This is a genomic window from Streptomyces sp. NPDC101152, assembly GCF_044768275.1.
GTDB lineage: Bacteria > Actinomycetota > Actinomycetes > Streptomycetales > Streptomycetaceae > Streptomyces.
The window spans coordinates 226,919-276,961 of record NZ_JBIWPO010000004.1; the positions used below are offsets into that span (position 1 = coordinate 226,919).

General features: G+C 70.0%; 50 protein-coding genes, 1 tRNA gene and 3 pseudogenes (1 of these 54 running past the window's edge). 23 read left to right on the top strand and 31 right to left on the bottom strand.

From position 1 onward, the window contains the following. Together ACIRVK_RS07350 and ACIRVK_RS07355 are read left to right on the top strand one after the other, a co-directional pair. Positions 1 to 1,206, top strand: the 3' portion of a protein-coding gene (locus tag ACIRVK_RS07350) for an MFS transporter (protein ID WP_404244577.1). Its footprint begins 39 nt before the window's first position; the window shows 1,206 of its 1,245 coding nt (coding positions 40–1,245); its start codon lies beyond the left edge, outside the window; the stop codon is at positions 1,204 to 1,206. A gap of 24 nt (positions 1,207 to 1,230) precedes the next feature. After that, on the top strand, positions 1,231 to 2,241 hold the full coding sequence (locus ACIRVK_RS07355; protein ID WP_404244448.1) for a hypothetical protein: 1,011 nt from the start codon (positions 1,231 to 1,233) through the stop codon (positions 2,239 to 2,241). A gap of 37 nt (positions 2,242 to 2,278) precedes the next feature. On the opposite strand, the gene ACIRVK_RS07360 is transcribed toward ACIRVK_RS07355, so the two are convergent. After that, a complete protein-coding gene (locus ACIRVK_RS07360) occupies positions 2,279 to 3,637 on the bottom strand; it encodes a DUF222 domain-containing protein (RefSeq protein ID WP_404244449.1) in 1,359 nt (452 codons plus the stop codon). A gap of 574 nt (positions 3,638 to 4,211) precedes the next feature. Between ACIRVK_RS07360 and ACIRVK_RS07365 the strand changes: the two genes are divergently transcribed. Continuing rightward, positions 4,212 to 7,343 carry a DUF3427 domain-containing protein gene (locus ACIRVK_RS07365; protein WP_404244450.1) on the top strand — a complete coding sequence of 1,044 codons (3,132 nt, stop codon included), beginning with the start codon at positions 4,212 to 4,214 and terminating at the stop codon, positions 7,341 to 7,343. A gap of 101 nt (positions 7,344 to 7,444) precedes the next feature. On the opposite strand, the gene ACIRVK_RS07370 is transcribed toward ACIRVK_RS07365, so the two are convergent. Further along, positions 7,445 to 8,110, bottom strand: a complete 666-nt coding sequence (locus ACIRVK_RS07370; RefSeq protein WP_404244451.1) for an ATP-binding protein — start codon at positions 8,108 to 8,110, stop codon at positions 7,445 to 7,447. Between the two features lie 203 nt (positions 8,111 to 8,313). Between ACIRVK_RS07370 and ACIRVK_RS07375 the strand changes: the two genes are divergently transcribed. From ACIRVK_RS07375 to ACIRVK_RS07390, 4 genes are all read left to right on the top strand, one after another. Next, positions 8,314 to 9,159: a helix-turn-helix domain-containing protein gene (locus ACIRVK_RS07375; RefSeq protein WP_404244452.1), complete on the top strand. Its 846-nt coding sequence runs from the start codon at positions 8,314 to 8,316 to the stop codon at positions 9,157 to 9,159. Beyond that, positions 9,159 to 9,362 (top strand): DUF397 domain-containing protein, encoded by a 204-nt coding sequence (locus ACIRVK_RS07380; RefSeq protein ID WP_404244453.1) that lies wholly within the window; start codon positions 9,159 to 9,161, stop codon positions 9,360 to 9,362. The genes ACIRVK_RS07375 and ACIRVK_RS07380 overlap by 1 nt, the downstream gene beginning before the upstream one ends. Before the next feature lie 78 nt (positions 9,363 to 9,440). Next, a complete protein-coding gene (locus ACIRVK_RS07385) occupies positions 9,441 to 9,737 on the top strand; it encodes a DUF6247 family protein (protein ID WP_404244454.1) in 297 nt (98 codons plus the stop codon). Continuing rightward, positions 9,734 to 10,021 carry a hypothetical protein gene (locus tag ACIRVK_RS07390; protein ID WP_404244455.1) on the top strand — a complete coding sequence of 96 codons (288 nt, stop codon included), beginning with the start codon at positions 9,734 to 9,736 and terminating at the stop codon, positions 10,019 to 10,021. Before ACIRVK_RS07385 ends, ACIRVK_RS07390 begins: the two co-directional genes overlap by 4 nt. Positions 10,022 to 10,134: 113 nt before the next feature. Here the strand turns inward: ACIRVK_RS07390 and ACIRVK_RS07395 are convergent, their stop codons facing one another. After that, complete coding sequence (locus tag ACIRVK_RS07395; protein WP_404244456.1) at positions 10,135 to 11,307, bottom strand: serine hydrolase domain-containing protein; 1,173 nt, start codon at positions 11,305 to 11,307, stop codon at positions 10,135 to 10,137. Between the two features lie 226 nt (positions 11,308 to 11,533). Here ACIRVK_RS07395 and ACIRVK_RS07400 point away from each other — a divergent pair, with 226 nt between their 5' ends. After that, complete coding sequence (locus tag ACIRVK_RS07400; protein ID WP_404244457.1) at positions 11,534 to 11,881, top strand: DUF1330 domain-containing protein; 348 nt, start codon at positions 11,534 to 11,536, stop codon at positions 11,879 to 11,881. Between the two features lie 110 nt (positions 11,882 to 11,991). On the opposite strand, the gene ACIRVK_RS07405 is transcribed toward ACIRVK_RS07400, so the two are convergent. Then, on the bottom strand, positions 11,992 to 12,477 hold the full coding sequence (locus ACIRVK_RS07405) for a MarR family winged helix-turn-helix transcriptional regulator (protein WP_404244458.1): 486 nt from the start codon (positions 12,475 to 12,477) through the stop codon (positions 11,992 to 11,994). A gap of 47 nt (positions 12,478 to 12,524) precedes the next feature. Between ACIRVK_RS07405 and ACIRVK_RS07410 the strand changes: the two genes are divergently transcribed. Then, positions 12,525 to 13,463, top strand: a complete 939-nt coding sequence (locus ACIRVK_RS07410; RefSeq protein WP_404244459.1) for an alpha/beta hydrolase — start codon at positions 12,525 to 12,527, stop codon at positions 13,461 to 13,463. 226 nt (positions 13,464 to 13,689) lie between these two features. On the opposite strand, the gene ACIRVK_RS07415 is transcribed toward ACIRVK_RS07410, so the two are convergent. Then, positions 13,690 to 14,139, bottom strand: coding sequence for a DUF2267 domain-containing protein (locus ACIRVK_RS07415; RefSeq protein ID WP_404244460.1), 450 nt, complete (start codon positions 14,137 to 14,139; stop codon positions 13,690 to 13,692). Positions 14,140 to 14,276: 137 nt separating this feature from the next. Next, the gene (locus ACIRVK_RS07420; RefSeq protein WP_404244578.1) at positions 14,277 to 14,699 is read right to left on the bottom strand and encodes an Hsp20/alpha crystallin family protein; all 423 of its coding nucleotides are present in this window, start codon (positions 14,697 to 14,699) and stop codon (positions 14,277 to 14,279) included. Positions 14,700 to 14,914: 215 nt separating this feature from the next. On the opposite strand from ACIRVK_RS07420, the gene ACIRVK_RS07425 reads away from it, so the two are divergent. Then, entirely contained in the window at positions 14,915 to 15,217 is a 303-nt protein-coding gene (locus ACIRVK_RS07425; RefSeq protein ID WP_404244461.1) for a hypothetical protein, read from the top strand. A gap of 237 nt (positions 15,218 to 15,454) precedes the next feature. Here ACIRVK_RS07425 and ACIRVK_RS07430 read toward each other — a convergent pair whose 3' ends face one another. Continuing rightward, the gene (locus ACIRVK_RS07430) at positions 15,455 to 16,984 is read right to left on the bottom strand and encodes an MFS transporter (protein ID WP_404244462.1); all 1,530 of its coding nucleotides are present in this window, start codon (positions 16,982 to 16,984) and stop codon (positions 15,455 to 15,457) included. Positions 16,985 to 17,059: 75 nt separating this feature from the next. Then, positions 17,060 to 18,454, bottom strand: a complete 1,395-nt coding sequence (locus ACIRVK_RS07435; protein WP_404244463.1) for a DUF445 domain-containing protein — start codon at positions 18,452 to 18,454, stop codon at positions 17,060 to 17,062. Positions 18,455 to 18,640: 186 nt separating this feature from the next. On the opposite strand from ACIRVK_RS07435, the gene ACIRVK_RS07440 reads away from it, so the two are divergent. Beyond that, positions 18,641 to 19,975 carry an SGNH/GDSL hydrolase family protein gene (locus ACIRVK_RS07440; protein ID WP_404244579.1) on the top strand — a complete coding sequence of 445 codons (1,335 nt, stop codon included), beginning with the start codon at positions 18,641 to 18,643 and terminating at the stop codon, positions 19,973 to 19,975. Between the two features lie 27 nt (positions 19,976 to 20,002). Here the strand turns inward: ACIRVK_RS07440 and ACIRVK_RS07445 are convergent, their stop codons facing one another. The 4 genes from ACIRVK_RS07445 to ACIRVK_RS07460 are packed head-to-tail and all read right to left on the bottom strand — an operon-like array spanning position 20,003 to position 23,476. After that, positions 20,003 to 20,839, bottom strand: a complete 837-nt coding sequence (locus ACIRVK_RS07445; protein WP_404244464.1) for a DUF1707 domain-containing protein — start codon at positions 20,837 to 20,839, stop codon at positions 20,003 to 20,005. Between the two features lie 33 nt (positions 20,840 to 20,872). Then, complete coding sequence (locus tag ACIRVK_RS07450; protein WP_404244465.1) at positions 20,873 to 21,856, bottom strand: ATP-binding cassette domain-containing protein; 984 nt, start codon at positions 21,854 to 21,856, stop codon at positions 20,873 to 20,875. A 5-nt stretch (positions 21,857 to 21,861) separates the two neighbouring features. Then, complete coding sequence (locus tag ACIRVK_RS07455) at positions 21,862 to 22,683, bottom strand: ABC transporter permease (protein WP_404244466.1); 822 nt, start codon at positions 22,681 to 22,683, stop codon at positions 21,862 to 21,864. Then, on the bottom strand, positions 22,676 to 23,476 hold the full coding sequence (locus tag ACIRVK_RS07460) for an ABC transporter permease (protein ID WP_404244467.1): 801 nt from the start codon (positions 23,474 to 23,476) through the stop codon (positions 22,676 to 22,678). Before ACIRVK_RS07460 ends, ACIRVK_RS07455 begins: the two co-directional genes overlap by 8 nt. 204 nt (positions 23,477 to 23,680) lie before the next feature. Between ACIRVK_RS07460 and ACIRVK_RS07465 the strand changes: the two genes are divergently transcribed. After that, the gene (locus tag ACIRVK_RS07465) at positions 23,681 to 26,122 is read left to right on the top strand and encodes a transglycosylase domain-containing protein (protein WP_404244468.1); all 2,442 of its coding nucleotides are present in this window, start codon (positions 23,681 to 23,683) and stop codon (positions 26,120 to 26,122) included. A gap of 61 nt (positions 26,123 to 26,183) precedes the next feature. Here the strand turns inward: ACIRVK_RS07465 and ACIRVK_RS07470 are convergent, their stop codons facing one another. Continuing rightward, positions 26,184 to 26,540, bottom strand: a complete 357-nt coding sequence (locus ACIRVK_RS07470) for a GroES family chaperonin (protein WP_404244469.1) — start codon at positions 26,538 to 26,540, stop codon at positions 26,184 to 26,186. Between the two features lie 22 nt (positions 26,541 to 26,562). Next, positions 26,563 to 26,892 carry a DUF3618 domain-containing protein gene (locus ACIRVK_RS07475; RefSeq protein ID WP_404244470.1) on the bottom strand — a complete coding sequence of 110 codons (330 nt, stop codon included), beginning with the start codon at positions 26,890 to 26,892 and terminating at the stop codon, positions 26,563 to 26,565. Positions 26,893 to 26,996: 104 nt separating this feature from the next. Here ACIRVK_RS07475 and bcp point away from each other — a divergent pair, with 104 nt between their 5' ends. The 3 genes from bcp (at position 26,997) to ACIRVK_RS07490 (ending at position 28,345) form a co-directional block, all read left to right on the top strand. After that, a complete protein-coding gene (gene bcp / locus ACIRVK_RS07480) occupies positions 26,997 to 27,464 on the top strand; it encodes a thioredoxin-dependent thiol peroxidase (protein WP_404244471.1) in 468 nt (155 codons plus the stop codon). A gap of 139 nt (positions 27,465 to 27,603) precedes the next feature. Then, positions 27,604 to 28,260 carry an HNH endonuclease signature motif containing protein gene (locus ACIRVK_RS07485; protein ID WP_404244472.1) on the top strand — a complete coding sequence of 219 codons (657 nt, stop codon included), beginning with the start codon at positions 27,604 to 27,606 and terminating at the stop codon, positions 28,258 to 28,260. A gap of 9 nt (positions 28,261 to 28,269) precedes the next feature. After that, a tRNA-Leu gene (locus ACIRVK_RS07490) sits at positions 28,270 to 28,345 on the top strand. 47 nt (positions 28,346 to 28,392) lie between these two features. Here ACIRVK_RS07490 and rdgB read toward each other — a convergent pair. From rdgB to ACIRVK_RS07510, 4 genes are all read right to left on the bottom strand, one after another. Then, positions 28,393 to 28,995 (bottom strand): RdgB/HAM1 family non-canonical purine NTP pyrophosphatase, encoded by a 603-nt coding sequence (gene rdgB / locus ACIRVK_RS07495; RefSeq protein ID WP_404244473.1) that lies wholly within the window; start codon positions 28,993 to 28,995, stop codon positions 28,393 to 28,395. 32 nt (positions 28,996 to 29,027) lie between these two features. Continuing rightward, entirely contained in the window at positions 29,028 to 29,435 is a 408-nt protein-coding gene (locus tag ACIRVK_RS07500; protein ID WP_404244474.1) for a hypothetical protein, read from the bottom strand. 142 nt (positions 29,436 to 29,577) lie between these two features. Beyond that, positions 29,578 to 30,315: a ribonuclease PH gene (gene rph / locus ACIRVK_RS07505; protein ID WP_404244475.1), complete on the bottom strand. Its 738-nt coding sequence runs from the start codon at positions 30,313 to 30,315 to the stop codon at positions 29,578 to 29,580. Positions 30,316 to 30,396: 81 nt separating this feature from the next. Then, positions 30,397 to 30,630, bottom strand: coding sequence for a glucose PTS transporter subunit EIIB (locus ACIRVK_RS07510; protein WP_404244476.1), 234 nt, complete (start codon positions 30,628 to 30,630; stop codon positions 30,397 to 30,399). 127 nt (positions 30,631 to 30,757) lie between these two features. Here ACIRVK_RS07510 and ACIRVK_RS07515 point away from each other — a divergent pair. After that, positions 30,758 to 32,047: pseudogene (locus ACIRVK_RS07515) on the top strand (PTS transporter subunit EIIC). Positions 32,048 to 32,160: 113 nt separating this feature from the next. Beyond that, a complete protein-coding gene (locus ACIRVK_RS07520) occupies positions 32,161 to 33,411 on the top strand; it encodes a PTS transporter subunit EIIC (protein WP_404244477.1) in 1,251 nt (416 codons plus the stop codon). Between the two features lie 68 nt (positions 33,412 to 33,479). Here ACIRVK_RS07520 and ACIRVK_RS07525 read toward each other — a convergent pair whose 3' ends face one another. After that, the gene (locus ACIRVK_RS07525) at positions 33,480 to 34,232 is read right to left on the bottom strand and encodes an MBL fold metallo-hydrolase (protein ID WP_404244478.1); all 753 of its coding nucleotides are present in this window, start codon (positions 34,230 to 34,232) and stop codon (positions 33,480 to 33,482) included. A 213-nt stretch (positions 34,233 to 34,445) separates the two neighbouring features. On the opposite strand from ACIRVK_RS07525, the gene ACIRVK_RS07530 reads away from it, so the two are divergent. Beyond that, positions 34,446 to 34,898, top strand: a complete 453-nt coding sequence (locus tag ACIRVK_RS07530; protein ID WP_404244479.1) for a type II toxin-antitoxin system PemK/MazF family toxin — start codon at positions 34,446 to 34,448, stop codon at positions 34,896 to 34,898. Between the two features lie 13 nt (positions 34,899 to 34,911). On the opposite strand, the gene ACIRVK_RS07535 is transcribed toward ACIRVK_RS07530, so the two are convergent. The 7 genes and pseudogenes from ACIRVK_RS07535 to clpS all read right to left on the bottom strand — a co-directional run bounded on the left by ACIRVK_RS07535 (position 34,912) and on the right by clpS (position 39,767). Further along, the gene (locus ACIRVK_RS07535) at positions 34,912 to 35,862 is read right to left on the bottom strand and encodes a PLP-dependent cysteine synthase family protein (RefSeq protein WP_404244480.1); all 951 of its coding nucleotides are present in this window, start codon (positions 35,860 to 35,862) and stop codon (positions 34,912 to 34,914) included. Between the two features lie 6 nt (positions 35,863 to 35,868). Beyond that, entirely contained in the window at positions 35,869 to 36,147 is a 279-nt protein-coding gene (locus ACIRVK_RS07540; RefSeq protein WP_242773018.1) for a MoaD/ThiS family protein, read from the bottom strand. Positions 36,148 to 36,256: 109 nt separating this feature from the next. Then, positions 36,257 to 36,352, bottom strand: a complete 96-nt coding sequence (locus ACIRVK_RS07545) for a putative leader peptide (protein WP_404244481.1) — start codon at positions 36,350 to 36,352, stop codon at positions 36,257 to 36,259. Positions 36,353 to 36,506: 154 nt separating this feature from the next. Continuing rightward, positions 36,507 to 36,917 (bottom strand): annotated as a pseudogene (locus tag ACIRVK_RS07550) (Mov34/MPN/PAD-1 family protein); the annotation flags it as partial. Between the two features lie 78 nt (positions 36,918 to 36,995). Continuing rightward, positions 36,996 to 38,426 carry an amino acid permease gene (locus ACIRVK_RS07555; protein WP_404244482.1) on the bottom strand — a complete coding sequence of 477 codons (1,431 nt, stop codon included), beginning with the start codon at positions 38,424 to 38,426 and terminating at the stop codon, positions 36,996 to 36,998. Between the two features lie 379 nt (positions 38,427 to 38,805). Further along, positions 38,806 to 39,408 (bottom strand): DUF2017 domain-containing protein, encoded by a 603-nt coding sequence (locus ACIRVK_RS07560; RefSeq protein WP_404244483.1) that lies wholly within the window; start codon positions 39,406 to 39,408, stop codon positions 38,806 to 38,808. Between the two features lie 41 nt (positions 39,409 to 39,449). After that, on the bottom strand, positions 39,450 to 39,767 hold the full coding sequence (gene clpS, locus ACIRVK_RS07565) for an ATP-dependent Clp protease adapter ClpS (protein ID WP_133046323.1): 318 nt from the start codon (positions 39,765 to 39,767) through the stop codon (positions 39,450 to 39,452). A gap of 139 nt (positions 39,768 to 39,906) precedes the next feature. Between clpS and ACIRVK_RS07570 the strand changes: the two genes are divergently transcribed. Both ACIRVK_RS07570 and ACIRVK_RS07575 read left to right on the top strand, forming a co-directional pair. After that, positions 39,907 to 41,253 (top strand): nicotinate phosphoribosyltransferase, encoded by a 1,347-nt coding sequence (locus tag ACIRVK_RS07570; protein ID WP_404244484.1) that lies wholly within the window; start codon positions 39,907 to 39,909, stop codon positions 41,251 to 41,253. 70 nt (positions 41,254 to 41,323) lie between these two features. Further along, a complete protein-coding gene (locus tag ACIRVK_RS07575) occupies positions 41,324 to 41,914 on the top strand; it encodes an isochorismatase family protein (protein ID WP_404244485.1) in 591 nt (196 codons plus the stop codon). Positions 41,915 to 41,918: 4 nt separating this feature from the next. Here ACIRVK_RS07575 and ACIRVK_RS07580 read toward each other — a convergent pair whose 3' ends face one another. Then, a complete protein-coding gene (locus ACIRVK_RS07580) occupies positions 41,919 to 42,248 on the bottom strand; it encodes a hypothetical protein (protein WP_404244486.1) in 330 nt (109 codons plus the stop codon). Positions 42,249 to 42,373: 125 nt separating this feature from the next. Further along, positions 42,374 to 43,326: pseudogene (locus tag ACIRVK_RS07585) on the bottom strand (immune inhibitor A domain-containing protein); the annotation flags it as partial. A 280-nt stretch (positions 43,327 to 43,606) separates the two neighbouring features. Between ACIRVK_RS07585 and ACIRVK_RS07590 the strand changes: the two are divergent. Next, the gene (locus ACIRVK_RS07590; RefSeq protein ID WP_404244487.1) at positions 43,607 to 43,882 is read left to right on the top strand and encodes a hypothetical protein; all 276 of its coding nucleotides are present in this window, start codon (positions 43,607 to 43,609) and stop codon (positions 43,880 to 43,882) included. 12 nt (positions 43,883 to 43,894) lie between these two features. Here the strand turns inward: ACIRVK_RS07590 and ACIRVK_RS07595 are convergent, their stop codons facing one another. Together ACIRVK_RS07595 and ACIRVK_RS07600 are read right to left on the bottom strand one after the other, a co-directional pair. Beyond that, entirely contained in the window at positions 43,895 to 44,527 is a 633-nt protein-coding gene (locus ACIRVK_RS07595) for an RDD family protein (RefSeq protein WP_404244488.1), read from the bottom strand. 89 nt (positions 44,528 to 44,616) lie between these two features. After that, positions 44,617 to 46,092, bottom strand: coding sequence for an RDD family protein (locus ACIRVK_RS07600; RefSeq protein WP_404244489.1), 1,476 nt, complete (start codon positions 46,090 to 46,092; stop codon positions 44,617 to 44,619). Between the two features lie 241 nt (positions 46,093 to 46,333). On the opposite strand from ACIRVK_RS07600, the gene ACIRVK_RS07605 reads away from it, so the two are divergent. Next, entirely contained in the window at positions 46,334 to 46,747 is a 414-nt protein-coding gene (locus tag ACIRVK_RS07605) for an SsgA family sporulation/cell division regulator (RefSeq protein ID WP_404244490.1), read from the top strand. A gap of 254 nt (positions 46,748 to 47,001) precedes the next feature. Here ACIRVK_RS07605 and ACIRVK_RS07610 read toward each other — a convergent pair whose 3' ends face one another. Then, complete coding sequence (locus tag ACIRVK_RS07610) at positions 47,002 to 48,408, bottom strand: FAD-binding oxidoreductase (protein ID WP_404244491.1); 1,407 nt, start codon at positions 48,406 to 48,408, stop codon at positions 47,002 to 47,004. A gap of 91 nt (positions 48,409 to 48,499) precedes the next feature. Between ACIRVK_RS07610 and ACIRVK_RS07615 the strand changes: the two genes are divergently transcribed. Then, the gene (locus ACIRVK_RS07615) at positions 48,500 to 49,912 is read left to right on the top strand and encodes a tetratricopeptide repeat protein (RefSeq protein WP_404244492.1); all 1,413 of its coding nucleotides are present in this window, start codon (positions 48,500 to 48,502) and stop codon (positions 49,910 to 49,912) included. Positions 49,913 to 50,043: the final 131 nt, after the last annotated feature.

A 50,043-nucleotide genomic window follows, 5' to 3' on the forward strand; every position in this document is an offset into this window, starting at 1 on the left:
CTCGCGGCACTCGCGCTCGGCGGTTTCGGCATCGGTCTGACCGAGTTCGTGATCGCCGGGCTGCTGCCCCAGGTCGGCCGCGACCTCCACGTGTCCGAGGCGGCGGCCGGCCAGCTCATCTCGGGCTACGCCCTGGCGGTGGCGGTCGGCGCGATCGCGCTCACCGCCGCCACAGCCCGCCTGCACCGCAAGACGGTCCTCATAGGCCTGCTGGCCCTCTTCCTCACCGGCAACCTGATCTCCGCCATCGCCCCCACCTACCCGGTCATGCTCCTGGGCCGGGTGGTGGCCGCCCTCTGCCACGGCACGTTCTTCGGCATCGGCTCCCTGGTGGCCCGCCGCATGGTCCCACCCGAGCGGGCCTCCCGCGCGGTCGCAGTCATGTTCGCGGGCCTGACCGTGGCCAACGTCCTGGGCGTCCCCTTCGGCGCCCTGATCGGCGAACGCTGGGGCTGGCGCGCGACGTTCTGGACGATCACGGCCATCGGCCTGCTGGCCCTGACCGCCACAGCCGCCCTGGTCCCGGCCTCAGCGGGCACGGTGCCACCCACCCGCCCCAGCCTCCGCGCCGACCTGCGCGCCTTCCGCTCGCCGCAGGTCTGGCTGACCCTCACCGCCACCGCCCTCGGCTACGGCGGCATGTTCGGCGCGTTCAGCTACCTCACCTACACCCTCACCGAGGTCACCGGTTTCGCCGACTCCGACATCCCCTGGCTGCTCGTCGTCTACGGCACCGGCCTGGTCGTCGGCAACCTGGCCGGCGGCCGCGGCGCCGACCGCAACCGCGACCTCACCCTCGTCGTCAGCCTGACCGGCCTGACCGCCACCCTCACGCTCCTCGGCCTCCTGGCCGACAGCAAGCCCGCCGCCGTACCCCTGGTCCTCCTCCTCGGCGTCTTCGGCTTCGCCCCCGTCCCCGGCCTGATCACCCGCGTCACCGACCAGGCGGGCGGCGTCCCCCTCGCCGCGAGCGCGAACGTCTCCGCCTCCAACGTCGGCAACGCCCTCGGCGCCTGGCTCGGCGGCCTTGCCATCAGCGCGGGCCTCGGTTACCACGCCCCGCTCTACGTCGGCGCCGCGATCGTCCTGACGGCGGTGGCGGTGATGACCTACGCCACCCGCACGACGCGCCCCACCCCGGCCTCTCCCACTCCCTCCCCACCGGCCGACCTGCACACATCTCACCGCCTCCCTCCGCCTGAGTAGGCCATCGGCAGTACGGTGTCGTCCATGCGCCCCGACACGCCTGCCGAGAACGTCGACCACACCGCCGAAGCGGCACGCCTGGAGCGAACCGCCGGCCTGTATCCCGAGGACGCCGAAGCCCTGCTCCTGCAGGCCGCCGCCCATCTGGAACTCGCCGGCGACCGCCCCGCCGCGACCGCGCTCTACGACCGCCTGCTCTCCTCCGCGGACGGCCTGGAGAACCCCTATCTGGTACGCGCCCTGAAGGCCTCCAACCTCTGGGAGTACGACCACGAGGCCGAGGCCCGCGCCATCATCACCGGCGTCCGCGCGGCGGCCCCCCGCGACCCGGCCCCCTGGGTGATCGTCGCGGAGGCCCTGGAGGCCCACGACGAGTTGGAGGCGGCTCAGGAGACGTTCACCGAGGGCGCCCGCCTGCTCCTGACGGACGTGCCGGAACCCCCCTACTCGACCCACCCGCTGCTCTTCGGCCGCCATCGCGTCCGCCGCATGCTGGGCCTGCCCCACGACACCTGGGACCAGCTGGCCGACACCCTCCACTCCTCCCCCGTCTCCCTGGACGAACTCCACGACCCGAAACGCGTCTGGTCCCTCGGCTCGGACAACCCCGTGGAACTCGCCGCCGAGATCTCCCGCCTCCGGGCGGAACTGGGCACCTACCGCGAGGCCCTCTCCCGCCCGTTCCCGGTGGCGGTCCTGCACTGGCCGAAGGCCGAACTGGCGGAACTCCTGGACGCGTACCCGACCCTGTCCGCCGAGTACCCGTCCCACGAGGACCACCTGGCGACCATAGAGTCCTCCCTCCGAGAACTGGCCGCCTCCGGCACCCCGAACCTCGGCATCGTCACCGGCACGGTCCCTTCCTACGAGGCCTTCGCCGCCTCGGAGGCAACGTCCCCGGCAGACGCGGAACTCCTCCCCCAGTACGCGACGACGCTGGCCGCCAGGGGCCGCGCGGTGGAGTGGCCGCCACAGCGGGGAACGGCATGCTGGTGCGACTCGGGGCAGCCGTATGAGGGGTGCCACGGAGCATGAACCACATCCCAACGTCCCCGCTCACTCACCGCTCCCGTCACTCGCGGTAGACGGGCGGGGCGTTGGTATATCTGTGCCCGGTCGGCGCGGTCCACTCGGCGACACCGCTGTGCGCATCCCTCCGGACCCTCCACCCGGGATGATGCGTCTTGAGCCGATGGTGCCGTCGACACAACGGCTGCAGATTCTCCGGCACCGTCTGCCCGCCCTGCTCCGGATGCTCATGATCGAAGGGCCGAACATGGTCCAGATCGCAACGGTGCGCAGGCACCCGGCAGCTGGGAAAGGCGCAGTACTGATCCCGGGCGATGACATGCCGGGCAGTCTCGGCGGTGGGCCGGTAACTGGTCGGATCGGTCTTGACGAGCAACCCGGTCTCAGGCTCGGTGATCAACCGCCGCCACACCGTGCCCGGAGCAAAAGCGAGCTCCCGCACCTGCGACCCGGCGATCGGCCCGTACCCCTTCAACTCCCCGGGCCCGCCGTCGGCCCCCACCAACACATCGAGGGGAACGGTCACCTGAACCACGACGCCGGAACGCCCACCCCCTGAACCACCGAGCGAACCAGGCTGATTCACCACCAGGTCGAACAACGCATCGGCCCGCTTCTGATCGATGGACCGCCCGTCGTCCGCATAGCTCCCGGCACGCCGATCCACGGCCTGCTCCATCAGCGCGGTCTGCTGCGCAGGCAGAACGGCCCCGAACAACGCCATCCCGTCCTCCTGCGGATAGTGCTGCACCCTCCGCTCCCGAGCCCTGCGCCGATGCCGCAGCTCGGCCCCTTCGGGATCGGCCCGCACAACCGCCCGCCGCAGAGCGGCCCGAGTCTGCCCGACAGCCATCCCCGGCATCTTGCCCACTATGACGGCCTCGACCCGCCCGGCCACATCGTCGTCGACGACCTCCAACTGCTCGGCGAGAACGCGCGCCTGCATGTAGGTGATCTCTCCACCACCCAACAGCCCGAGAGTCTGCCCATGCCGCCCGACAAGAAGAGAAGCAACCTTCAACCGCTGTGCAGCGGTCTGATGGGCAAGCCCCAAGGCACAAGCGACCTCTTCGACAGCCCCGTCCCACGAGACGGCGAAGACAACACTCAGACTCCCCCCGGCCTCCAACACCTTCCCCTCCGCAACCTCGGCCTGCGCTGCAATGGCAGCCAACACCTCAACCTGCTTGGCCTGCACCCAGGCCAGATGCCGCTCCAGCGCCACCAACGCATCGATCCGCCCCCGAGCCGACAACTCCCCGACCTCAATCCCATCGAGGAGCGCAGCACTCTCGGCGGACGGCACCACCTCCCTCAGGGAGGCGACCCAGTCATCCGAGGGCCCGCAGAGCAGGAGATCTCCGAGTGCCACAGCACCTGCATCCGCCTCAACCTCAGCCACGACACCCCCCCTCCCTGTACCTCATCAGGCAACTCCGTGCCCCGATCGGCACGGCCCCACATACCCCATTTTCCGTCACACACAGTGATATAGCCAGGTCAAACCCCACACTCGAATGAGTGAACCTCCACGAAGCGGATGGTCGCCCGCCCTCACCGCAAACCACGTACGCACCGCCAGCCGCCGAGCCACCCGGCGTGCCCCCACCCAGCGACCGCGCCCAAACCCCGTCCGGCCACCCGGCGCCCCCACGTCTCCCCACCTGGCCCCCGCTTTCCCGGGCCGCCCGCTCGCTTCTCCCCCGTGATTCCGCGGCCTGGGTCAATGGTCGGCCGCAGGCCGATCGCCGAAGGCGACGCGACCTCAGGGAGCGCCCTTGAGGCAGGCCGCGGAATCACGACACTGGTCAAGAAGTGGGTGGCCACACGGCAAGGGTTCAACGAGCGCTTCCTGCATGCCCCACGTCGTCCCTCCTCCCGTCGGATAACGATCACTTTTCAGCGCTTGGCCTCCGAATGTCAGTGACGGCTGTTAGAACAGATCCACGGCGACACCCGGGAACGAAGGAGCGACCGTGGCGGAATCGGGGGACCTCAAGGCTGGTGTCCACGAGCGACTTGTCACTCGGGAGTTGCACGAGCAGATACAGGGACTCGAGGCCGCGGGTTGGAAAGCCGTCGACGCCGAGGTCAGTCCCGAGTCCACTCCTCATGTGCTGGCTCGGCATATCGGCGAAGCCGTGGGGCGGCGGTTGGCTCAACTGCCCCACGAAAAGCGGGTCGCCCTCGCCAATCAGATCATGGAGTCGATCGCTTCGAGCACACCCGATGCGGACGACGAGACGACCGTCATCGCCGACGGGCCCCGCCAGTTGCTCGCCCTAGCAGAGCGGGAAGCCCCTGGCGTGTACGCGATCCGCCCCCTGACCCCCCTCTCCGAAACCGCGCTGATCACGAACGCCCCGGACGACCCCAACCTGGGATCTGAGCTGCGCGCCGAGCTGGCCACTGCCGACCACATCGACCTACTGTGCGCGTTCGTGAAATGGCACGGCATAAGAGTGCTTGAGGACTCACTCCGTGCAGCCAGGAAGCGGGACGTCCCCATCCGGGTCATCACGACGACATACATCGGAGCCACTGACAGACACGCCTTGGATCGCCTGGTCCGAGAGTTCGGCGCCCAGGTCAAGGTCAACTATGAGATCCGGTCAACGCGTCTGCACGCAAAGGCTTGGCTGTTCCGCCGCAAGACCGGCTTCAACACGGCCTACGTGGGCAGTTCCAACCTGTCCAAGGCCGCCCTCCTCGACGGTTTGGAATGGAACGTACGGCTGTCGTCAATCGCCACGCCTCGGGTGCTCGACAAGTTCGAGGCGACGTTCGACGCGTATTGGGACGACCCAGCCTTCGAGTCGTACGACCCCGATGAGGACGGCGATCGCCTTGCCGAAGCTCTGGCCCGGGCAGGGGGCAAGGGGTCGGACGAGGAACTCAGGATCAACCTCTCTGGTCTCGAAGTGCAGCCCTTCCCCCATCAGCGAGACATGCTGGAACGTCTCCGCGTCGAGCGCGAGATCCGCGGGCACCACGAGAACCTCCTGGTCGCCGCCACCGGCACAGGTAAGACCGTCATGGCCGCCTTGGACTACCGCACCATGCGCAACCGGCGCGGTGGAGAGCTTCCTAGGCTGCTCTTCGTCGCTCACCGCAAGGAGATCCTGAGACAGTCCCTGCGCACCTACCAAGAGGTACTGGCCGACGCGTCGTTCGGCGAGCTGCTCCACAACGGCCAAGAGCCCCGGGACTGGACCCATGTCTTCGCCAGCGTCCAATCCCTCAGCCTCCAGCGGCTGGAGCAACTCGATCCAAGCCACTTCGATGTCATCGTCATCGACGAGTTCCACCACGCCACGGCGAGCACGTACCGCCGCGTGATCCAGCACTTCAAGCCGGCCGAAGTGCTCGGCCTCACCGCGACTCCGGAGAGGATGGACGGGCTCAATGTGCAGGACGAGTTCTTCAACGGTCGGATCGCCGCCGAAATGCGGCTGTGGGAAGCACTGGAAGCCGACCTGCTGTGCCCCTTCCACTACTTCGGAATCCCCGACGGCACTGACCTGACCCGGCTGAAGTGGCAATCAGGCAATTACGACCGCGACGAGCTCAGCAACGTCTACACGGCTGACGACGGACATGCCCTCATCGTCCTCAAGCAAGTAAAGGACAAGATCTCCAACCCCGCTGCCATGCGGGCCCTGGGCTTCTGCGTGACCAAGAAGCACGCCCACTTCATGGCGAGGCAATTCAACAAAATGGGCCTCCGGGCCGCGGCTCTCGACAGCGACTCGTCGTCTGCCGAGCGGGACCGTACGCTGGATGACCTGAAGAACGGCAGAGTCCAAGTCATCTTCTCCGTCGACCTGTTCAATGAGGGCCTGGACATCCCCGATGTCGACACCCTCCTTCTCCTTCGCCCCACCAACAGTGCGACCGTCTTCCTCCAGCAGTTGGGGCGTGGCCTTCGCCGTACCCCGAACAAGCCGGTCCTGACGGTGCTGGACTTCATCGGCCAGCACCGGGCGGAGTTCCGCTTCGAGGAACAGTTCCGGGCACTGACGAACCTGTCCCGCAACCGCCTGGTCGACAGCATCGAACGCGACTTCCCCCAGCTGCCCTCCGGCTGTCAGATCATCCTGGAGGGAAAGTCCAAGGACCTCGTCCTCAACAACATCCGAAGCCAACTGAACGCCACCATCAACACCTTGGCGAAAGAAGTCCGGGACTACAGCACGCCCAGGCTGGACGCGTACCTACGCGAAAGCCGACGGGATATCAAGGAGCTCTACAAAGGCGACAACTCCTGGACCAAGGTCCTCCGCAAGGCCGGGGTCATCAAGGAGGCCCCGATGCCCAGCGAGGAGGACCTCCTCAAACGCGTCCACGCCTTCCTCCACGTGGACGATCGGGACCGGGCCGACACGTACCTCCGCCTCCTCGCGGACGAGGCCCCCGACTACGACTCCCTCTCCCCCACTGAGCAGGCGTACGCCCGCATGCTCTTCTTCAACCTGTGGGACAGGGCGGGCGGCTTTTCCAGCTACCGCGAGGGGCTCGAGTCCCTCCGCGTCCAGCACCGGGTCCGCGATGAACTGCGCCAGGTCCTGACCTATGTTCTCGACCGCACCGACCACTTCCCCCTCTCCCTGGATGGGCCGCTCGGCCACCTCCCCCTGAAGATCCATAGCGCGTACAACCGCTCCGAGCTCCTCTCGGCGCTCGGGGTGGCACGGTTGGGCGGCCAGATGCCGGGTGTGTTCGCACAGGGGGTGACCTGGGTCCAGGAGATCAAGACCGACGCGTTGCTGATTACCCTGGAAAAGAACGAACGCGACTTCTCCCCCAACGTCCGCTACAAGGACTACGCGATCAGCCCCACCCGCTTCCATTGGGAGTCGCAGAGCACCACACCCGAGACCTCCAAAACCGGCCTGCGCTACCAACACCACGCCGAGCAGGGCAGCCACGTCCTCCTGTTCCTCCGCCGCTACAAGTCCAACGCCATCGGTAAGTCCGAGCCCTGGATGTTCCTGGGCCCGGCGAGCTACGCGAAGCACGCGGGTAGCAAGCCGATGGCGATCACGTGGGATCTTCAGCACGAGCTTCCGGCTGACGTGTGGACCTATTCAGCCATTGCCGCAAGCTAATCAACAGCCATCGTCAACGAATGATCCAGGAGGTCGCGTAGTTCCGAAAGGGGGTCCCTAACGGCGATCCACCGAGGCGTTGAGTTTCAGCGGCCGTCGGCTCAGAGGTGATCACCGCGCCAAGTCTGCGACCTCGGCTTCAAAGTGCGCCTGAGCCCGGTCCAAGGCTTCGTCCGCGTCGAGCCGTGCACTCGAAGCCAGTGAAGGAGGTCAGCAATGATGTCGATCACCGCTCCCTCAGTCACAGCCGCACGAAGCATGCTCGCCCCCATTGCCGGGGGCAGACGCCCCTCGCAGTAGAGATCAAGCACCTGCTCTGCTCGTGAGACCTGCGGATCTCCACAATGCCCGGTAGCGGTACTCAGTCCCGTCGCAAGCTCGCACCAGGTCACCTTGGCGTCGGCGAGGAGCCGGACACCCCAGCGTTCGGTCACGGCGCTGATCAGGGTCAGGCCGCGTCCTGATTCAGCCTCCGTGCACGCTTCGACCAAGGTCGGTAGCGCACGGCTATCGGGATCACGAAGTTCCAGGCGGAGGCGAGTGCCGTGCATGGAGACGCTGAGAGTGACAGGAACTCCCGGCCCGACGTGGTTGATCACGTTGGAGACGAGTTCGCTGACACGCAGTTGAGCTGCGTCGATTGCGGCATGAAGTCCCCATCCTCCGAGGCGGCGACGCAGGGCTCGCCGTACGCCTGCCACTTGCTCTGGCTCAGCGAAGAAGGGGAGGTCCCACCGCTTCCTTGGCATGCATGTCGTGCAGTCCATGGCCCAAGTCCTCTTCTCCCAGGGTAGGTTGCGGCACGCGATTGGCCACTCACTGAGAGTTGCATTGGAACTCTCAAAATGGAACTCTCACCTTGACCAAGCTGGGGTGCGTACGAACACTGCGCGCCCCCGGCGTGCGCTGTCTTGCTGTCGCATGCGCACGACCAGGACGATCGAAGCGATCGGCACGGAGGGCTAAACACATGGCAGTCGGACCTACTACCCGAAGGCGCCAGTTGGGTGCTGATCTCCGCCGTCTCCGAGAGCTCAGGGGGCTGACCCTTGAGGAAGCAGGAGCACGCGTGGGCATTTCGAAGGCGACGCTCAGCCGCTACGAGACGAAGGAGGGCACGGTCAAGTGGCCGGCCGTGGATGCCCTCTGCCGTGAGTACGACGCCTCAGACGAGGAGCGCCTCGCTCTCGTGGAACTCGCGAAAGGCGCGAGGATCCAGGGCTGGTGGCGCTCACTCGCCGACCCGGTTCCTGAATCCATGAACCTGATGCTCACCATTGAGGACGAGGTGGTGCGTGAAGATCACTACGCGTGCATGTACATCCCCGGCCTCCTCCAAACGCGCGGGTACGCCGAAGCCGTTCACCGGGCCTCGGAGATCCAGTGCCCTGAGGGGGAGGTCCAGCACATGGTCGACATCCGTATGAAGCGGCAAGAGTTGCTTGATCGAGATGAGCCACCTCATGTCTGGTGCGTCATCGACGAGGCGGCACTCCGACGCAGAGTGGGCGGTCCCGACGTCATGCGGGAACAGCTCCGTCAGGTGCTTGCCTTGTCTCAACGACCCCACGTGACTGTCCAAGTGCTTCCGTTCTCAACGGGAGCTCACGCTGCGGCAGTTGGTAGCTTCGCTGTTCTCCGAGGTCCAACACCGGAGCTGGACGTGGTCTACGTGGATCTGATTGGTGGAGGGCTGTTCATGGAGAAGCAGCAAGAACTGCAGCGCTATAGGTTGGCGTTCGAATACCTCAGCGCGCAGGCCCTCGATCTCGAATCGTCGGCCGAGATCATCGCCCGTATAAGCAAGGAGTTCTAATGGCGGCGCCCTCGACGCACCAGTGGTTCAAGTCCTCGTACAGCGGTGGCAGCGGAACCGAGTGCGTGGAGTGCGCGCTTGTCGATGACGGCATCCTCGTACGCGATTCAAAGGGCGAGGCAGGCCCCTTGATCGCTCTGGGCGACGCCGCATGGCGCGCCTTCTTGCGCGATGTCCTTGACCGAGGACATGAGACTCACTGACCAGAGGTTCATACGGCACCACTCACCCGGCTATAGGACACTCCCCATAGGACACCGGCCAGCAAGGAGCACACGATCGTGAGCGCACAACACGCAGAGACACCCGGGGCTGCGGCGCTGCCGTTGAAGACCATCGGCGACCTTCGAGCCGCCCTTCGGTCGGGGCACGGCTTCCCGGGTGACAGGGAGTCCTTTGAGGCAGATCTTCAGCGTGCGCTGGAGGCCTCCTCTGAGACGGACCTCAACGCTGTCGCCTCGGTGATCGTCGACTACCGGGGCAGGATCCGCCTCTACCAGGACCCCGACTTCGACATCGCTGTCCAGGAGGGCATCGATCTCGCGGCACGCTTGAAGCAGGAGGCACAGGGCCGGTGAGCAGTGTGATCGCGGCCGTGACGGTTCGGGCGGCCGATCGGGCGAAGGCTCTCGGAGCCGAGCAGGCGCTGGAGGCGCTACGGCGGGAACTGGAGCAGGTGCCCAGGCTCGGAGTCCTGCTCCGGCCGCCCGGCCAGGACGGCACCGAAGTCCGCAAAACGAGGATCGAACCTCGGGGCCGAGTGCCCGGGCTGGCAGTGGCGTACGTCTATACGCCCGCGCCCCCGCCCCCGACCGTAGCCATCGTGGCGGTGACCCCGGACGATGGTGTTCCCGCTGAGTGACCCGGCTAGGCCGGTTGTGTCCGCACCACACGATGCCGAACTTCAGGGGCAGGCAGGGCGAGGACGGACGGTGACCCGGCGGGTCGGTCCGGGGCCGCCGACCAGGACCTCTGTCACCCCAACGACACCCCCACAGCCTCCACCAGCAACCGCGCCCGCGGATCATCCGCCCCCTCGACGATGTTGTTCATCACGTAGCCGAAGCCGATGCCGTGCTCCGGGTCCGCGAAGGCGAGGGAGCCGCCTCGGCCGGGGTGGCCGAAGGAGTTCGGGCCGGTCAGGGGCATGAGGGCGGTGGGGAGCATGTAGCCGGAGCCGAATCTGCTGGGCAGCATGATCACTTGGTCCGGGCCGTTGGACTGTTCCTTGGTCGCCGCGGCGACGGTGTCAGGGGTGAGCAGCCGTATGCCGTCGACCTCTCCGATCAGGGCGGCGTACATGCGCGCGAGGCCGTGTGCGGTGCCGATGCCGTTGGAGGCGGGGATCTCGGCGGCCTGGACCTCGGGGGAGTTGAAGTCGATGTCGGCGGGGTCGGTGAGCTGGAAGGCCCGGTTGCTCAGGGAGTTGGGGTCGCTCATGGCGGCGACCAGGTCGCGGAGGTCCTCGGGGATCGACTCCAGGGGGACCTTGCTGAGATCGACGTCCGGCTGTTGGTAGGTCATGCGGCTGACGCGATCGCGTTCGGTCGGCGGGAGGCCGATGAAGAAGTCCAGTCCCAGGGGGGCGGCGATCTCGTCGGCGAAGAAGCGGCCCGGTGTGCGACCGGAGACGCGGCGGATGACCTCTCCGACCAGCCAGCCGAAGGTCCGGCCGTGGTAGCCGTGCGCGGTGCCGGGTGTCCACAGGGGACGTTGGGCGGCCAGTGCGGCCACCATGGGGTGCCAGGCCAACGCGTCGGCCAGCGGCACCGGTTGGTCCAGTGCGACGAGGCCGGCCTGGTGGGACAGCAGCCAGCGCACCGGGATGTCGGCCTTGCCGTTCGCGGCGAACTCCGGCCAGTACTCGGCAACCGGCGCGTCCAGGTCCAGTGCGCCGCGCTGGGCCAGCAGGTGCGCCGCGGTGGCCGTCGCTCCCTTGGTCGCCGAGTAGACCAGTTGCAACGTGTCCCGCGTCCAGGGCCGGCCGGTGTCGGGGTCGGCCTGTCCTCCCCACAGGTCCACCACGGGCCGACCGTCCCGGTAGACACACAGTGCCGCCCCGATGTCCCCGTGCTGCGCGAAGTTCGCCGCGAACGCCTCGCGTACCGGCTCGAACCCGGGCGCAACGTCACCGTTGATCGTCGTCATGCCGTCCATCCTGGCATTGCGGACCCGGCCGCGAACGGCGAACTGCCGTTCGGCTGAGACGGCGGCGGCGCCACGTCCTGCTCCCAACGCAACGGGGATAACGCCCGCCGTGGCACACCCTGTCCCCCACCCCGGCCATTACCCGCCGGGTAATCGCCCCCGCCACCCCCACCTGCCACGATCGTCCGCATACGGAGCCCACCACCTGCCACCCCGGAGGGAAACCATGACCGCCTACGCCATAGCCCACCTGCGCGAGGCCACCCCTCACCTGGAGATCGCCGAGTACATGGAGCGCATCGGCGGCACCTTGGAGCCGTACGGGGGTCGGTTCCTGGTGCACGGGGCGGGGCACGAAGTGAAGGAGGGGAGGTGGCCCGGGCATGTCGTGGTCATCGGGTTCCCCGGGATCGACGAGGCTCGCGGCTGGTGGGACTCGGCGGCGTACCAGGAGATCGCGCCGCTGCGGTCCCGGCACATCGAGGGGGACATCATCCTGGTGCCGGGCGTGCCCGAGGGCTACGACGCCGCTGTGACCGCGAAGGGCTTCCGCGAGGCAATGGCGGCGGGGTAGCGGAACGCCGCAGCCGGCTGCCGTTGAGGATCGGCGCCGCGTACTCCGCTCGCGCGCCGGACGGGCAGGCGGCCCGCCCACGCCCCCCCCTGCCCCCGCCCGCCAGGGCCTCACCCCGTCGGCATGCCGATCTGTTCGCGTTCCAGCGTGGCGCGGAGGTCCGCGAAGACCTGGGCGACTGCGGGGGTGAGGGAGGCTCCGAGGTTCGCCGCGACCAACTGGTCCAGGCCCTCGGTGAAGGTGCGCTCCGCCGCGTCGGCCAGTGTCAGGCCGTCGTCGGTCAATGCGAGCAGCGACGACCGGCGGTCGGAGGGGTTCGGCTGCCGGACGACCCAGCCCTGCTTCTCCAGGCGGTCGACGCCTTTGCTGGTCGCGCCGATTCCTACCGCGAACGCGGCGGCGAGATCCGCCACCCGGGCGCCCGGGTGGTCACGGAGGTGCCGCAGGAACTCGAACTGCGACGTGACGATGCCGTGCCGTTCGCGAAGACGGTCGTTGAGGTCGTTGTAGAGCCGCGTCTCGCACCGGACCAGGTCGTAGAAGAAGCCCGCCAGGTCGACCGTCGTCGGCGACCCGTCGCTTGATTTATATGCCACGGCATATAGTGTAGCGGCAGCTAGTTACGGCGTCGACGGGAGCAGTGATGAGCACGGACCAGCGCGCGATGATCGACGCGATGCTGAGGCAGCGGCCCATACCGGAGGGCCCCCGGCCGGTCGAGGAGATCCGGGCCGGGTTCAGGGCGATGATGGCCGGGATGACGGTCCCGGACGGGATCCGTACCACCGGTACGTCACTCGGCCCGCGTCCGGCGCTGCTGGTCGAGCCGGTGGACGGCGGGCGCAGCGGCACGATCCTGTACTTCCACGGCGGCGGCAACGTGTTCGGCTCGCCCGAGACCGCGCTGTCGCTGACCGGCAGCCTCGTGGCCAGGACCGGGTTCAGGGCGCTGTCCCTTGACTACCGGCTGGCCCCGGAGCACCCGTTCCCGGCCGCGATCGAGGACGCCCTGAGCGCCTACCGCGCACTGCTGGACGGCGGTGAGGATCCGTCCACGGTCGCGTTCGCCGGGGACTCGGCCGGCGGCGGACTCACCGTCACCACCTGCCTCGCCGCGCGCGAGGCGGGCCTGCCGATGCCCGCCGCGATCGTGGCGTTCTCGGCGTCCCTCGACGCGACCCGCACGGGGGAGAGCATGGACACGAAGGCGGGCGTCGATCCCTTCTTCACCCGTGAGTCCCTGGCCCACACCGCGGCCATGTACCTGGCGGGGCAGGACCCGCACCAGCCCCTGCTCAGCCCGGCCGTCCTCGCCGATCCGACCGGGTTCCCGCCGATGCTCCTGCAGGCGGGCGCCAACGAGGTGCTCCTGGACGACTCCACGCGGATGGCCGCGCGAGCGAGAGCGGCCGGGGTGGACGTCGTCCTCGACGTCACCGCCGACGTGCCTCACGTGTTCCAGTGCTTCGCCGGGGTCCTCGACGAGGCCGACGCGGCGCTGGACCGCGCGGCGCTCTTCCTCACCCAGCACCTGCGCACGCCGGACGCGACGAGGACGCCGGCGGCCGCGAACCGTCGCTAGGGGGCGTTTTGAAAGTCCAGTGCGGTGCCCGCGGTGTTCGGTGCGTGGCCTCGGCGTGCCGGTCGAAGGTCCTAGATGGGGGTTCCCCCGCTCGAGCGTAGCCGAGAGTGGGGGAGGAGCTACTCGGGCCTTTGGCCGGTGCGGCGAGGGTGCGTGCCGGGCGCCGTGGGTGCTGTGCGGGGCTTTCAAAACACCCCCTAGGACGGTTGCGCGGCCATCCCAGCGGTCAGGCGGCGGGCGTCAGTTCCGCGCGGCCGAACAACAGGGGGTAGCCGGGCGGGAGTTGGCGTAGGACGCGGTCCACGAGGTCGTCGTCGACGAGCTGGGTCAGGGCCGACAGGACGGAGCTGACGTCCCAGCGGGCCGTGGCCGCCGTGGCGCCCTCGATGCGGGCGGCCACCGAGTCGACGAACTCCTGGGCGGTCAGGGGGCGGGTGGCCGGTATCTGGGCGGCGATCACCCGGGCCGCCTCCTCGGGCAGGGCGCGGGCGAGGTCGACGCGCTCGTCGCCGACGACGTGGCCGCCGAGGGCGGACAGGACGATCCGGGTGACCTGTTCGGCCTCCGCGCGAGTCGGGTACTGGCCCAGGTCCCGTACCTTCTCGATCAGTTCTCTCCATCCGGTGTCGATCCGCGGGGTCTTTGTCGTGCTGGGCGCGGTCGTCACGGTCGTCATCTCCGGGCTTCTCCTCCGGTGGACGCGGGGTGGGCGGCTGGTGGGCACGGGGGCGTGCCGCGTCCCGCAGGCGGCCGGCGCGGGCGAGCCTGCGGGACGCTTCTGGTGCACTGGTGAAGCGGTGTCCGCGTGCGGCGTCAGTTGCCGATTTCCTTGCGGCCGTCGCCGCCCGAGATCTGGATGCGGCGCGGCTTGGCCTGTTCGGCCACGGGGATGCGCAGGGTCAGCACACCGGCCTCGTACGAGGCGTCGATGCGGTCCGTGTCGAGGGTGTCGCCGAGGAAGAGCTGCCGGGTGAAGGAACCCGTGGGTCGCTCGGCGACGAGCAGCTCGGCGCCCTCGGGGGCGGGGTTGCGGCGCTCGGCGCGGACGTTCAGGACGTTGCGTTCGACGTCCAGCTCGATCGTTTCGGGGTCGATGCTGGGAAGGTCGAAGTGGACGATGAAGTCGTCCCCGGCCCGGTAGGCGTCCATCGCCATGGCGGCGGGGCGGCCGGTGGGGCCGAAGACCTGCTGCGCGAGTCGGTCGAATTCGCGGAACGGGTCGGTACGCATGAGCATCACGGGTCACTCCTCTCATCAGGTGCTGAGGTGCGATGCCCTACGGCTTCTTATATAGCTCGAAGGAGGAAACTTGACAAGCCTCGACTCAGGAATCGGGGTCGGTTCGGGGCCCGGTCCGGTTCCGCCCAGGTGGGGGCTAGTCTCGGTGGCGGATGACCATGACCTCGGGGCAGATCATCACAGCATGCGTCACAGCACCAGGAGGCAGAAGGATGGCCGGGATTCCCAGCGCGGCGGTCGCCGCGGGCGGGCTGGTCGGTGGGCACGGCGTGGCCCGCTGGACGAAGAAGCGGCAGCTGGGCGGGGCGGTACTGGCCGTCGCCGGTGCCGCGGCCGCGCAGCAGTGGCGGCAGCGGGCGGGCGGGAAGGCGGCCGGGGCACTGATGGCCGCGTATGTCGCCGCCTTCGCGGGGTCGCATCCGCTGGCGAAGCGGGTGGGGGCGTGGCCGGCCGTGTTCGGCGTGGCGGGCGTGGTCGCGGCGGCGTCGTGGGCGGTGGCCGACCGGCGGGGGTGAGGCGGGGACGTAGGTCGCTCGCAGTTGACCCCGGGTCTCAGTGGACGTGCGGGGTGGCGCAACCCGGCGCGACGGGGTGCCCGCCCGCGCCCACCCGTGCCGCGCCAGCGGCACGACTGCCCGCGGGCTACGCGAGACGGGTCGGCGGACACGACTGCCCGCGGGCTGAGCCGGGGACTGCCTGCGGGCTACGCGGGACGGGCCGGTGGGCACGACTGCCTGCGGACTAAATCCCCCCTACGCCGTCGCCGCCTGCGACCCCGGCTCCGGGCCCTGGGGCGAGGTCCGTGACCGCGAGCGGGCGATCGACCCCGCCGCCGCCGTCAGTGGGCGGGCGATGTCCTCCAGGGAGCGGCGTTCGGCTCGTACCGCCAAGGCTGCTGCCACCAGGCCCGCCAGGCACATCAGGGTCGCGCCGATGGAGAACGCCAGGACCGTGTCGCCGACCTTGCCGGTGCCGGTGAGGTCGGCGAACAGCAGCGGGCCGCTGATGCCGCCCGCTGCCGTGCCGAGGGCGTAGAAGAAGGCGATGGACATGGCCCGCGTCTCCATCGGGAAGATCTCGGACACCGTGAGGTAGGCGCTGGAGGCACCGGCCGACGCGAAGAACAGCACCGCGCACCAGCACGCGGTGAGCGTGCCCGCGCTCAGTGAGCCCCGGTCGAAGAGCCAGGCCGTGCCGAAGAGCAGCAGGCCCGACAGCAGATAGGTCGAGGAGATCATGACCCGGCGGCCGACCGTGTCGAAGAGGCGCCCGAGCAGCAGCGGACCGCAGAAGTTGCCGACCGCGATCACGGCGAAGTAGTAGCCGGTGTGGTCGGCGGGCACCCCGAAGAACTTGGTCAGGATCGCGCCGAAGCCGAAGGTGATCGCGTTGTACAGGAACGCCTGCCCGATGAACAGGGAGAACCCGAGGACGGCCCGCCGACGGTACTGCCCGAACACGGTGCGGGCGATCTCCAGGAAGGACACGCTGCGGCGCTGGTGGATCTCCAGCGGTTCACCCTCGGGGTCGGGCAGCCGTGCGCCCTTGTCCGCCTCCACCCGCCGTTCGATGTCGGAGACGATCTCCTCCGCCTCCCGGTCCCGGCCGTGGATCAGCAGCCAGCGCGGGCTCTCCGGGACGTGCCGTCGGACGAGCAGGATGACCAGGGCGAGCACGGCGCCGAGGGCGAACGTCAGGCGCCAGCCGAGGTCCTTGGCCAGCAGGTGGGTGTCGAGGGCGACGATCGACAGCAGGGAGCCGCCCACCGCGCCGAGCCAGAAGCTGCCGTTGATGATCAGGTCCACGCGCCCGCGGTACTTCGCCGGGATCAGCTCGTCGATCGCGGAGTTGATCGCCGCGTACTCACCGCCGATACCGAAGCCGGTCAGGAAGCGGAACAGGAAGAACCACCAGGCCTGCCAGGACACGGCCGTCAGCGCGGTGGCCGCCAGATAGACGGCCAGCGTGATCATGAACAGGTTCTTGCGTCCGAAGCGGTCGGTCAACCGCCCCCAGAACAGCGCCCCGACGCAGGCGCCCGCCACGTACAGCGCGGCCGCGACACCGGTGATCTGTCCCGAGGTGATCGACAGCCCGCTGCCGGGCTCCGCCAGCCGACTGGCGATGTTGCCGACGACCGTGACCTCCAGGCCGTCGAGGATCCACACGGTCCCGAGACCGATGACGATCGTCCAGTGCCAGCGCGACCAGGGCAACCGGTCGAGGCGGGCGGGGATGGTGGTGGTCACGGTACGGCCGGTGCCGGCTTCCGCGGTGGTCATGGGCCCCCTCCTCATCGAGCGTACCCGCACCGGGTATCCCCGACCGACGGCCCTACGCCCCCCGCTCAGGCCCCCTCAAGCCCCCAGCACCCGCGTCACCACGTAGATCAGCAGCCCGGCCAGCGAACCGACCACCGTGCCGTTGATCCGGATGAACTGCAGGTCCCGCCCGATGTGCGCCTCGATCTTCCGGGTCGTGTGCTCGGCGTCCCAGCCGGCCACCGTGTCCGTGATGAGGGAGGTGATCTCCTTGCGGTAGGTGGTCACGACGTACACGGCGGCGCCTTCCACCCACCCGTCGACCTTCCCCTGCACCTTCGGGTCGACGGCCATCCGCGCGCCCAGGGACAGCAGCGAGGCCCGCACGCGCAGCCGCAGCTCGCTGCGCTCGTCCTCGGCGGCGGAGACGATCATCGACCGTACGGCGGTCCAGGCGGAGGCGATCAGGTCCTGCACCTCACCCCGGCCCAGCACATCGCCCTTCAGCCGCTCGACCCGCGCCCGGGTGTCGGTGTCGGACTGCAGGTCGGAGGCGAAGTCCGTGAGGAACCGGTCGAGCGCCCCGCGCGCCGGATGGGAGGGCATGTCCCGCATCTCGGTGACGAACCGCAGCAGCTCCTTGTAGACCCGCTCGCCGACCTTCTTGTCGACGAACCGCGGTGTCCACCCCGGAGCGCCCCCCTGGACGGCGTCCATGATCTCGGTGTCGTGCCAGACCAGCCAGTCGTGCGCCCGCGTCACGACCAGGTCGACGACCCGCCGGTGGCCGCCGTCCGCGACGATCTTCTCCAGCATCTTCCCGATGCCGGGCGCGATCTCCTGTGTGCCGGCCCGCCGAGTGATCGCCTCCCCCACCACCGCCTGGACGTCGGAGTCCCGCAGCACGGTCAACGCGCCCCGCAGAGCGGCCGACAGCTCCGCCGTCACCCGGTCCGCGTGCTCGGGGTCGGCGAGCCACACCCCCAGCCGGCTGCCGATGCCCACGGCCCGCAACCGCTGCCGTACGACGGCCTCGGAGAGGAAGTTCTCGCCGACGAACTCGCCCAGCGAGACCCCGAGCTGGTCCTTCTTCGTCGGGATGATCGCGGTGTGCGGGATGGGCAGGCCGAGCGGGTGGCGGAACAGCGCGGTGACGGCGAACCAGTCGGCCAGCGCGCCCACCATGCCGGCCTCGGAGGCGGCGGCGACGTACCCCGCCCACGCGCCGGCCCCGGAGTTGTCCGCCCACTTGGCGAGGACGTACACCAGCGCCACGAACAGCAGCAGCCCGGTCGCGGTGAGCTTCATCCGGCGCACCCCGCGCTGCTTCTCCTCGTCGGCGGCGCTGAACGTCGTCATCGCGCGGGCCGCCGCCGCGGGAACGGCGCGGCCGCCGGCGGGAGCCGTCCGGGCATGCTCCGGCGTGCCCTCCACCTCCGCCGCCCCCGTCATCCCCGCCACCCCCGTCTCGTCCGGTGTCGTACGTTCCATCCACTCCACCCGTTCGTGATCCCCTGCACACATTGTCCCTTCCTGACCGACTCCCGGAACGGAACAAGAGTTCCCGGCGTCTGTCGGAGGGGTCCCCATGCCGCATCATTGGGATGATCACACCGGAGCCCCGGGGTCCAGTCCGGCTCCATTCCCCGAGGAGAACCTCGCCGCATGACCACCCGCATGACCAAGCGTCATGGTTATGCCCTGCTGTCCGCGATCATCGCCCTGGTCGTCGGGCTTTGCGCAGCCATATACATCGGTGCCGGCGCCGACCAGCGCATCACCGGCACCAGCGCCTTCGGCAAGAACGGCGCCGCCTACGACTCCGCCGCCCCCGCCTCCGCCGGTGTCTGGGTCGGCGCCTGGGCCGCCGCCCCGGCGGGCGCGGAGCCCGGCACGGAGAGCGGGGGCCTGGCGGGCCGCTCGATCCGCAACGTCGTGCACACGAGCGTCGGCGGTACGAGTGCCCGTATCACGCTGTCCAACCTCTACGGCCGGTCGCCGCTGACGATCACGCACACGTCGATCGCCGTGGCCGCCGCCCCGGACGGCGCGGCGGCGGACGCGCGGAGCATGCGGCGGCTGACGTTCGACGGGAACCCCACGGTGATCGTCCCGGCCGGCGGGCAGGTGCTCAGCGACGCCGTCGCCGTCTTCGTGCCGCCGGACAGCGACGTCCTGGTCACGACCTACTCCCCCACCGCGTCGGGCCCGGTCACCTACCACCCCCGTGCGCGCCAGATCTCGTACCTGGCCGTGGGCGACCGGACCGAGGACACGTCCGGCGCCGGGTACACCGAGCAGACGCCGTACTGGCGTTACCTCACCGCGCTGGACGTGCTGAGCGACGAGGCCGAGGGCACCGTGGTCGCGCTCGGCGACTCCCTCACGGACGGCATCACCTCCACCCCGAACGCCGACCGCCGCTGGACGGACGTCCTGTCCGAGCGGCTGCGTACGGCGGTCGCTTCCGGGCAGGACGTGCCGCGCTACAGCGTCGTCAACGAGGGCATCAGCGGCAACCAGGTCCTCGCGGCCGGGACGGGCCGTCCCGCCGACAACCAGAGCGGCCTCGACCGCTTCTCCCGGGACGTGCTCTCCCGTCCGAACGTGAAGGTCGTCGTCATCGAACTCGGCGTCAACGACATCCTGCGCAACCCCGAACTCGCCGACCCGGACCGGATCCTCGCCGGGCTGCGCACCCTGGTCCGCCGGGCCCACGCGCACGGTGTCCGGGTCGTCGGCGCCACCCTGATGCCCTTCCAGGGCCACCGCGGGTACAGCGGGGCGCGGGAGGCGGTCCGCGATGAGATCAACGGGGAGATCCGCTCGGGCCGCGTGTACGACGCGGTCGTCGACTTCGACCAGGCCCTGCGGGACCCGTACAACCCGCGCGGGCTCCGCCCGGACTACGACTCAGGGGACCACCTCCACCCCAGCGACCGGGGCTACGCGCGGATGGCGCAGGCCGTCGACCTCCAGGCGCTGAAGGGTGCGCCGTCGGCGCGGCTGTGAGGACGTGAGGAGTGAGGTCGTGCGGACTCACCAGTCCCCGTGGCCGCGCCGCTCCCGGCGTTCCCGCTGCCGGTCCCGGCGTTCCTCGCGGCGCTCCTGCCGCTCCTCACGCCGGTCGCTGCGCCACTCCCGGTGCTCCTCCAGCATCCGCAGGTGATCGCCGTACCCCTCGCCCAGTTGCCGCCCGGACCTGCGCTCCAGCTTCTCCTGGCGGCGCTCCTCCTTCAGGCGCCGGCGTTCCTCGCGGGTCGGTTTGCGCTCGACGCCGACGCCGCCCCAGAAGGCGAAGCCGTTGATGATCACGCGGGGCGCGCCGGGCGCGGCCGGTACGCCCTCCTCGCGGTGGTCGAAGCCGCCCATGATCCCGATGCCGCGCACGACGACCTCGACGCCGGGCGGCACGATGATGTTCATCCCGCCCATGATCGCGATGCAGTTGATCTCGACCTCGCGGTCCGCGAAGTTCGCCTCGCGCAGGTCGAGTTCGCCGCCGCCCATGAGGGCGAAGCAGTTGAACTGCTTGGGCACGGTCCAGCGGCCCTTGCGTTCGAACCCGGACATCACGGCGACGGCCCACGACGAGGAACCCTCGCCGCCGACGATCCGGCTCGCCCAACTCCCGTCGGCGACCGGCTCCTTGGTGAGCGACACGGAGGGCGGCGGGGTGACGCCGGCGGCCGGCAGGTCACGGGTGATCGGCGTCAGCTCGCCGTAGGTCCGCGCCTTGTAGGTGGCCTCCAGCCGCTCCTCGAACTCCTCCATGTCGAGACGGCCCTCCGCGAGGGCGTCCCGCAGGACCTCGGCGACTCGTTCACGATCGGCGTCGGATGCGCGGAGATCCGGGACTGCGGCGTCGTCGGTCATGCACAGCAGCCTACGAGTTCCTCCGGCGCCATGCTACGAGACCGTGTCGTGAGTGGTCTGTGCCTGCTCGACGTACATCTTGGCGATCACCGCCTCGATGTCCGGTTCCCGTACGGAGAGGTCCACCAGCGGGTAGCGCGCGGCGATCCGCGCCACCAGCGCCGCCGCCGACTCGGCCGCCGGGAACGCCAGCCACTGCCGGGGCCCCTCCACCTTCACCACGCGCGCGGGCGGCGCCTCGATCGGGGGCAGCTCCCGCTCCAGGTCCACCACCAGGGTCCGCTCGCTCTCACCCACCTCGTGCAGGCCGGTGAGCGGGCCGTCGTACATGAGCCGGCCGTGGTCGATGACCATCACCCGGGAGCACAGCTGCTCGATGTCCTGCAGGTCATGGGTGGTCAGCAGGACGGTCGTGCCGCGCTCGGAGTTCAACTCCCGCAGGAATCCCCGCACCTTGGCCTTGGAGATGACGTCCAGGCCGATCGTCGGCTCGTCGAGGTAGAGCACCTCGGGGTCGTGCAGCAGCGCGGCCGCGATGTCGCCGCGCATCCGCTGGCCCAGCGACAGCTGCCGTACGGGTACGTCCAACAGGTCGCTCAGTTCGAGGAGTTCGACGCATCGGTCGAGGTTCTCGCGGTAACGGGCGTCGGGGATGCGGTACATGCGGTGCATCAGCCGGTAGGAGTCGATCAGCGGCAGGTCCCACCACAGTGTCGTCCGCTGCCCGAACACCACGCCGATGCGGTGCGCGAGGCGGGTGCGCTCCCGGGAGGGGTCGATGCCCGCCACCCGCAGCCGGCCCCCGCTGGGGGTGAGGATGCCGGTCAGCATCTTGATCGTCGTCGACTTCCCGGCGCCGTTCGGGCCGATGTACCCGACCATCTCGCCGCGCGCCACGGTGAAGGAGATCGAGTCGACGGCACGCACCTGCCGGCGTTCCCGTTTCAGGAACCCCGTCTTCTTGCGCACGTCGAAGACCTTCTCCACCCGGTCCAGTTCGATGAAGTGACCGTCCACAGCCCTCAGCTTCCCGTACTCCGATACGACCTCAGCCCCGCCCGCCACGCCAGCCCGGCCAGCGCACAGCACACCGCCGCGACCAGCGGCGGCGCGAAGGCCGCCCCCTGCGGCAGCCACAGGGGATACGGCCGCCCCAACACGTAGGAGGCGGGCACCCAGTTGACGAAGGCGAGGGGCAGCATGAACGTCACCCCCCGCACCAGGTCCTTGCCGAACACGGTCGGCGGATACTGCAACAGCGTGGTGCCGCCGTAGGTGAACGCGTTCTGCACCTCGGACGCGTCCTGGACGAGGATCTGGAAGGCCGCGCCCGCCACGAACAGCGCGCAGAAGATCGCCGCTCCGCTGACCAGCATCACCGGCACCAGCAGCACCTTCGCCACACTCCAGTCGACGTCGACGGCGTACAGCGACCAGCCCAGCACCAGGCCGCCCTGGGTGATCCGGCCCAGACGGCGCAGCGCGAAGCGGTCCGCGCCGATCTGTGCCAGCACCGGCGCGGGCCGCACCAGCAGCGTGTCGAAGGAGCCGTCGCGGATGCGGGCGCCGAGGACGTCCATGGAGCCGAGCACGAGGTCGGCGATCCCGAACGCCGTCGCCGACAGCCCGTACAGGAAGGCGATCTCGGGCAGCCGCCAGCCGCCCAGCGAGTGCACCCGCGAGAACATCAACAGGATCGTGGCGAAGTCCAGGCCGGTCACCAGCAGGTTGCCGAGTGCCGTGATCAGGAAGGACGTGCGGTAGGTCAGGCTGGACCGCACCCACATCCCGGCGATCAGCCGGTAGGCCCGCAGGCCCTCACCCGGACGGGACGGCTCAGCCACCCTGCACCACCACCCGGCGGGTCGCCGCGGACTGGACCAGCCGCCCGGCGGCCAGCAGCACCACGGCCCACACCGCCTGGAAGGCGTACGCCCCCAGCGGATCGGCCTTCCCCATCAGCACGTCGGCGGGCATCTGGATCTGCGCCGCCCAGGGCAGTACCCGCGCGATGTCGCCGAGCACGCCGGGGAAGGCGTTCAGCGGAAGCACCATGCCGGAGAAGAAGATGCCGGTGACCATCAGGGCCTGGTTGACGCCCATGCCGTCCAGGAGCCAGAACACGCTCAGCGCCGCCAGGTAACGGAGGCCGAAGCTGACGACCATCGCCAGCAGCAGGGTCAGCAGGAAGGCCGCCCAGGTGGTGAGCCGGGTCGGCAGCGCCATCGGGAAGAACACCGCGCCGAACGCGAACGGGATCACCCCCCGCCCCAGCAGCTGGAACGCCGAGCGGCCCAAGTCGCTTGCCAGCCACCACAGTTGGAGGTCGGCCGGCCGGTACAGGTCCACCGCGATCTCGCCCGTGCGGATGCGGTCCATCAGGTCCTTCTCGACGCCGCCGCCCTGGATCGCCAGCGTCGCGTACAGACACTGCCCCAGCCACACATAGGTGACGGCCTGCGCCTGGTCGTACCCCCCGAGGTGGGGCTTCTCGTCCCACAGGGCGAGGTACGTGTACACCAGGATCAGCCCGAAGACGGTGTTGGTGAACACCCCCGCCGCGGTCGCCGCCCGATACGTCGCGTACCGTCTGAAACCCCCCGCGACGACGGCCGCGTACAACCGTCCCGCGCCCACGCTCCCGCCCTCCTCCACCTGTCCGGACACCGAAGCGCAGGAGCCTACTGCCCGGGCGGTGACGCACGCCACGTGTTTTTCGGTACGGAAGCGTGCCATGGTCCGGGAACGGAACGCATGGTGCGAGAGTCTTCAAGAGGGGGCGCAGAAGGCGTACGAGGGCGTACGGGAACGTACGACGCGAAACAGGAGTCCGTGCAACACATGAGTGACGAGCCGCAGCCGCAGCAGCCGAATCCCGGCTGGGCACCGGACGGGCCGCAGGGGGCTGCCAATGCGGGCGGCAAGAAGCCGAAGCGGCCCAGGCGAACGGGCTGGCGCCGGCTGATCCCGACCTGGCGCACCGTGCTGGGCACCTTCGTCATGGGCGTGCTGCTGCTGATCGGCCTGTTCTTCCTCGGCTACTCCCTGGTGCAGATCCCGCCGGCCAACGCGCTCGCCACCAAGCAGGCCAACGTCTACCTGTACGCGGACGGCTCCCAGATCGCCCGCGACGGCGAGGTCAACCGGGAGAACGTCACCCTCGCCCAGGTCTCCAAGGACGCCCAGCACGCCGTCCTCGCCGCCGAGGACCGCGACTTCTACTCCGAGTCCGCCATCGACCCCAAGGCGATGCTGCGGGCCGGCTGGAACACCGCCACCGGCAAGGGCAAGCAGTCCGGCTCCACCATCACCCAGCAGTACGTGAAGAACTACTACCTCGCGCAGCAGCAGACCGTCACCCGCAAGGTGAGGGAGTTCTTCATCTCGATCAAGCTGGATCGGGAGAAGTCCAAGGACGAGATCCTCGAGGGCTACCTCAACACCAGCTACTTCGGCCGCAACGCCTACGGCATCCAGGCAGCCGCCCAGGCCTACTACGGCCAGAACGCCACCGACCTCGACCCTGCCCACGCCGCCTACCTCGCCGCCCTCGTCAACGCGCCCAGCGAGTACGACGTCGTCGCGCACCCCGAGAACAAGGCGGCGGCCGTGGCCCGCTGGAACTACGTCCTGGACGGCATGGTCAAGAAGGGCTGGCTGAGCCAGGCCAAGCGGGCGACCCTGAAGTTCCCGATGCCCAAGGAGCAGACCGTCTCCACCGGCATGTCCGGGCAGCGCGGCTACATCGTCAAGGCCGTCGAGAGCTACCTCGCCGAGAACAAGATCGTCAGCACCGACGAACTCGCGCACGGCGGCTACCGCATCACCACCACCCTCGACAAGAGCAAGCAGGACGCCTTCGTCGCCTCCGTGAACGACCAGGTGATGTCGAAACTCGACAAGAAGAACAACAAGGTCGACAACTACGTCCGCGCCGGCGGCGCCTCCGTCGACCCGAAGACCGGCAAGGTCGTCGCGATGTACGGCGGCATCGACTACGTCAAGCAGTACACCAACGGCGCCACCCGCGGAGACTTCCAGGTCGGCTCCACCTTCAAGCCCTTCGTGTTCGCCTCGGCCGTCCAGAACCACTCGCAGACCCAGGACGGCGAGATGATCACCCCCAACACCTACTACGACGGCACCAACAAACGCCCCGTCCAGGGCTGGAACGGCGGCAGCTACGCCCCCGCCAACGAGGACGACGTCGACTACGGCAACATCACCGTGCGCACCGCCACCGACAAGTCCGTCAACGCGGTGTACGCGCAGATGGCCGTGGACGTCGGCCCCGCGAAGGTGAAGCAGACCGCCATCGACCTCGGCATCCCCGCGAGCACCCCCGACCTCACCGCCACCCCGTCCATCGCGCTCGGCGTGAACACCGCCAGCGTCCTCGACATGGCGGAGGCCTACGCGACCCTCGCCAACCACGGCGAGCGTTCCACCTACACGCTGGTCGACTCCCTCACCAAGGACGGCCAGCAGGTGGCGCTCCCCAAGAGCACCACCACCCAGGCCATCAGCCGGGAAGCCGCCGACACCACGACCTCCGTCCTGCAGAGCGTGGTCGACAACGGCACCGCGACCGCCGCCCAGGCCGCCGACCGGCCCGCCGCCGGCAAGACCGGCACCGCCGAGCAGGACACCGCCGCCTGGTTCGCCGGCTACACCCCCGACCTGGCCACCGTGGTCTCCGTGATGGCCCAGGACCCGGTGACGGCCGCCCACAAGCCGCTGTACGGCGCGATGGGCCTGCAGCGCGTCAACGGCGGCGGACCGCCCGCGCAGATCTGGGCGCAGTACACCAAGGCCGCGCTGCAGGGGAAGCCGGCCACCGACTTCGACCTCCAGCTCCAGGCGGGCGCCGACCAGACCCAGGCCCCGCCGCAGCCGTCGGCGACCGCCACCGGCGGCGGCCAGCAGAACGGCGGCACGACCGGGGACGGCGGCCAGGGCACGACCCAGGGCCAGAACAACGGCGGCACTACCGGGGACGGCGGGACGCCCACCACGACGGGCGGCACTCCCACCACCGGCGGCACCACCGGCACCACCGGCACCACCACCAACGGCGGAACCACGACGGGCACCAACGGCGGCACCACCAACGGCGGCACGACGACCGGCGGCGGCACCGCGGGAGGCCCCACCAACGGGGGCGCCACGGGAGGCACCACCAACGGCGGCACGACCGGGAACGGCGGCACGACCGGCACGGACAACGGGGGCACCACGACCGGCACGGCGGCGGGCCCCCAGTCGGCGGCCAGAAGACAGTGACAGCCGAAAGGGGCTGGTGACGAGGTCGTCACCAGCCCCTTTCGGCTGTCTCGCACTCTTGCTACAGATACAGACCGGTCGTGTCCTCCGACCCCTCGAAACGGTCGGCCGCCACGGCGTGCAGGTCACGCTCCCGCATCAGCACGTACGCCACGCCCCGCACCTCGACCTCGGCACGGTCCTCCGGGTCGTACAGCACCCGGTCGCCCGGCTCCACCGTCCGCACGTTCTGCCCGACGGCGACGACCTCGGCCCAGGCCAGCCGCCGTCCGACCGCCGCCGTGGCGGGGATCAGGATGCCCCCGCCCGACCGCCGCTCGCCCTCACCGGTCTCCTGCCTGACCAGGACCCGGTCGTGCAGCATCCGGATGGGCAGCTTGTCGTGCTGGCTGCTGTGCTCGTTTCTCTTGGCGCTCACGCCCTGAACCTACAACTCTCACTCAGCTCTTGCGCCGACGGGTACCGAGGGCGAGCAGCCCCACCAGGCCCACGGCGACGAGCGCGACCGGCACGATCCGCTCCAGCCGGGGCGCGCCCTCCTCGTCCACGAACCGGGCCGTGACGTCGGTGACGGCCTTGTTGACGCCGACGTAGGCACGTCCCAGCGTGTGATCGATATTGGACACAACCTTGGCCTTGGCGTCACCGACGATGGTCTTCGGGTGCACCCGCACCCCGATCTCGTCGAGGGTCTCGGCCAGCACTGCGCGGCGGGCTTTGATGTCCGCCTCGATCTGCGCCGGGGTTCTGGTGTCCGACGTGTCCGCCACCGTGGGGCCTCCGAGTCAGCCGATGCGTTGTTGTCGCTTGTTCTGGACAGTCTGTCAGCTCCGCGCGCCGTCGCACTGTCAGGCCCCCCGGTTAGGCTGGTCCGATGAGCGAGCGACTCCAGCCCGGGGACGTGGCCCCCGACTTCACCCTCCCCGACGCCGACGGCAACGACGTGTCCCTGTCGGCCCACAAGGGCCGCAAGGTCATCGTCTACTTCTACCCGGCGGCCCTCACGCCCGGCTGCACCAAGCAGGCCTGCGACTTCACGGACAACCTCGACGTCCTGGCCGGCGCCGGCTACGACGTCATCGGCATCTCCCCCGACGCCCCGGAGAAGCTCGCGAAGTTCCGCGAGAAGGAGTCCCTGAAGGTCACCCTGGCCGCCGACCCGGACAAGAAGGTCACCGAGGCCTACGGCGCCTACGGCGAGAAGAAGAACTACGGCAAGACGTACATGGGCGTCATCCGCTCCACGATCGTCGTGGACGAGGAGGGCAAGGTGGAACGGGCCCTGTACAACGTCCGAGCGACGGGCCACGTAGCCAAGATCATCAAGGACCTGGGCATCTGAGGACTCCGTTTCCGCTGCTTGAGAGGCCCGCGCCGGGATGACCCGGTACGGGCCGCTCTACGTTTCGGGCGTAACTGTCCGATAAACGGTTCGTTACTCCGTACGGGCTGCGAACACGCGGACGGAACGGAGGGGCGCGATGGGGGCCGGCACGTACACCAGGGAACGCCTGGAGGAAGCGGCTCGGGGGGCGCGGACGTTGTCGGAGGCCTTGCTACGGCTCGGGGTGGATCCGGGGAGTTCGACGCGGCGCTATGTCCTGGGGCGGATGAAGAAGCTGGGGGTGGACACCTCGCACTTCGAGCGCGAGGGGGTCAAGTGGACTCGGGAGATCCTGCAGGCGGCGGTCTCTGCGTCGACGAACATGTGCGACGTCCTACGGCATCTCGGGCTTGAGGTGGTGGGCGGGCATCACACGCACATCAGTCGCCGGATCAAGGCGTACGGGATCGACACCTCGCACTTTCAGGTGCCGACCCGGCGCGGCAAAGCGTGGCGCCCCCGGACACCCGAGGGGCTACTCGTCGAGCAGCCCCTCGGCCAGGCTCGGCGCATCCCCAGCGATCGACTCAAGTCGGCGATGACAGCACTGGGGATACGAGAACGGTGCGCCCAATGCGGAACGGAAGCAGTCTGGCGAGGGCATCCGCTCCCACTGGAGGTCGATCACATCGACGGCAATTGGCGCGACAACCGCATCGAGAACCTGCGGTTCCTGTGCCCCAACTGCCACGCGATCACCAGCACCTGGTGCAGGGGCGGCAACCAGCGGCGACCGCTCGCCGAGTACCAGTAAGCTGTACGTGGGGCCGTAGCCCAACTTGGCAGGAGGCACCACTTTTAGGTAGTGGACAGTGCGAGTTCGAGTCTCGTCGGCCCCACGTTCAGGGCGCGGCTCCCTACTGGGAGCCGCGCCCTTCGCAGTAACTCAGCCCAGCAACTCCCGCACCACCGGCACCAGCGCCCGGAACGCCTTCCCCCGGTGGCTGATCCCGTTCTTCTCCTCCGGAGTCAGTTCCGCGCAGGTTCGCGACTCGCCGTCCGGCTGGAGGATCGGGTCGTAGCCGAAGCCGTTGGTGCCTGCGGGGGTGTGGCGCAGGACGCCGCGGAGTCGGCCCTCGACCACTCGTTCCGTGCCGTCGGGGAGGGCGAGGGCTGCCGCGCACGCGAAGTGGGCGCCGCGGTGGTCGTCCGCGATGTCGGAGAGTTGGGCGAGGAGCAGGTCCAGGTTGGCCTTGTCGTCGCCGTGGCGGCCTGCCCAGCGGGCGGAGAAGATGCCGGGGGCGCCGTTCAGGACGTCGACGCAGAGGCCGGAGTCGTCGGCGACGGCGGGGAGGCCGGTGGCCTGGGCGAGGGCGTGGGCCTTGAGGAGGGCGTTCTCGGCGAAGGTGACGCCGGTTTCCTTGACGTCGGGGACGTCGGGGTAGGCGTCGGCGCCGACCAGTTCGTGGGGCAGGCCCGCTTCCGCGAGGATGGCCCTGAGTTCGGTGATCTTTCCGGCGTTGCGGGTGGCGAGGATCAAGCGCGTCATGGGGTCAAGTATTCCGGGCCGCCGCAGCGGTGTTACGGCGTGCAGACCTTGGTCAGTTCGCCTGCCGCGTGCGTCACCGGGCTGACGTCGGGTGTGCGGTCGCCGTTCCTGATGGCCGTGCGGACGTTGTCCACGGCGTTGCCGAGGTCGTCGACCGCCTTGTTGACGTCGGCGTTGTCGGTCTTGTCGCCGATGGTGCCGAGGTCCTTGTCGATGGCGGCGAGGGACTCGCCGAGCTGGGTGGGGTCGTTGGCGGCGTTCTGCACGGCCTGCTGGAGCCGGGTGACGCTGGTGGCGACGGTGTCGGCGGTGTGGACGCAGTCCAGGGCCTTGTTCACGGCGTCGCAGCCGGTGGTGACGGCGGCGGTGAGGCCGACGGCCGCGAGTGCGGCGAGGGTGGTGGTGATGCGGCGCGTGTGGTGGCCTCGGCCGGTGGCCATGGTGGCGGTCCCCCCTGTCCCGGCCTCGGTGAGGCCCCCGTACTGGTCGGGCGCACGGTGGTGTGCCGTGCGCCCGCACTCGTGGGGACGCCGGGGCGGGCGTCGGGGGTTGCGCTTCGGCCGCCTTTTCTTGGTGTTCCCTTTACCGTTCGAGAGGCGCGTCCAGTGCCTTGCGCTGGTGGGCGGCGAGTTCCGTGCAGCCGGTGACGGCGAGGTCGAGGAGGGCGTTGAGTTCCTCGCGGGCGAAGGGTTCCGCCTCGGCCGTGCCCTGGACCTCGACGAAGCGGCCGTCGCCGGTGCAGACGACGTTCATGTCGGTGTCGGCCCGGACATCCTCCTCGTAGCAGAGGTCGAGGAGGGGGACGCCGCCGACGATGCCGACGGAGACGGCGGAGACCGTGCCGGTCAGGGGCTGGCGGCCGGCCTTGATGAGCTTCTTGCCCTGGGCCCAGGCGACGGCGTCGGCGAGGGCGACGTAGGCGCCGGTGATGGCGGCGGTGCGGGTGCCGCCGTCGGCCTGCAGGACGTCGCAGTCGAGGACGATGGTGTTCTCGCCGAGCGCCTTGTAGTCGATGACGGCGCGCAGGGAGCGGCCGATCAGGCGGGAGATCTCGTGGGTGCGGCCGCCGATCTTGCCGCGGACGGACTCGCGGTCCCCGCGGGTGTTCGTGGCGCGGGGCAGCATGGAGTACTCGGCGGTGACCCAGCCCTCGCCGCTGCCCTTGCGCCAGCGGGGGACGCCTTCGGTGACGGAGGCGGTGCAGAAGACCTTGGTGTCGCCGAAGGAGACGAGGACGGAGCCCTCGGCGTGCTTGCTCCAGCCGCGTTCGATGGTGATCGGGCGGAGTTGTTCGGGGGTGCGGCCGTCGATTCGAGACATGCCGCTGAGCCTAGCCGCACCGGCGCAAGGGGCCCCTTCCGCGTCGGAAAGTGCCCCTTACCGGTGAACGGCCGGCCGGTTTCACATCATGTCTTCGATCTCCGCGGCGATGGGGTCGGCGTCGGTGCCGATGACGACCTGGATCGCGGTGCCCATCTTGACGACGCCGTGGGCGCCGGCGGCCTTCAGCGCGGCCTCGTCGACCAGCGAGGCGTCGTGGACCTCGGTGCGCAGGCGGGTGATGCAGCCCTCGACCTCTTCGATGTTCTCGATGCCGCCGAGTCCGGCGACGATCTTCTCAGCCTTGCTGGCCATTGCGGTCTCCTCATGCACAGGTGGCCCGACTTCACGAGCGATTGCGCCGAACGTACCGAAAGATGACGTCACAGCTTCCCAATCGCCCCTCACTGGTCTACACCACCTGGCAGGCGGTCGCCAACAGATGAGTGCCGAGACCGAGATCACGCCTGCGCGGCGGCGGTGGCAGTCGACGTTCCAGGGGCTGCAGAAGATGGGCCGCAGTCTCCAACTCCCCATCGCGGTCCCGCCGGCCGCCGGCATCCTCAACCGGCTCGGGCAGCCGGACGTGTTCGGGGCGGACGGGCTGGGTGGACGAACGTCTCCAAGGTGATGGGGGGGCGCGGGCGGCGCGCTGCTCGACGGTTCGTTGGGGCTGCCGCTGCTGTTCTGCGTGGGCGTGGCCATCGGGATGGCGAAGAAGTCGGACGGTTCGACGGCGCTCGCGGCGCTCGCCGGGTTCCTCGTCTACTACAACGTGCTGCGACAGTTCCCGAAGGGCTGCGGGGCCGCGGCGAAGGCGGTGGCCGGGATCGGGTGCAAGGCCTCGGACGGGTCGGCGACGGCGTTCACGTACCAGAATCCGGGGGTGTTCGGCGGCATCGTGATGGGGTTGCTGGCGGCGTTCTTCTGGGTGCGTTTCCACCGGACGAAGCTGGTGGACCGGCTGGGGTTCTTCAACGGGCGGCGGCTGGTGCCGATCATCATGGCGTTCGTCGCGATCACGTTCGCGGCGCTGTGTCTGTGGGTGTGGCCGCCGATCGGTGACGGGCTGGAGCATTTCAGCAACTGACCGAAGGGGCTGGGAGCTTGGGGCGCGGACGTGTTCGGGGTGGCGAACCGGGCGCTGCTGGTGGTAAGGCTGCACCAGTTCCTGAACGTGCCCATCTGGTTCCAGTTCGGCAGCTTCACGAAGCCGGACGGGACGGTGGTCCACGGTGACATCAACATGTTCCTGGCGGGCGATCCGCACGCGGGGCAGTTCACGTCCGGGTTCTTCCCGATCATGATGTTCGCGCTGCCGGCGGCGGCGCCGGGATCACGCACCGCGCACGGCCGGACCGTCGCAAGGAGGTCGGCGGGCTGATGCCGTCGGCCGCGCCGACCTCGTTCGTCACGGGGATCACCGAGCCGATCGAGTACTCGTTCCTGTTCATCGCGCCGCTGCTGTACGCGGTGCACGCGCTGCTGACGGGGGTGTCGATGGCGGTCACCTGGGGGGGTGGGCGTGCATGACGGTTTCAGCTTCTCGGCCGGTCTCATCGACTACGTCATCAACTGGAACCCGGCGACGCGGCCGTGGGCGGTCGTCCCGATCGGGTTGTGCTTCGCGGTCGTCCACTACGTCGTGTTCCGGTTCGCGATCACGCGGTTCGACCTCAAGACCCCTGGCAGGCAGCCGGAGGAGGAGCGCGCGGACGTCACCAAGGCGTAGCGCACGGTAGTTCCACGGTCACTGGAATCGTGGGTTCCTTATGTCGCCTTCATCGTGCTACAACAGGTCTACACCACTGAGTGGTGTAGACCACCACCCGATGGAGGAAGTCTATGACCACCGCCACCGCGCCAACGGCGGCCCCCGCGAAGAAGCGGGGCTCCGGCCTGTTCCAGGGCCTGCAGAAGGTAGGACGAAGCCTGCAGCTCCCGATCGCCGTGCTGCCGGCGGCGGGCATCCTTCTGCGCCTGGGCCAGCAGGACGTTCACGACAAACTGCACCTGCCCGACAAGGTCACGGCGGTCTTCGCCACCGCGGGCGGCGCCATCTTCGACAACCTCCCGCTGCTGTTCTGCATCGGTGTCGCCATCGGCTTCGCGAAGAAGTCCGACGGCTCCACCGCCCTCGCGGGCCTCGTCGGCTTCCTGGTCTACAGCAACGTCCTCAAGGCGTTCCCGGTCACCGCGGCGAAGATCCAGGCGGGCGCGGACATACCCGCGACCTACAACAACCCCGGTGTGCTCGGCGGCATCATCATGGGTCTGCTGTCGGCGGTGCTCTGGCAGCGCTTCCACCGCACCAAGCTGGTCGACTGGCTCGGCTTCTTCAACGGCCGGCGACTGGTGCCGATCATCATGGCCTTCGTCGGCCTGATCATGGGTGTCTTCTTCGGCCTGGTCTGGAAGCCGATCGGCGAGGGCATCTCGCACGTCGGCGAGTGGATCACCGGTCTCGGTGCCTTCGGTGCGGGCCTGTTCGGTCTCGTCAACCGCGCGCTGATCCCGATCGGCATGCACCAGTTCGTCAACTCCGTGGCCTGGTTCCAGATCGGCGACTTCAAGAACTCCGCCGGCACCGTCGTCCACGGTGACCTCACCCGCTTCTTCGCCGGTGACCCGACGGCCGGCCAGTTCATGTCCGGCTTCTTCCCCATCATGATGTTCGGTCTGCCGGCCGCCGCCATCGCCATCGCCCACTCCGCCCGCCCGGAGCGCCGCAAGGCCGTGCTGGGCATGATGATCTCGCTCGCGCTGACCTCCTTCATGACCGGTGTGACCGAGCCGATCGAGTTCTCGTTCATGTTCATCGCCCCGGTGCTCTACGGCATCCACGCGGTGCTCACCGCCCTGTCGATGGCGATCACCTGGGCCCTGGGCGTGCACGCCGGCTTCACCTTCTCCGCCGGTGCGATCGACTACGGCCTCAACTGGTCCCTCGCCACCAAGCCCTGGCTGATCATCCCCATCGGCCTCGTCTTCGGCGCGATCTACTACTTCGTCTTCCGCTTCGCCATCACCAAGTGGAACCTCCCCACCCCGGGCCGGGAGCCCGAGGAGGAGGTCGAGGATCTCACCAAGGCGTGAGGTCGCGTACGGCACGGCGAAGGCCCCGGCACCGAGGAGGTGCCGGGGCCTTCGCCGTGCCTGGTGGGTCAGATCTCGTACGACACCCTCGGTGCCGCCAGTTCCACCGGGCCGGCGTACACCGCGCGGGCGTCGGTGAGGTTGACCTGGGGGTCCGTCCACGGGGGGATGTGGGTGAGGACCAGGCGGCGGGCGCCCGCCCGGCTCGCCGTCTCGCCCGCCTCGCGGCCGTTGAGGTGCAGGTCGGGGATGTTCTCCTTGCCGTGCGTGAAGGCGGCCTCGCACAGGAACAGGTCGGTGTCGCGGGCGAGTTCCTCGAGGGCGGGGCTCAGGCCCGTGTCGCCGGAGTAGGTGAGGGACTTCCCGGCGTGCTCGACGCGGATGCCGTACGCCTCCACGGGGTGGGCCACGCGCTCGGTGTGCACCGTGAACGGGCCGACCTCGAACGTGGACGGCTTGACGGTGTGGAAGTCGAAGACCTCGCTCATGGAGGAGGCGGTGGGGGTGTCCGCGTAGGCGGTGGTCAGCCGGTGTTCCGTGCCCTCGGGTCCGTAGACGGGGAGCGGGTCGCAGCGGCCGCCGTCGTGGCGGTAGTAGCGCGCGACGAAGTACGCGCACATGTCGATGCAGTGGTCGGCGTGCAGATGGCTGAGGAAGATCGCGTCGAGGTCGTAGAGACCGCAGTGGCGCTGCAGCTCGCCCAGGGCACCGTTGCCCATGTCGAGAAGCAGCCGGAAGCCGTCGGCCTCGACGAGGTAGCTCGAGCAGGCCGATTCCGCGGACGGGAACGACCCCGAGCAGCCGACGACGGTGAGCTTCATGAAACAGAAACCTCCGCTGGCGGGACTTTTCTGGGAAGGAGACGGGGGTCGTGCGGTCCGTCGAGCGTAAGGCGCAAAACCCCCCGTCGCTCCTCCGGCAAGGGCTGTTGTGGGCGAACTCACCTGTGGTGTCACCGGTTCGGCTGGAAGCGGGGCGGGTGAGGCGCGGGAGAGGGCGCGCGACGGAACGCGCGCCCCGGTAACGTCATGCCCATGGACACGTCCTGGTGGCTGGCGCTCGCGGCGGTGGTACTGCTCGCGCTGGTCGCCACGCTCGTCGACGGCTGGGGGCGGGGGCGGCGGCCCGGAGGGCGGCGGTCACGTCCGCCGGGGCGTCCGGTGGGGCGGGTGGCGGACCGGCCGCGGCCGGCGGAGATCTGGTGGGCCGCGGTGCCGTTCGAGGACGGTCCGGGCGGCAAGGACCGGCCGTGTCTGGTGCTGGTGGTGCACGGGGAGCGGGCGACGGTCGCGAAGATCACCAGTAAGTACCACGACGAGCGGGCCGGGGTGATCCCGTTGCCGCCGGGTGCGGTGGGCGACGCCCGGGGGCGGGCGAGCTTCCTGGAGACCGACGAGTTGCGCGAGGTGCCGGTGTGGGAGTTCCGGCGCAGGGTCGGGGTGGTGGACCCGGTCCTGTGGGACCAGGTCCGTCACCTGGCGACGTGAGTCCGGCGGGGACTCACGCCCAGAGTTGGCCGTGCAGGGTCTCGATGGCTTCCTCGGTGGTCGCCGCCGTGTAGACGCCGGTCGACAGGTACTTCCAGCCGCCGTCGGCGACGACGAACACGATGTCGGCGCTCTCGCCCGCCTTCAGCGCCTTGGTGCCGACGCCGATCGCGGCGTGCAGGGCCGCGCCGGTGGAGACGCCGGCGAAGATCCCCTCCTGCTGGAGGAGTTCGCGGGTGCGGGTGACGGCGTCGGCCGAGCCGACGGAGAAGCGGGTGGTCAGCACGGAGGCGTCGTACAGCTCCGGTACGAAGCCCTCGTCGAGGTTCCTGAGGCCGTACACCAGGTCGTCGTAGCGCGGTTCGGCGGCGACGATCTTCACGTCCGGCTTGTTCTCGCGCAGGTAGCGGCCGACGCCCATCAGGGTGCCGGTGGTGCCGAGGCCGGCCACGAAGTGGGTGACGGAGGGCAGGTCGGCGAGGATCTCGGGGCCGGTGGTGGCGTAGTGGGCGCCGGCGTTGTCCGGGTTGCCGTACTGGTAGAGCATCACCCAGTCGGGGTGCTCGGCGGAGAGCTCCTTGGCGACCCGTACGGCCGTGTTGGAGCCGCCCGCGGCCGGCGAGGAGATGATCTCGGCGCCCCACATGCCGAGCAGGTCCCGCCGTTCCTGCGAGGTGTTCTCAGGCATCACGCACACCATGCGGTAGCCCTTGAGCTTGGCCGCCATGGCCAGGGAGATGCCGGTGTTGCCGCTGGTCGGCTCGAGGATCGTGCAGCCGGGCGTGAGCCGGCCGTCTTTCTCGGCCTGCTCGATCATGTGCAGGGCGGGGCGGTCCTTGACCGAGCCGGTCGGGTTGCGGTCCTCCAGCTTGGCCCAGATGCGGACGTCGGCGGACGGCGACAGCCGCGGCAGGCACACCAGCGGGGTGTTGCCGACCGCGGCCAGCGGGGAGTCGTAACGCATCGAGGATCAGGCCATGCCGCCGGCCACGGCCGGCAGGATCGTCACGTTGTCGCCGTCGGCGACCTTGGTGTTGATGCCCTCGAGGAAGCGGACGTCCTCGTCGTTGAGGTAGACGTTGACGAAGCGGCGCAGTTCCCCGTTGTCCACGATGCGGGCCTGGATGCCCGCATGCCGGGTCTCGAGGTCGGCGAAGAGCTCGGCGAGGGTGTCCCCGGTGCCCTCCACCGCCTTCTGGCCGTCGGTGTAGGTGCGGAGGATGGTGGGGATGCGGACCTCGATGGCCATGGTTGCGGGCTCCTGTCGGAAGGTGTCGGGTCGGTGGGCGCGCGGCGGCGCGAAGTGCTGGTGGTGCTCCGGGGGCCGCGGCTCACGGCCGTACGGCGGCAGGGCAGCGTCAACAGATGGCGCTGTTCAGCCTGCACAGGTCGACGTGCAGCCGCGCCACGAGCAGCACGCCCGGCGCCTCGATGCTCACGTCGTTCAGAACCATGGGCTCATCGTATCGATTCCCGGTCCGGGTCCCGGAGTGTCATCCCACATGCTGGATGAATTCTGACCGAACGGCGAGATCGGCGGTTGTCAGGGTCGTGGGGGGGGGGGGGGGGGGGGGCGGCCCCCCCCCCCCCCCCCACCCCCCCCCCCCCCACGACCCTGACCTCCTCCTCCGTGACCTCGCCCTCCACGATCCGGTACGAGCGGAACTGGAAGTCGCCGAGGCCGTCGGTGTCGGCGGTGGACACCAGGACGTAGTGGGCGCCCGGCTCGTTGGCGTAGGAGATGTCGGTACGGGAGGGGTACGCCTCGGTCGCGGTGTGGGAGTGGTAGATCACCACCGGCTCCTCGTCGCGGTCGTCCATCTCGCGGTAGAGCCTGAGCAGGTCGCCGGAGTCGAACTCGTAGAACGTGGGCGACATCGCCGCGTTCAGCATCGGAACGAACCGCTCGGGCCGGTCCGACCCCGCCGCCCCGGCGACGACGCCACACGCCTCGTCGGGATGGTCCTTGCGGGCGTGCGCGACGATCTGGTCAACGAGGGCCTGGGTGATGGTCAGCATGCTCGCAGGATAAGCGTGTGGGCTGCCCCATACCGAGGACCGGTACGGAACAGCCCACATCGCGGACGGCCCCCTCGCTCAGCCGACCTTCTCCAGCTCCGGCTCGCGGCGATTCGCAATCTCCGGGTTCCGCCTCTTCAGCGCGGCCCAGCCCGCGGCCAGCGCCACCGCCCAGCCCGCCATCACGTACAGGCAGACCCGGGAGTCGGCGTCGTACGCGATCAGGCCCGTGACGAAGACCAGGAACACGATCGCGATCCAGCTGCACACCGCCCCGCCCGGCGCCGGGAAGGCGGACGCGGGCAGCCGGCCCGCGACGACCGCGCGGCGGTACAGCACGTGGCTGATCAGGATCATCAGCCAGGTCCAGATGCCGGCCGCGGTCGCCACCGAGGTGACGTAGCCGAAGGCCTTCTCCGGGACGACGTAGTTGAGGACCACGCCGATGCCCATGAACAGGACCGAGACGGTGATGCCGAGCGCCGGCGTCTTCGTGGCGGACAGCTTGCGGAAGCCCTTGGGGGCCTCGCCGTTGTCGGCCAGGGTGCGCAGCATGCGGCCGGTGGAGTACATGCCGGAGTTGCAGGAGGACAGGGCCGCGGTGAGGACGACGAAGTTGACGATGCCGGCGCCCGCCGGGATGCCGATCTTCGCGAAGGCGGCGACGAACGGGGAGACGCCCGGCGCGAACTCGGTCCACTTGACGACGCAGAGGATGACGGTGAGGGCGCCGACGTAGAAGAGGGCGATGCGCCACGGGAGGGTGTTGATCGCCTTGGGGAGGGTCTTCTGCGGGTTCTCCGACTCGCCGGCGGTGACGCCGACCAGCTCGACCGCGAGGTAGGCGAACATGACGCCCTGCAGGGTCATCAGGGACGAGCCGATGCCCTTGGGGAAGAAGCCGTCGAACTGCCAGAGGTTGGACACGGCGGCCGTGTCACCGGCGGAGCTGAAGCCGAAGGTGAGCACGCCGAGGCCGATCACGATCATGCCGATCAGGGCGGTGACCTTGACCATGGAGAACCAGAACTCGAGCTCGCCGAAGACCTTCACCGAGATCAGGTTGACCCCGAAGAGGATCACCAGGAAGACCAGGGCGGTCACCCACTGGGGGATGTGCGGGAACCAGTAGTTGACGTAGATCGCGGCGGCGGTGAGCTCGGCCATGCCGGTGACGACCCACATCAGCCAGTAGGTCCAGCCGGTGAAGTAGCCGAAGAACGGACCGAGGAACTCGCGGGAGTACTCCGCGAAGGAGCCCGAGACCGGGCGGTACAGGAGCAGTTCGCCGAGCGCCCGCATGATGAAGAAGACGATGGCGCCCGCGAGGGCGTACATCAGGATGAGACTGGGGCCGGCCTTGGCGATGTTCGCCCCGGCACCCAGGAAGAGGCCTACGCCGATGGCGCCGCCGATCGCGATCATCTGGACCTGGCGGCTGCCGAGTCCGCGCTCGTACCCCTCTTCGGAGGTCGGCTCCGAGCCTGTTTCGACCTGAGCGGAGGTCATGTCGTGGTGCGCCTTTCTCCATGCCGAACCGGGCCTCTCGTCGGCCACGGACCGGTTCTCGATCCCCCCGGATTGAAAATGGAGCGGAGCGGGCCTCGGGGGCCCGCTCGTGCCTGGCCGGCGGTCGCCGGCTCGCTGGCGCACCCGGCGGACATGGGTGGTGTTCGCCGGGCGGTCGTGCAGATTTATCACGGCCGCAACGGAGATCACCGGGGGACGAAGTGGCACACGCCACAGGGAGAAGCGGACAAAGAGCGCTCCTCGGGTACATAGGTGACGGTCACGGTGACATGATCGTTATCCGGATTTGAGCGTCCTCTGAGCGAACGCGGAATCGTCACATATCGGCACGGGTGACCCTCGCCGCAAAGAGCGAGGTTCAGGGCAGGAGGGTCGTCACGAGCGTCTCCTGGAGGCCGCCGAGCCAGAGGTACGCCATCACCATGGGCTTACGGGGGTCCTCGTCCGGCAGCCGGTAGAGGAGGTCGGTGTCGTCCTCGTCGACGATCTCCAGGCGGGAGCCGATCGCCAGGCGCAGGTCGTTGAGGGAGCCCAGCCACTGCCGGGACTCCTCGGTCGACAGCTCGAGCACGGCACCGCCGTCGGCCGCCGGGGTCAGCGCGTCCAGGGTGCGGATCACCGCGAGGGCGTTCTCGCGCTTGCCGGCCCGCAGGTCGTTCTCGGTGTAGCGGCGGAACTCGGAGGAGTACGCCCGCTGTTCCTCGGCCTCCTTGGCCTCCGGGGTGCCCTCGGGGTCGCTGTAGGCGTCCGGGAACAGGCGCTTGAGCACGGGGTCCTTGGGCGGCTCGGTGGGGCCTTCCGCGAACAGTTCGGCGAGCGGGTCGTCGGGGGCGTCCTCGCCGGGCCCGGGTCCGATGAGTTCCAGCAGCTGGACGGCGAGCGACCGGATGATGGAGATCTCGACGTCGTCGAGGGCGACGGCCGCGCCGCCGCCGGGGAGCGGTTCGAAGTGTCCTGGCATGGAGGGCAGTCGCTACTTCCGGTCCTGCGGGCGGATGGGGGTCATTTCCGGTCCTGCTGGAGGGTGGCCCACAGGCCGTAGCCGTGCATGGCCTGCACGTCGCGTTCCATCTCCTCGCGCGTGCCGCTGGAGACGACCGCCCGGCCCTTGTGGTGGACGTCGAGCATGAGTTTGGTGGCCTTGTCCTTTGTGTAGCCGAAGTACGTCTGGAACACGTAGGTCACATAGCTCATGAGGTTGACCGGGTCGTTGTGGACGATCGTGACCCAGGGGACGTCCGGCTCGGGTACGGCGAAGACCTCCTCCGCCGACTCGGTGCGTTCGATCTCTACGGGAGCGGGTGACGTCACATGGCCCATGCTGCCACGGGCCGCACAAATCGTCACACTGACGCGAAGGGGTGTTAGCATCGTTCCCATGCTGTCCACACCGGGGGACAACCCCCGGACCCCCGGCCGACCTGGGGGCACCCGGAGAGTCGTGACTAGGAGAGCTTTCGTGGATGTAGCGGACCTTGGGCTGCCGGTGGACGTTCCCTCGACGGCGCTCTTCACGGACCAGTACGAGCTGACGATGCTGCAGGCCGCGCTGAAGGGCGGTACGGCCGAACGGCGCAGTGTCTTCGAGGTCTTCACCCGGCGGCTGCCGGACGGGCGGCGCTACGGCGTCGTCGCGGGCACCGGGCGTGTCCTGGACGCGGTGGAGAACTTCCGCTTCGACGCGGGCGTCCTCGGCTTCCTGCGCGAGCGGGGCATCGTCGACGAGCCGACGCTGGAGTGGCTGGCCGGATACCGGTTCAGCGGCGACGTGTGGGGTTACCCCGAGGGCGAGGTGTACTTCCCGGGCTCGCCGATCATGCGGGTCGAGGGGTCGTTCGCCGAGTGCGTGCTGCTGGAGACGGTGATCCTGTCCATCCTCAACCACGACTCCGCGATCGCGGCGGCCGCTTCCCGGATGTCCTCGGCCGCCGGGGGCCGTCCGCTGATCGAGATGGGGGCCCGCCGCACCCACGAGCTGGCCGCCGTGGCCGCCTCCCGTGCCGCGTACGTCGGCGGTTTCGCCTCCACCTCCGACCTCGCGGCCGGCTTCCGCTACAACATCCCCACCGTCGGCACCTCCGCGCACGCCTTCACCCTGCTGCACGACCACGAGCGGGACGCCTTCCGCGCCCAGGTCGACTCGCTGGGCCGGGGCACCACCCTGCTCGTGGACACGTACGACGTCGCCGAGGCCGTCCGCCTGGCCGTCGAGGTCGCCGGGCCCGAGCTGGGGGCCGTGCGCATCGACTCCGGTGACCTGCTGCTGGTCGCGCACCGGGTGCGGCAGCAGCTGGACGAGCTGGGCGCGCGGGACACGAAGATCATCGTGACCTCGGACCTCGACGAGTACGCCATCGCCTCGCTGGCGGCGGCGCCCGTGGACGCGTACGGCGTCGGCACGCAGCTGGTGACCGGGTCCGGGCACCCGACGGCCTCGATGGTCTACAAGCTGGTCGCCCGCGCCGCGTCCGACGACCCCCGGGCGCCGCTGGTGCCGGTGGCGAAGAAGTCCAGCGGCGGCAAGACGTCGATCGGCGGCCGCAAGTGGGCCGCGCGGCGCCTCGACGCGGACGGGGTGGCGGAGGCGGAGGTCGTCGGTACGGGCGCGGTCCCGGCGGAGCTGGCCGAGCGGCAGTTGATGGTGGAGCTGATCAAGGGCGGTGACGCGGTCGCCCGCGAGCCCCTGGACGCCGTACGCGACCGGCATGTGGCGGCGCTCGCCAACCTGCCCCTGTCGGCGACCCAGTTGTCACGCGGGGAGGCCGTCATTCCGACGGAGTACGTACAGGGGCGCACGGGTAACTAAAGCGGGTGCCCTCCCGAAGGAGCTTTGAAGTCTCTAGGCTCGTACTCAACCAAAGTCGAAGGACACCCAGATGCGCCGCGCCTTGATCGTCGTTGACGTGCAGAACGACTTCTGCGAGGGGGGCAGTCTCGCCGTGGCCGGGGGTGCCGACGTGGCCGCCGCCGTGACCGAGCTGATCGGGCAGGCGGCCGGCTCCGGCTACCAGCACGTGGTGGCCACCCGCGACCACCACATCGCGCCCGGCGGCCACTTCGCCGACAACCCCGACTTCCGGCACTCCTGGCCCGCGCACTGCGTCGCGGGCACGGAGGGCGTCGGCTTCCACCCGAACTTCGCCCCCGCCGTCGCCTCCGGCGCGGTCGACGCCGTCTTCGACAAGGGGGCGTACGCGGCGGCCTACAGCGGCTTCGAGGGCACCGACGAGAACGGGGTCGCGCTGGCCGACTGGCTGCGCGCCCGGGACGTCGGCGAGGTCGACGTGGTCGGCATCGCGACCGACCACTGCGTCCGCGCCACCGCGCTGGACGCGGTGCGGGAGGGGTTCCGTACGCAGGTGCTGCTCGACCTGACCGCCGGGGTCGCCGCGGAGACGACCGAGCGGGCGCTGGAGGAGCTGCGGGAGGCCGGCGTGGAGCTCTCCGGCAAGCCCGTGGTGGCCTGAGCGATCACGCGGAGGCCGTCGGACGGCGCAGCAGCGCCCTGATCGGGTGCCACAGCTCGGTCACGGTGACACCGTTGTCGGGGGCCGTCCGCCATATGAGGCCGTCGGGGTGGTGCAGGACGGCGGTGATCTCGTCCGGGGTCGGCGGGGCCGCGTTGCCCCGCAGGTAGACGGCGCGCATGCCGAGGTTGCGCAGCCTGGTCAGGGCGCGCGCCCGGTTGCGGGCGTGGACGAGGACACGGACCGAGCCCGTGCCGTGGGTGGTGGGTCTGGGCAGGTTCAGAGCCACCACCACGCTGCCGGTCGGCAGCTTGCAGAAACCTCCTGCGGCCATGCAGGTCACACCCCCGTGCGTGTCGGTGTCGTCGGGTCTGTCAATAAGAACAGCACAGGACGCACCTAAACACGATCGGCGGCGACCCGCCAGGGGGTCATCGCCGATACGCTCCTGACCTGCGGTTATGTCGGCGACTTCACCGCGGGGCCGACCTGGAGGGAGATCGTCCGGCCGTCCAGGGCCTCCCGGACGATCTTGATCTTGGTGTTGGTGTCAGCGATCTTGACGCCGCCGGCCGGGTTCGACGGGTCGTAGTAGGTGCTCCTGTGGCCGTTGAAGACCGGCACCCCGAAGGACCCCTTGATCTTGGTCGCCACGTCGGCGTTGTGCAGCGTGAGGCCATCGGTCGGGTACCGACAGTCCGTTCTGGTACGGGTAGTGCTCCACCCAGTCCGGACGGGTCGCGGAGAGGCCGAAGTTGTACGGGCCGACCTTGAGGGTCTTGTCGTACGACACGTACTGGGAGAAGCCGGTCGCCGTCCAACTCTGGTCCGCCGCCTCGGCGTTGTCGGAGAACAGCGCCGTCCCTCCCCCAGAGGGGGTACCCCCGGCCGTCGGGCAGGGTGACCACCAGGGCCTGCTGGTGCTTGGTGTTGTACTCGGCGACGCCCAGGGTGTGCGCGGGCTTCGTGCCCGCCTTCGCCACGTCGTAGTTGAGCCAGCCCAGTTGCAGCTTGTCCCAGGCGTTCATGTAGCCCGGCAGGTCCCGGTGGCCTCCTTGCCGGTACCCAGCCAGAAGCCGGAGGACATCAACGTCCAGGAACCGGTGGAGTTGTCACCGCCGTTGGTGTCGTACTCGTCGGGCAGGCCGAGGTCGCGGCCGTACTCGTGGGCGTAGACGCCGAGTCCGCCGTTCTCCGGCTGGATGGTGTAGTCGCCGACCCGCGAGCCACCGAGCTTGTTGTCCGCGGGGCCGGTCGTGCCGGCGTCGCTGCCGAAGGCGTACCAGGCGGTCAGGCCGTCCTTCACCACGTTCCACACGCTGGAGCAGGGTGGACGAGCCGCACGCGTTGTTGCCGTAACGGGCCTCGTCGTAGGGGAGCTTGACCCAGTCGGTGACCTCACCGTCGACCGATGCGCTGGGTCTCCTGACGGACACCGGGACCACCGGTTGACCGATCGACCGATCGACCGCACACGCGTTTGCCCGTCGAACGGGCGCGCACACCTGTCCACGTGGTGGACGCCATGACTCCGTGCGCCCCCTGTGCACCGGCCCTGTCGGTTAGGTCACGCTTACTCTTCGTTCCACTCGGGCACCCTCGCGATTAGAGTCGACTGGCGGCACGCCCAGGAACCGGCGGAAAGCCAGGCCGACACCCCCGTGGACCCCCACTTCCGAGGACACGATTGCCATGCCTCGTCCGACTGCCGCACAGCTCGCCTACGGATCCTGCACCGTGATCTTCTCGACGCTCGCCATGCTGCTGCTGTCACAGACGAGTTCGGGGCTGGGGATCGCGGTCATCGCCGCCTCGGCGCTCGCGCTCGGGCTGCTGGTCGCCATGACCGTACCTCTGCCCAGGCCCAGGATCGTCGCGGTGCGCAAGCCGGCGCCGCAGGCGGTGGAGGAGGCTGCGGCGGAGGCGCCGGTGTCGGTGGTGGCTTCGGGGTCCTCCAACGCTGCGTGACACCGAGGATCGTCAGCCGGTGCTCACCACCACCGTCTTCGCCGCCTTGTCGTGCAACCCCTGCTTGTACGGCCGGTCGAAGTAGCTCCACCCGCCCGAGATCGCCGTCCAGATGCACGCGCAGCAGAACGCGAACGGGATCCACAGCACGGCGGCGCGGGACAGGGCGGACTGCACGGAGGGCGTCGCGCCGTTGTCGAGGTTGGCCACGCGCATGTTCAGCCACTTCTTGCCGAGCGTCTGGCCCGACCGGCTGATCATGAAGGTGTCGTAGCCCATGTAGAGGACGGCGGCGACCGCGGACTGCGCGAAGGACTTGCCGACCTCGACCTTGTTGCTGTTCACGGTGTACTCGTGCACGCCGATCGGCCAGGTGATGAGCCACACCACGATGCCGACGAGGATCAGGTCGATGATCCGCGCCAGCGTCCGCCTGCCGCTGTCGGCCAGCGGGGGCATGCCGGCGAGGGGGTCGCCGGGGCGGCCGCCACCGCCGTAGGGGGCACCGCCGTAGGGCTGCCCGCCGTACGGGGGCTGTCCGCCGTACGGTTGACCACCTGGTGGCGGCTGGCCGGGGGGAGGCTGTTTCCTGAACGGGTCGTCTTCCGGCGGCTGCTGTCCCGAGCCGGGCGGTTCGGTCGTCATGGCCCGAGTGGACCGCGAACCCCCCGGCTCCGCATCCTGCGCACGGCCGTCCGGAGGACCGAATCATCTGCGCCGTACGTCGGACCCCGTCACCCCGCGACGAACGTACCGGCGGCCTTGTCGTGCCAGCACTGGTGCCACGGCCGGTCGAACAGGCACCACAGGACGCCCACGATCCCGATGCCGAGGAGGCCGGGGACGCTGTAGACGAGCCAGCGGCGCACGGCGGCGCCGAAGGACGGCGGCTCGTGGGCCTCGATGTCGCGGACCTCCAGGGCCAGCAGCTTCTTGCCGAGGGTCCGGCCCCACCTGGCGGTGGGGAGCGCCTCGTACAGGACGCCGAAGACGAGCAGGACGGCGAGGACGATGCCCAGGTACACCGAGGTCGTGCCGTCCAGCAGCCAGACGGTGACGGTCTCGCCGCTCAGCCTGGCCGCCTCGATCTTGTCGTGGATGTGGTCGACCGCCTTGCCGCCCAGGGGCACCGCGGCCACGGCGGTGACGGCGCCGATGACCAGGTTGTCGACGATCCGTGCGATCAGCCGTTTGCCGAGCCCCGCGGGCCGGGCGGCCGCCTGACGCCGGGCGGCGGCCTGGAACACGTCCTCGACGGGCGGCTTCCAGGGCGCGACGGGCTGCTCCTCGTCCGGGGCCCCGGCCAGCCGGTGCACCTGCTGCGCCCAGGACGGCTGCCCGCCACCGGGTCCGCTGGTCATGGGAGCGCCGACCGGCGCCGGCTGCGGGGTGCCGGCCTGCTGCGGGAGCGCGGGAGCGGGCTGCTGCGGGCCGGTGAGAGCCGTGGGCGCGGCGGGGGCCGCCTGTGCCGCCGCTCGCTGGGCGGCTGCCTTGCCGGCGGCGAAGCCGGGACCGTCGGCCGCGGCGGCCGAGGACGGCGGCCCGAACGCGGGACCACCGGAAGTACCGGGGTCGGGCGCCCCCGTGCCCCCACCCTGCTGCCCCGTGCGCGGGGACAGCGCGCGGAAGGTCATGGTGCCCTCGTCGGCGACGGGGCGACCGGGCTGGGGAACGCCCGCGCTCGGCGTCCCCGGCGTCGCGGCCCCTCCCCCGCCGCCCGCGGCGGGCCTGCGGAAGACGAACGTGCCGTCGGAGGGGACGTCGGCCGCTCCGCCGTTCGCCGGGGGGATCGTCGCCGTGCCGTCGGTGCTGGTGGCGTCGCCCGTGGGCTGGCCCACGCGGGGGTCGGCGCCCCAGGAGACGCGGCGGGCCTGGTCGTCGCCGAAGCCGGACTGGTGGGAGCGGTCGGCGCCCCAGGTGGGCGCCGGTTCGGGGTGGCTGCCGTGCCCGGCGTCGGACGGGGACGGCTGCGGGTCCTCGTCGAAGAAGTGCGGGCCGGTCTCCTCGACCGGGGAGGCAGGGGCCTGGGACGGGTTGGGCGCGGAGCCGGGGGGTGGCGCGAGCGGGTCGCCGTCCGACGGGGCCGGGCGGCTGGTGCCCGGTACCCAGGCGGCACCGTTCCAGTACCGGACGTACCCAGGAATGGACGGGTCCGGGTAGTAGCCCTCGCGGGGCCTGTCGTCACCGGGTGCCGGGGTTGGGGCGCTCATGTCCGTCGTCCCGTATCTGCTCGGGGGTGGATAAGGGGGAACCACATCTATCAGACCGGCGCAACCGCCACCGCCCGTCCCGTGTTACCCACCCTTTTCCGGGCAACCTCGTGCACCGGCTCCACAGCTTCGGAGAAAAGTTCTCGCAACCCGCGTAATGGTCGCGCCCCCTCCCGGCTCTCCACCGGTACGGGCCCACCGCAGGGCCCCGTACACCTGCCCGAGAGAGGAAGCGCACGCCATGCACTACACCGTGGTGGAGCGAGAGCTCGAACTGAAGCTGATCCTGTCCCCGGAGCGGGCCATCCCGGTCCCGGCCCGGCTGAGCTACCGCACCGACGATCCGTACGCCGTCCACATCGCCTTTCACGTCACCTCCGAGCACCCCGTGCACTGGACGTTCTCCCGTGACCTGCTGGTGGAGGGGGTGTTCCGGCCCTGCGGGCAGGGCGATGTGCGGGTGTGGCCGACGAAGAGGGAGGGCCGCAGCGTCGTCCTGATGGCGCTGAGCTCACCCGACGGGGACGCGCTGCTGGAGGCGCCCGCCGCCCAGGTGTCCGCCTGGCTCGAGCGGACGCTGCGGGTGGTGCCCCCGGGCACGGAGGGCGAGCAGCTGGGGATCGACGACGCGCTCGACCAGTTGCTCGCCCGGTGAGGGGAGGGGGAAAGCGGCTAGGGCCTGTTGCGAAAGTGGCGTCGTCGCCCGCAGGGCGGCCGCGCGGCGTCGTGGGGGTCCCCCCGCGCGAGGTGGTTCGAGCGTGGGGGAGCGTGCTCTCGGCGTGCCGGCCGGAAGACGCCGTTGATGGACCGGGCGTACTCGGGCTTTCGGGCGGTGCGGCGAGTGGGGGTACCCCCCTCTGGGGGAGCGTTCCGGGCGTCGCGCGGCAGGCGCCACTTTCGCAACAGGCCCTAGAACAACTTGCCTGGGTTGAGGATGCCGAGCGGGTCGAAGACCTGTTTGATCTGCCGCTGCATCTCCAGGCCGACGGGGCCGATCTCGCGCGCCAGCCACTCCTTCTTCAGGACGCCCACGCCGTGCTCGCCGGTGATCGTGCCGCCGAGCTGGAGGCCGAGGGCCATGATCTCGTCGAAGGACTCGCGGGCGCGCCGGGACTCGTCGGGGTCGGCCGCGTCGAAGCAGACGGTTGGGTGGGTGTTGCCGTCGCCGGCGTGGGCGACGACCCCGATGGTGAGCTGGTACTTCTCGGCGATCCGCTCGGTCCCTTCGAGCATCTCGGCGAGCCGCGAGCGGGGCACGCACACGTCGTCGATCATCGTCGTGCCGCTGACCGCCTCGAGCGCGGTCAGCGAGAGCCGCCGGGCCTGCAGCAGCAGTTCGGACTCGGCCGCGTCGTCCGCCGGGACGACCTGGGTGGCTCCGGCCGCCTCGCACAGGGCGCCGACGGCGGCGAGGTCGGCGGTCGGGTCCGGGGTGTCGAAGGCGGCAAGCAGCAGGGCCTCGGTGGTCTCCGGCAGCCCCATGTGCGCGAGCGCGTTGACCGCCTTCACGGTCGTACGGTCCATGAGTTCGAGGAGCGAGGGGACGTGGCCGCCGGCCATGATCCGGCAGACCGCGTCGCAGGCGGCGGCCCCGGACGGGAACTCGGCGGCCAGCACCAGTTGCTCGGGCGGCTGCGGCTTCAGTGCCAGGACGGCCCGCACGACGATGCCGAGGGAGCCCTCGGAGCCGACGAACAGGCGGGTGAGGTCGTAGCCGGCGACGCCCTTCGCGGTGCGGCGGCCGGTGGACATGAGGCGGCCGTCGGCGAGGACGACGTCGAGGCCGAGGACGTACTCGGCGGTGACGCCGTACTTCACGCAGCACAGGCCGCCGGACGCGGTGCCGATGTTGCCGCCGATCGTGCACATCTCCCAGCTGGAGGGGTCCGGCGGGTAATAGAGGCCCTGTTCGCCCACGGCGCGGGAGAGGGTCGCGTTGACGACGCCGGGTTCGACGACGGCGATGCGGTCGACGGGGTTGATCTCGAGGATGCGGTCCATCCTGGTCAGGGACAGCGCGATGGAGCCCTCGGAGGTGTTGGCGCCCCCGGACAGGCCGGTGCGGGCGCCCTGCGGGACGACGGGGACGCGCAGTTCGGTGGCGACGCGCATGACGTGCTGGACCTGCTCCACGGTGCGGGGCAGGACGACCACGGCCGGGGTGCCGGCCGGGCAGAAGCTCGCCATGTCGTTGGCGTAGGAGGCGGTGACGTCGGGGTCGATGAGGACGGCCTCGGCGGGCAGACCGGTCAGGAGCCGGTCGAGAAGGTTTCCGGTGGCTGCGTCGGAGGGCGCTTCGATTCGGCTCATGATCACAGCGTCGCACCCGGGGCCATCGGTGTGAACCCCGTCCACGGCAGTCGGCGTATGCCGGGATGTGCTTGTCGTACTGGCGCACAGTGAACGCATGAAGACGCAGCTGAACGCCCTGCGGAGCGGTCGATGGGTGCTGGTCGGCGCTCTGGCGGGGTCCCTGGTGCTCGGTGGGGCGCTGGCCTGGTGGCCCTGGGAGCGGACGGCGCCGCGGCCGCCGGCTCCGGCGCCGGGCGCGCAGGCATTGACCGCGGTGACCTCGGGGGTGCCGGTGGGGCTCCCCGAGCTGGGGGCGCTGATCGGTGCGCGGGAGGCACGGGTGCGGGCGCGGCCCGAGGACGCGCTGTCGTGGGCGGTGCTGGGGGCGGCGTATGTGGAGCAGGGGCGGCGGACGGGGGACGCGGCGGACTTCCCGCGGGCGGACGAGGCGTTGCGTACGTCGTTGCGGGTGCGGGGGCCTCGGAACGTGGAGGCCCTCGACGGCATGGCCGCGCTCGCGAACGCGCGCCACGACTATCCGGCCGCGCGTTCGTGGGGCGAGGCGGCGCTGAAGCTGGAGCCGAAGCGGTGGACGACGTACCCGCTGCTGCTGGACGCGTACACGGGCCTCGGCGACGACAAGGCGACACAGCGGACGCTGGACCGGCTACTGGAGCTGCGGACCGGGCCGGCGGTGCGGGCGCGGGCCGCGGCCGTCTACCGCGACCGGGGCTGGCGGGAGGACGCGGCGGCCGCACTGTCCGACGCGGCGGCGGCCGCCGGCTCCCCGGCCGAGCGGGCGGAGTGGCTGGAGCGGGCCGGGGAGCTGTCCTTCGAGCGCGGGGACCTGGACGACGCGTTGCGGCGTTTCGAGGAGGCGGTGCGGCTCGATCCCGACCAGCGGGCCGCACAGGCCGGGCAGGGGCGGACGCTGGCGGCGATGGGGCGGACGAGGGAGGCGCTGAGCGCGTACCAGGTGGCGCTGGAGAAGGCGCCTCGTCCCCAGTACGCCCTGGAGCTGGGCGAGTTGTACGACTCGCTGGGGCTGGGACCGGCGGCCCGGGCGGAGTACGACCGGGTGCGGGCGCTGGTGCAGGCCGACCGGTCGGGGGGCGTGGACGACGAGCTGGTGCTCGGGCTGCTGGAGGCCGACCACGGGGATCCGGCGACGGCGGTACGGCGGCTGCGCGCCGAGTACGCGCGCCAGCCCGGGATCGCGGTGGCGGACGCGCTGGGCTGGGCGCTGCACCGGGCCGGTGACGACAAGGAGGCGCTGCGGTACGCGACGGTGGCGACGGACCGGGCGAAGGGCGGCGGCGTCCGCAGCGCCCTGTACGCGTACCACCGGGGCATGGTCGAGCGGTCCCTCGGCTACGACGCCTACGCGCGCCGGTGGCTGCAGGAGGCGCTGCGGATCAATCCGGCCTTCTCGCCGCTGCTGGTGCCGGTGACCCAGGAGGCACTGGCGGGGCTCGGTGAGCCGCCTTCGGTGCCACCGCCCACCGAACCAGGAGCCGACAAGGGCTAGTAGGTGCCGGGGGGGGGGGGGGGGGCCCCCCCCCCCCCCCCCCAAACACCAGTGGATAAGGTTTTGGGGGGGGGGCGGGGGGCGGCGGGGGGCGCCCCCCCCCCGCCGGGGGTGGGGGTGGGGCCGGCCCA

What these genes read in the sequence shown, in the direction of transcription:
- ACIRVK_RS07355 (WP_404244448.1), top strand. Translation starts at nt 1,231, where the DNA reads ATGCGCCCCGACACGCCTGCCGAGAACGTCGACCACACCGCCGAAGCG.
- ACIRVK_RS07370 (WP_404244451.1), bottom strand. Translation starts at nt 8,110, where the DNA reads ATGGACTGCACGACATGCATGCCAAGGAAGCGGTGGGACCTCCCCTTC.
- ACIRVK_RS07375 (WP_404244452.1), top strand. Translation starts at nt 8,314, where the DNA reads ATGGCAGTCGGACCTACTACCCGAAGGCGCCAGTTGGGTGCTGATCTC.
- ACIRVK_RS07380 (WP_404244453.1), top strand. Translation starts at nt 9,159, where the DNA reads ATGGCGGCGCCCTCGACGCACCAGTGGTTCAAGTCCTCGTACAGCGGT.
- ACIRVK_RS07395 (WP_404244456.1), bottom strand. Translation starts at nt 11,307, where the DNA reads ATGACGACGATCAACGGTGACGTTGCGCCCGGGTTCGAGCCGGTACGC.
- ACIRVK_RS07400 (WP_404244457.1), top strand. Translation starts at nt 11,534, where the DNA reads ATGACCGCCTACGCCATAGCCCACCTGCGCGAGGCCACCCCTCACCTG.
- ACIRVK_RS07410 (WP_404244459.1), top strand. Translation starts at nt 12,525, where the DNA reads ATGAGCACGGACCAGCGCGCGATGATCGACGCGATGCTGAGGCAGCGG.
- ACIRVK_RS07415 (WP_404244460.1), bottom strand. Translation starts at nt 14,139, where the DNA reads ATGACGACCGTGACGACCGCGCCCAGCACGACAAAGACCCCGCGGATC.
- ACIRVK_RS07420 (WP_404244578.1), bottom strand. Translation starts at nt 14,699, where the DNA reads ATGCTCATGCGTACCGACCCGTTCCGCGAATTCGACCGACTCGCGCAG.
- ACIRVK_RS07425 (WP_404244461.1), top strand. Translation starts at nt 14,915, where the DNA reads ATGGCCGGGATTCCCAGCGCGGCGGTCGCCGCGGGCGGGCTGGTCGGT.
- ACIRVK_RS07430 (WP_404244462.1), bottom strand. Translation starts at nt 16,984, where the DNA reads ATGACCACCGCGGAAGCCGGCACCGGCCGTACCGTGACCACCACCATC.
- ACIRVK_RS07435 (WP_404244463.1), bottom strand. Translation starts at nt 18,454, where the DNA reads ATGGAACGTACGACACCGGACGAGACGGGGGTGGCGGGGATGACGGGG.
- ACIRVK_RS07440 (WP_404244579.1), top strand. Translation starts at nt 18,641, where the DNA reads ATGACCAAGCGTCATGGTTATGCCCTGCTGTCCGCGATCATCGCCCTG.
- ACIRVK_RS07445 (WP_404244464.1), bottom strand. Translation starts at nt 20,839, where the DNA reads ATGACCGACGACGCCGCAGTCCCGGATCTCCGCGCATCCGACGCCGAT.
- ACIRVK_RS07465 (WP_404244468.1), top strand. Translation starts at nt 23,681, where the DNA reads ATGAGTGACGAGCCGCAGCCGCAGCAGCCGAATCCCGGCTGGGCACCG.
- bcp (WP_404244471.1), top strand. Translation starts at nt 26,997, where the DNA reads ATGAGCGAGCGACTCCAGCCCGGGGACGTGGCCCCCGACTTCACCCTC.
- ACIRVK_RS07485 (WP_404244472.1), top strand. Translation starts at nt 27,604, where the DNA reads ATGGGGGCCGGCACGTACACCAGGGAACGCCTGGAGGAAGCGGCTCGG.
- rdgB (WP_404244473.1), bottom strand. Translation starts at nt 28,995, where the DNA reads ATGACGCGCTTGATCCTCGCCACCCGCAACGCCGGAAAGATCACCGAA.
- ACIRVK_RS07500 (WP_404244474.1), bottom strand. Translation starts at nt 29,435, where the DNA reads ATGGCCACCGGCCGAGGCCACCACACGCGCCGCATCACCACCACCCTC.
- rph (WP_404244475.1), bottom strand. Translation starts at nt 30,315, where the DNA reads ATGTCTCGAATCGACGGCCGCACCCCCGAACAACTCCGCCCGATCACC.
- ACIRVK_RS07510 (WP_404244476.1), bottom strand. Translation starts at nt 30,630, where the DNA reads ATGGCCAGCAAGGCTGAGAAGATCGTCGCCGGACTCGGCGGCATCGAG.
- ACIRVK_RS07520 (WP_404244477.1), top strand. Translation starts at nt 32,161, where the DNA reads ATGACCACCGCCACCGCGCCAACGGCGGCCCCCGCGAAGAAGCGGGGC.
- ACIRVK_RS07525 (WP_404244478.1), bottom strand. Translation starts at nt 34,232, where the DNA reads ATGAAGCTCACCGTCGTCGGCTGCTCGGGGTCGTTCCCGTCCGCGGAA.
- ACIRVK_RS07530 (WP_404244479.1), top strand. Translation starts at nt 34,446, where the DNA reads ATGGACACGTCCTGGTGGCTGGCGCTCGCGGCGGTGGTACTGCTCGCG.
- ACIRVK_RS07535 (WP_404244480.1), bottom strand. Translation starts at nt 35,862, where the DNA reads ATGCGTTACGACTCCCCGCTGGCCGCGGTCGGCAACACCCCGCTGGTG.
- ACIRVK_RS07540 (WP_242773018.1), bottom strand. Translation starts at nt 36,147, where the DNA reads ATGGCCATCGAGGTCCGCATCCCCACCATCCTCCGCACCTACACCGAC.
- ACIRVK_RS07545 (WP_404244481.1), bottom strand. Translation starts at nt 36,352, where the DNA reads ATGGTTCTGAACGACGTGAGCATCGAGGCGCCGGGCGTGCTGCTCGTG.
- ACIRVK_RS07555 (WP_404244482.1), bottom strand. Translation starts at nt 38,426, where the DNA reads ATGACCTCCGCTCAGGTCGAAACAGGCTCGGAGCCGACCTCCGAAGAG.
- ACIRVK_RS07560 (WP_404244483.1), bottom strand. Translation starts at nt 39,408, where the DNA reads ATGCCAGGACACTTCGAACCGCTCCCCGGCGGCGGCGCGGCCGTCGCC.
- clpS (WP_133046323.1), bottom strand. Translation starts at nt 39,767, where the DNA reads ATGGGCCATGTGACGTCACCCGCTCCCGTAGAGATCGAACGCACCGAG.
- ACIRVK_RS07575 (WP_404244485.1), top strand. Translation starts at nt 41,324, where the DNA reads ATGCGCCGCGCCTTGATCGTCGTTGACGTGCAGAACGACTTCTGCGAG.
- ACIRVK_RS07580 (WP_404244486.1), bottom strand. Translation starts at nt 42,248, where the DNA reads ATGGCCGCAGGAGGTTTCTGCAAGCTGCCGACCGGCAGCGTGGTGGTG.
- ACIRVK_RS07590 (WP_404244487.1), top strand. Translation starts at nt 43,607, where the DNA reads ATGCCTCGTCCGACTGCCGCACAGCTCGCCTACGGATCCTGCACCGTG.
- ACIRVK_RS07595 (WP_404244488.1), bottom strand. Translation starts at nt 44,527, where the DNA reads ATGACGACCGAACCGCCCGGCTCGGGACAGCAGCCGCCGGAAGACGAC.
- ACIRVK_RS07600 (WP_404244489.1), bottom strand. Translation starts at nt 46,092, where the DNA reads ATGAGCGCCCCAACCCCGGCACCCGGTGACGACAGGCCCCGCGAGGGC.
- ACIRVK_RS07605 (WP_404244490.1), top strand. Translation starts at nt 46,334, where the DNA reads ATGCACTACACCGTGGTGGAGCGAGAGCTCGAACTGAAGCTGATCCTG.
- ACIRVK_RS07615 (WP_404244492.1), top strand. Translation starts at nt 48,500, where the DNA reads ATGAAGACGCAGCTGAACGCCCTGCGGAGCGGTCGATGGGTGCTGGTC.